This is a genomic window from Lactiplantibacillus modestisalitolerans (genome assembly GCF_005405425.1).
Classification (GTDB): domain Bacteria; phylum Bacillota; class Bacilli; order Lactobacillales; family Lactobacillaceae; genus Lactiplantibacillus; species Lactiplantibacillus modestisalitolerans.
Window position 1 is genome coordinate 1 of the sequence record NZ_BJEA01000003.1, and the last position, 57,671, is coordinate 57,671.

The 57,671-nt window shown below is 48.8% G+C and carries 51 protein-coding genes, 1 pseudogene and 1 other annotated feature (1 of these 53 running past the window's edge); of the genes and pseudogenes, 42 read left to right on the forward strand and 10 right to left on the reverse strand.

Annotated elements, in window-relative coordinates; genetic code table 11:
* Together FFM79_RS01665 and murC are read left to right on the forward strand one after the other, a co-directional pair.
* Window positions 1–2,216, forward strand: a 2,216-nt coding sequence (locus FFM79_RS01665; protein WP_137641735.1) for a DNA translocase FtsK, incomplete at its 5' end; no start/stop codon positions are given.
* A gap of 60 nt (window positions 2,217–2,276) precedes the next feature.
* Window positions 2,277–3,593, forward strand: a complete 1,317-nt coding sequence (gene murC / locus FFM79_RS01670) for a UDP-N-acetylmuramate--L-alanine ligase (RefSeq protein WP_137641736.1) — start codon at window positions 2,277–2,279, stop codon at window positions 3,591–3,593.
* Window positions 3,594–3,850: 257 nt separating this feature from the next.
* On the opposite strand, the gene FFM79_RS01675 is transcribed toward murC, so the two are convergent.
* From FFM79_RS01675 to FFM79_RS01685, 3 genes are read right to left on the reverse strand one after another with little or no spacing between them, the layout of a single operon-like run.
* Complete coding sequence (locus tag FFM79_RS01675; protein ID WP_137641737.1) at window positions 3,851–4,468, reverse strand: sugar O-acetyltransferase; 618 nt, start codon at window positions 4,466–4,468, stop codon at window positions 3,851–3,853.
* On the reverse strand, window positions 4,465–5,628 hold the full coding sequence (locus FFM79_RS01680) for an MFS transporter (protein WP_137641738.1): 1,164 nt from the start codon (window positions 5,626–5,628) through the stop codon (window positions 4,465–4,467). The genes FFM79_RS01675 and FFM79_RS01680 overlap by 4 nt, the downstream gene beginning before the upstream one ends.
* Before the next feature lies 1 nt (window position 5,629).
* The gene (locus tag FFM79_RS01685; protein WP_170177346.1) at window positions 5,630–6,424 is read right to left on the reverse strand and encodes a Cof-type HAD-IIB family hydrolase; all 795 of its coding nucleotides are present in this window, start codon (window positions 6,422–6,424) and stop codon (window positions 5,630–5,632) included.
* A gap of 392 nt (window positions 6,425–6,816) precedes the next feature.
* Between FFM79_RS01685 and FFM79_RS01690 the strand changes: the two genes are divergently transcribed.
* The 14 genes from FFM79_RS01690 to FFM79_RS01755 all read left to right on the forward strand — a co-directional run bounded on the left by FFM79_RS01690 (window position 6,817) and on the right by FFM79_RS01755 (window position 21,689).
* A complete protein-coding gene (locus FFM79_RS01690; RefSeq protein ID WP_137641739.1) occupies window positions 6,817–7,533 on the forward strand; it encodes a Bax inhibitor-1/YccA family protein in 717 nt (238 codons plus the stop codon).
* 245 nt (window positions 7,534–7,778) lie between these two features.
* The gene (gene polA, locus FFM79_RS01695) at window positions 7,779–10,427 is read left to right on the forward strand and encodes a DNA polymerase I (RefSeq protein ID WP_137641740.1); all 2,649 of its coding nucleotides are present in this window, start codon (window positions 7,779–7,781) and stop codon (window positions 10,425–10,427) included.
* 11 nt (window positions 10,428–10,438) lie between these two features.
* Window positions 10,439–11,263: a bifunctional DNA-formamidopyrimidine glycosylase/DNA-(apurinic or apyrimidinic site) lyase gene (gene mutM / locus FFM79_RS01700; protein ID WP_137641741.1), complete on the forward strand. Its 825-nt coding sequence runs from the start codon at window positions 10,439–10,441 to the stop codon at window positions 11,261–11,263.
* 9 nt (window positions 11,264–11,272) lie between these two features.
* Window positions 11,273–11,866, forward strand: coding sequence for a dephospho-CoA kinase (gene coaE / locus FFM79_RS01705; protein ID WP_137641742.1), 594 nt, complete (start codon window positions 11,273–11,275; stop codon window positions 11,864–11,866).
* A 27-nt stretch (window positions 11,867–11,893) separates the two neighbouring features.
* Window positions 11,894–12,424, forward strand: a complete 531-nt coding sequence (gene nrdR / locus FFM79_RS01710) for a transcriptional regulator NrdR (protein WP_137641743.1) — start codon at window positions 11,894–11,896, stop codon at window positions 12,422–12,424.
* 3 nt (window positions 12,425–12,427) lie between these two features.
* The gene (locus tag FFM79_RS01715; protein ID WP_137641744.1) at window positions 12,428–13,882 is read left to right on the forward strand and encodes a replication initiation and membrane attachment family protein; all 1,455 of its coding nucleotides are present in this window, start codon (window positions 12,428–12,430) and stop codon (window positions 13,880–13,882) included.
* A gap of 2 nt (window positions 13,883–13,884) precedes the next feature.
* Window positions 13,885–14,820: a primosomal protein DnaI gene (gene dnaI, locus FFM79_RS01720; RefSeq protein WP_137641745.1), complete on the forward strand. Its 936-nt coding sequence runs from the start codon at window positions 13,885–13,887 to the stop codon at window positions 14,818–14,820.
* Window positions 14,821–15,162: 342 nt separating this feature from the next.
* The gene (thrS, locus tag FFM79_RS01725) at window positions 15,163–17,127 is read left to right on the forward strand and encodes a threonine--tRNA ligase (RefSeq protein WP_137641746.1); all 1,965 of its coding nucleotides are present in this window, start codon (window positions 15,163–15,165) and stop codon (window positions 17,125–17,127) included.
* A 54-nt stretch (window positions 17,128–17,181) separates the two neighbouring features.
* Window positions 17,182–17,305, forward strand: a sequence feature (ribosomal protein L20 leader region).
* A gap of 45 nt (window positions 17,306–17,350) precedes the next feature.
* A complete protein-coding gene (gene infC / locus FFM79_RS01730) occupies window positions 17,351–17,851 on the forward strand; it encodes a translation initiation factor IF-3 (RefSeq protein WP_174795718.1) in 501 nt (166 codons plus the stop codon).
* 21 nt (window positions 17,852–17,872) lie between these two features.
* Window positions 17,873–18,067: a 50S ribosomal protein L35 gene (rpmI, locus tag FFM79_RS01735; RefSeq protein WP_003638526.1), complete on the forward strand. Its 195-nt coding sequence runs from the start codon at window positions 17,873–17,875 to the stop codon at window positions 18,065–18,067.
* Window positions 18,068–18,103: 36 nt separating this feature from the next.
* On the forward strand, window positions 18,104–18,460 hold the full coding sequence (gene rplT, locus FFM79_RS01740) for a 50S ribosomal protein L20 (protein WP_137641747.1): 357 nt from the start codon (window positions 18,104–18,106) through the stop codon (window positions 18,458–18,460).
* 561 nt (window positions 18,461–19,021) lie between these two features.
* Complete coding sequence (locus FFM79_RS01745) at window positions 19,022–19,867, forward strand: alpha/beta fold hydrolase (protein ID WP_137641748.1); 846 nt, start codon at window positions 19,022–19,024, stop codon at window positions 19,865–19,867.
* Between the two features lie 91 nt (window positions 19,868–19,958).
* Window positions 19,959–20,717, forward strand: a complete 759-nt coding sequence (locus tag FFM79_RS01750) for an alpha/beta hydrolase (protein ID WP_137641749.1) — start codon at window positions 19,959–19,961, stop codon at window positions 20,715–20,717.
* 66 nt (window positions 20,718–20,783) lie between these two features.
* Window positions 20,784–21,689 (forward strand): restriction endonuclease, encoded by a 906-nt coding sequence (locus FFM79_RS01755; RefSeq protein ID WP_137641750.1) that lies wholly within the window; start codon window positions 20,784–20,786, stop codon window positions 21,687–21,689.
* Window positions 21,690–21,818: 129 nt separating this feature from the next.
* Here FFM79_RS01755 and FFM79_RS01760 read toward each other — a convergent pair whose 3' ends face one another.
* Both FFM79_RS01760 and FFM79_RS01765 read right to left on the reverse strand, forming a co-directional pair.
* A complete protein-coding gene (locus tag FFM79_RS01760; RefSeq protein WP_137641751.1) occupies window positions 21,819–23,174 on the reverse strand; it encodes a glycosyltransferase family 2 protein in 1,356 nt (451 codons plus the stop codon).
* A 3-nt stretch (window positions 23,175–23,177) separates the two neighbouring features.
* Window positions 23,178–23,669 carry a hypothetical protein gene (locus tag FFM79_RS01765; RefSeq protein WP_137641752.1) on the reverse strand — a complete coding sequence of 164 codons (492 nt, stop codon included), beginning with the start codon at window positions 23,667–23,669 and terminating at the stop codon, window positions 23,178–23,180.
* Between the two features lie 305 nt (window positions 23,670–23,974).
* Here FFM79_RS01765 and FFM79_RS01770 point away from each other — a divergent pair, with 305 nt between their 5' ends.
* The 16 genes and pseudogenes from FFM79_RS01770 to FFM79_RS01845 all read left to right on the forward strand — a co-directional run bounded on the left by FFM79_RS01770 (window position 23,975) and on the right by FFM79_RS01845 (window position 38,462).
* Window positions 23,975–24,505: a YqeG family HAD IIIA-type phosphatase gene (locus FFM79_RS01770; RefSeq protein WP_137641753.1), complete on the forward strand. Its 531-nt coding sequence runs from the start codon at window positions 23,975–23,977 to the stop codon at window positions 24,503–24,505.
* Window positions 24,502–25,638 (forward strand): ribosome biogenesis GTPase YqeH, encoded by a 1,137-nt coding sequence (gene yqeH, locus FFM79_RS01775; RefSeq protein WP_137641754.1) that lies wholly within the window; start codon window positions 24,502–24,504, stop codon window positions 25,636–25,638. Before FFM79_RS01770 ends, yqeH begins: the two co-directional genes overlap by 4 nt.
* Before the next feature lie 22 nt (window positions 25,639–25,660).
* Entirely contained in the window at window positions 25,661–25,975 is a 315-nt protein-coding gene (gene yhbY / locus FFM79_RS01780) for a ribosome assembly RNA-binding protein YhbY (protein ID WP_137641755.1), read from the forward strand.
* A gap of 13 nt (window positions 25,976–25,988) precedes the next feature.
* Window positions 25,989–26,624 carry a nicotinate-nucleotide adenylyltransferase gene (locus FFM79_RS01785; RefSeq protein ID WP_137641756.1) on the forward strand — a complete coding sequence of 212 codons (636 nt, stop codon included), beginning with the start codon at window positions 25,989–25,991 and terminating at the stop codon, window positions 26,622–26,624.
* Entirely contained in the window at window positions 26,608–27,234 is a 627-nt protein-coding gene (yqeK, locus tag FFM79_RS01790; RefSeq protein WP_137641757.1) for a bis(5'-nucleosyl)-tetraphosphatase (symmetrical) YqeK, read from the forward strand. Before FFM79_RS01785 ends, yqeK begins: the two co-directional genes overlap by 17 nt.
* Before the next feature lie 11 nt (window positions 27,235–27,245).
* Entirely contained in the window at window positions 27,246–27,602 is a 357-nt protein-coding gene (rsfS, locus tag FFM79_RS01795; RefSeq protein ID WP_137641758.1) for a ribosome silencing factor, read from the forward strand.
* Window positions 27,599–28,333 carry a class I SAM-dependent DNA methyltransferase gene (locus FFM79_RS01800; protein ID WP_137641759.1) on the forward strand — a complete coding sequence of 245 codons (735 nt, stop codon included), beginning with the start codon at window positions 27,599–27,601 and terminating at the stop codon, window positions 28,331–28,333. Before rsfS ends, FFM79_RS01800 begins: the two co-directional genes overlap by 4 nt.
* A 12-nt stretch (window positions 28,334–28,345) precedes the next feature.
* Entirely contained in the window at window positions 28,346–29,494 is a 1,149-nt protein-coding gene (locus FFM79_RS01805) for a nucleotidyltransferase (RefSeq protein WP_137641760.1), read from the forward strand.
* A gap of 130 nt (window positions 29,495–29,624) precedes the next feature.
* A complete protein-coding gene (locus tag FFM79_RS01810) occupies window positions 29,625–30,179 on the forward strand; it encodes a YceD family protein (RefSeq protein WP_137641761.1) in 555 nt (184 codons plus the stop codon).
* Window positions 30,180–30,241: 62 nt separating this feature from the next.
* Window positions 30,242–30,421, forward strand: coding sequence for a 50S ribosomal protein L32 (gene rpmF, locus FFM79_RS01815; protein WP_137641762.1), 180 nt, complete (start codon window positions 30,242–30,244; stop codon window positions 30,419–30,421).
* 240 nt (window positions 30,422–30,661) lie between these two features.
* Window positions 30,662–31,603 (forward strand): aldo/keto reductase, encoded by a 942-nt coding sequence (locus FFM79_RS01820; RefSeq protein WP_137641763.1) that lies wholly within the window; start codon window positions 30,662–30,664, stop codon window positions 31,601–31,603.
* Between the two features lie 159 nt (window positions 31,604–31,762).
* Window positions 31,763–33,199, forward strand: a complete 1,437-nt coding sequence (gene gnd, locus FFM79_RS01825; protein ID WP_137641764.1) for an NADP-dependent phosphogluconate dehydrogenase — start codon at window positions 31,763–31,765, stop codon at window positions 33,197–33,199.
* A 189-nt stretch (window positions 33,200–33,388) separates the two neighbouring features.
* Window positions 33,389–34,720, forward strand: coding sequence for a replication-associated recombination protein A (locus tag FFM79_RS01830; protein WP_137641765.1), 1,332 nt, complete (start codon window positions 33,389–33,391; stop codon window positions 34,718–34,720).
* Between the two features lie 214 nt (window positions 34,721–34,934).
* Window positions 34,935–35,621 (forward strand): annotated as a pseudogene (locus FFM79_RS01835) (response regulator transcription factor).
* A complete protein-coding gene (locus FFM79_RS01840; RefSeq protein ID WP_137641766.1) occupies window positions 35,621–37,267 on the forward strand; it encodes a HAMP domain-containing sensor histidine kinase in 1,647 nt (548 codons plus the stop codon). Before FFM79_RS01835 ends, FFM79_RS01840 begins: the two are co-directional and overlap by 1 nt.
* 256 nt (window positions 37,268–37,523) lie before the next feature.
* The gene (locus FFM79_RS01845) at window positions 37,524–38,462 is read left to right on the forward strand and encodes a UbiA family prenyltransferase (RefSeq protein WP_137641932.1); all 939 of its coding nucleotides are present in this window, start codon (window positions 37,524–37,526) and stop codon (window positions 38,460–38,462) included.
* Window positions 38,463–38,567: 105 nt separating this feature from the next.
* Here FFM79_RS01845 and FFM79_RS01850 read toward each other — a convergent pair whose 3' ends face one another.
* From FFM79_RS01850 to FFM79_RS01865, 4 genes are all read right to left on the reverse strand, one after another.
* Complete coding sequence (locus tag FFM79_RS01850) at window positions 38,568–41,747, reverse strand: SbcC/MukB-like Walker B domain-containing protein (protein ID WP_137641767.1); 3,180 nt, start codon at window positions 41,745–41,747, stop codon at window positions 38,568–38,570.
* Window positions 41,747–42,925: an exonuclease SbcCD subunit D gene (locus FFM79_RS01855; RefSeq protein WP_137641768.1), complete on the reverse strand. Its 1,179-nt coding sequence runs from the start codon at window positions 42,923–42,925 to the stop codon at window positions 41,747–41,749. The genes FFM79_RS01850 and FFM79_RS01855 overlap by 1 nt, the downstream gene beginning before the upstream one ends.
* Window positions 42,926–43,139: 214 nt before the next feature.
* Window positions 43,140–44,078, reverse strand: a complete 939-nt coding sequence (gene yidC, locus FFM79_RS01860) for a membrane protein insertase YidC (RefSeq protein WP_137641769.1) — start codon at window positions 44,076–44,078, stop codon at window positions 43,140–43,142.
* A 62-nt stretch (window positions 44,079–44,140) separates the two neighbouring features.
* Window positions 44,141–44,413 carry an acylphosphatase gene (locus FFM79_RS01865; protein WP_137641770.1) on the reverse strand — a complete coding sequence of 91 codons (273 nt, stop codon included), beginning with the start codon at window positions 44,411–44,413 and terminating at the stop codon, window positions 44,141–44,143.
* 167 nt (window positions 44,414–44,580) lie between these two features.
* On the opposite strand from FFM79_RS01865, the gene FFM79_RS01870 reads away from it, so the two are divergent.
* From FFM79_RS01870 to FFM79_RS01910, 9 genes are all read left to right on the forward strand, one after another.
* On the forward strand, window positions 44,581–45,351 hold the full coding sequence (locus FFM79_RS01870; protein WP_137641771.1) for a TrmH family RNA methyltransferase: 771 nt from the start codon (window positions 44,581–44,583) through the stop codon (window positions 45,349–45,351).
* A 100-nt stretch (window positions 45,352–45,451) separates the two neighbouring features.
* Window positions 45,452–45,958 carry an HD domain-containing protein gene (locus FFM79_RS01875; RefSeq protein ID WP_137641772.1) on the forward strand — a complete coding sequence of 169 codons (507 nt, stop codon included), beginning with the start codon at window positions 45,452–45,454 and terminating at the stop codon, window positions 45,956–45,958.
* Between the two features lie 23 nt (window positions 45,959–45,981).
* Window positions 45,982–46,341, forward strand: coding sequence for a winged helix-turn-helix transcriptional regulator (locus tag FFM79_RS01880; RefSeq protein WP_137641773.1), 360 nt, complete (start codon window positions 45,982–45,984; stop codon window positions 46,339–46,341).
* A gap of 342 nt (window positions 46,342–46,683) precedes the next feature.
* The gene (pheS, locus tag FFM79_RS01885) at window positions 46,684–47,730 is read left to right on the forward strand and encodes a phenylalanine--tRNA ligase subunit alpha (RefSeq protein WP_137641774.1); all 1,047 of its coding nucleotides are present in this window, start codon (window positions 46,684–46,686) and stop codon (window positions 47,728–47,730) included.
* A gap of 10 nt (window positions 47,731–47,740) precedes the next feature.
* A complete protein-coding gene (gene pheT / locus FFM79_RS01890; protein ID WP_137641775.1) occupies window positions 47,741–50,158 on the forward strand; it encodes a phenylalanine--tRNA ligase subunit beta in 2,418 nt (805 codons plus the stop codon).
* Window positions 50,159–50,289: 131 nt separating this feature from the next.
* On the forward strand, window positions 50,290–51,498 hold the full coding sequence (gene mltG, locus FFM79_RS01895; RefSeq protein ID WP_137641776.1) for an endolytic transglycosylase MltG: 1,209 nt from the start codon (window positions 50,290–50,292) through the stop codon (window positions 51,496–51,498).
* On the forward strand, window positions 51,495–52,124 hold the full coding sequence (udk, locus tag FFM79_RS01900) for a uridine kinase (RefSeq protein WP_137641777.1): 630 nt from the start codon (window positions 51,495–51,497) through the stop codon (window positions 52,122–52,124). The genes mltG and udk overlap by 4 nt, the downstream gene beginning before the upstream one ends.
* Window positions 52,125–52,232: 108 nt before the next feature.
* Window positions 52,233–52,715, forward strand: coding sequence for a transcription elongation factor GreA (greA, locus tag FFM79_RS01905; RefSeq protein WP_137641778.1), 483 nt, complete (start codon window positions 52,233–52,235; stop codon window positions 52,713–52,715).
* Window positions 52,716–53,079: 364 nt separating this feature from the next.
* Complete coding sequence (locus FFM79_RS01910) at window positions 53,080–53,382, forward strand: HesB/YadR/YfhF family protein (protein ID WP_137641779.1); 303 nt, start codon at window positions 53,080–53,082, stop codon at window positions 53,380–53,382.
* 118 nt (window positions 53,383–53,500) lie between these two features.
* Here the strand turns inward: FFM79_RS01910 and FFM79_RS01915 are convergent, their stop codons facing one another.
* A complete protein-coding gene (locus FFM79_RS01915) occupies window positions 53,501–56,155 on the reverse strand; it encodes a YfhO family protein (protein ID WP_137641780.1) in 2,655 nt (884 codons plus the stop codon).
* A gap of 498 nt (window positions 56,156–56,653) precedes the next feature.
* Here FFM79_RS01915 and FFM79_RS01920 point away from each other — a divergent pair, with 498 nt between their 5' ends.
* Window positions 56,654–57,671, forward strand: partial view of a peptidoglycan D,D-transpeptidase FtsI family protein gene (locus FFM79_RS01920; protein ID WP_137641781.1) — the 5' portion only. Its footprint extends 1,013 nt past the window's final position; 1,018 of the gene's 2,031 nt are visible here — the first part of the coding sequence; it begins with the start codon at window positions 56,654–56,656; the stop codon falls past the right edge of the window.

The window sequence follows — 57,671 nt, forward strand, 5'->3', positions numbered from 1 at the left end:
CAGCAACCGCCGAGTCAGCAACCGCCGAGTCAGCAACCGCCGAGTCAGCAACCGCCGAGTCAGCAACCGCCGAGTCAGCAACCGCCGAGTCAACAACCGCCGAGTCAGCAACTGACAAGCCTGCCCGCGGTCTGGGACTCTCACTCGGTGCGATTATGACGGCTGAGCACGATGCTCAGGCCGACTTAGCACTGTTTAAAGACCAACCGGAGACAGACGAGGATGCCGAAGAACCCGATTCAGAATCAACTTCAGCCGTTGCTTCAAAAGACTCACAAGCGGCACCAGTGCGGCCGTTTACGGATGAACCGTACCAGCCAGTTGGGATGCACCCGCGTTCAGTCGCGGCTACTAGTGCGACGACCGATTCGCAGGACTTAGCGTCAGTTAGTCAAGCGAGTGACGTGAGCTCAAGTAGCCCGGCTGATTCCAGCGTCGTTAGTGCCGCCAGTTCAGCTAATTCGCTGAACCAACCGGCAGCTAGCGTCACTGCGGCTGAAACCCAACCGCAAGTAAGTGCGGCACCAAACGTGAGTGGGGTGCGCTCTTCAGCAGTTCCTTCTGAAACGACTTCGCAGGCCACGCGCGCCACTGAGTCGGTGGGTGGGGCAGACAATGCGGAAGCAACCGCTGAAACTGACGATGCCAACCAACCAACGTCGAACACCGCGGCTGCGGTTAACGCGCACCAGCCGGTAGCTCCCGTTAGTGCCCCACCGGCGCCGGCGACCAGTGCGACGGCGACAATGCATAACGGTCAGTCAGCAGCACCAAGCTTGGATGCGCGGCAACTTGCAGCCTACAAATTTCCACCGTTAGATTTGTTGACACCCCCAATCGTTCCAAATGAATCCGAAATGGACGATTGGATCGAAGAGAAGGCGGAAACGCTGGAAGAATCGTTACACGACTTTGGCGTTGACGCGCACGTCTCGAATTGGACGGTTGGTCCGACGGTAACGCAGTTCCAAGTCAAACTAGAACGGGGCGTCAAGGTCAACAAAATTACCAATTTAAACGACGACCTGAAGCTCGCGCTTGCGGCGCGCGATATCCGTATCGAAGCCCCAATTCCAGGCCACAACACGGTCGGGATTGAAATTCCAAATATGAAGTCGCGGCCAGTTATGTTAGCCGAAGTACTGGACTCGCCGGTCTTTAAGGACAGTCAATCACCACTGACGGTTGCGCTTGGGGTCGATTTATTCGGCAAGCCACAAGTCACTGACTTACGGAAAATGCCGCACGGCTTGATTGCCGGGGCAACCGGCTCCGGGAAGTCCGTCTTTATTAACAGTATTTTAGTTTCCATTTTATACAAGGCCAACCCGCAACAGGTTAAGCTGCTACTAATTGATCCAAAGGCGGTCGAGTTAGCACCGTATAACGAAATTCCGCACTTGCTCGCACCGGTCGTTTCCGAACCCAAAGCGGCTTCAGCCGCCCTGAAATGGGTCGTTGACGAAATGGACCACCGTTATAGTCGTTTGGCGGCCGGCGGGGCCCGTAACATTGAACAATTTAACAAGTTGGCGGACAAGCACGGTGAACCCGGCTTGAAGATGCCGTACATTGTCATCGTGATCGACGAATTGGCCGACCTGATGATGGTCGCTTCGAGTGAGGTTCAGGATTACATTGCCCGCATCACGGCGAAGGCCCGGGCGGCCGGCATTCACTTGCTGGTTGCCACCCAACGGCCAAGTGTTGACGTGGTCACCGGGGTCATCAAGAACAACATTCCGACCCGGGTCGCATTCATGACGTCAAGTCAAGTGGACTCACGAACTATCCTAGATACGAGCGGAGCCGAGCGTTTACTCGGCAAGGGTGATATGCTGTTCTTAGGAAATGGTAAGAGTACGCCAATTCGCTTGCAAGGGACGTTCGTTGATAATGAAATTGACGACATCGCCCAGTTTGTACGTGATCAGGCGGCGCCACACTATGAGTTTCAGCCAGATCGGTTATTAAAGCATGAAGAAGCGGCTAAGAATCAGGATGAGCTGCTACCAGAAGTGCTGACCTATTTGACCGAGGAAGACACGGTGTCAGTTTCCCAGTTGCAACGCCACTACTCGATTGGTTATAACCGGGCGGCCAACATCATTGATGATTTGGAAAGCCGCGGTTATGTATCGGGCGCCAAGGGTTCTAAGCCGCGTGACGTGTACTTTACGGCCGACGACTTGACCAAGTTACAAGCTAATTCGTAATGAAAAATAAACGATTCACCACTCCGTTGATGAATTGCGAACATGGGAGATTATTAACTAATGGATAAAGCAACGGTTTATTATTTTGTGGGTATCAAGGGTTCCGGGATGAGTTCCTTAGCGTTGATTTTACACGATAAGGGCTACCAAGTAACCGGATCAGACATTGAACAGTACACGTTTACGCAGAAGGGCTTGGCCGCAGCCGGAATTAAGATGCTGCCATTTTCTGCGGATAATATTCACGCGGGCTTGACGGTGATCGCGGGGAACTCCTTTACGGATGACCATCCTGAAATCAAGCGGGCGCATGAATTGGGATTGCCCGTTTACCGGTATCACGAATTCCTCGGCAAGTTAATGGAAGGTTATACGAGTATCGGGGTGGCTGGGACTCACGGGAAGACCTCGACGACCGGATTATTGAGTCACGTGTTAAGTCACATTGCACCAACTAGTTACTTAATCGGTGACGGGACCGGAAAAGGGACGCCAGACGCCCGCTTCTTTGTTTTCGAAGCTGACGAATATCGGCGGCACTTTGTGGCTTACCACCCGGACTATGCCATTATGACGAACGTCGATTTTGATCATCCGGACTATTACAAGGATTTAGATGACGTTCGCAGCGCCTTCGAGCAGTTTGGGAGTCAAGTTAAGAAGGGCATTTTTGCTTGGGGTGACGACGAAAGCTTACGGCAACTGAAGGTTGACACGCCAATTTATTATTACGGGACTAGCGACCGGGATGATTTCCAAGCCGTTAATATTCAGCGGACGACGAAGGGGTCGTCATTTGAAGTGAAGTATCACGGCGAATCACTTGGTGAGTTTGAAATTCCGTTGTTTGGTGAACACAACGTGTTAAATAGCACGGCCGTGATTGCGGTTTCCTACTTTGAAAAGGTTAACCTCGATGAAATTCGGCGGGAATTATTGAACTTTAGCGGTGTTAAGCGCCGCTTCTCCGAACACCAAGCGGGCGACATGGTTTTGATCGATGATTACGCGCACCATCCATCTGAAATCAAAGCAACCTTGGACGCTGCCCGGCAAAAGTACCCGGACAAGCAAATCTTGGCCGTTTTCCAACCGCATACCTATTCGCGGACGAAGGCTTTGATGGACGGGTTTGCGAAGAGCTTAAGCATGGCGGACCACGTCTTCTTGACGAACATCTTTAGTTCGGCCCGTGAAAAGTCCGGCGACGTTTCGTCGAAGGACTTGGCTGCTAAGTTACCAAATGGTGGTGAAATCGTGACCTTGGATGATATGTCCGCTTTGGAAGCTTACCATAACGCGGTCGTGGTCTTCATGGGTGCCGGTGACATTCAAAAGTATGAAAAGGTTTATGAAGCCCAAATGCAGGCTAAGTAGAACTGTTTAGCACGTTTAAAAGAATAAATGATTTAAAAAAGTCTCAACCCAGTCGGATTGAGACTTTTTTGTTGCACTTCATAACCCTTTAATTAACACCACTGTTATTGACAAGAAGTAGAAAAGGGTACCAGTTGACTTTCGAACAAATTTACTGTGACTACTCAAAGTAAGCCCCAACACTTAGTATTAATTCCAGCTCAGCCAGTAACGACGTTAATTGGTAAAAGCTCTTTTGCATGCGTTTAATGCACCACTTAAGGTAACAATTTAGAATCAATCCGGCGGTCCTTGAAGTAATAGTCACGGTCGTGTTGGTTGACGGTGCGCAACACTTTAGCCGGATCACCAGCTGCCAAGACGTTGGCTGGTAAGTCCTTTGTCACAATGCTACCCGCACCAATTACAACGTTGTCACCAATCGTGATGCCCGGTAAGACGATAACACCGGCACCAAGCCAACAGTTTTTGCCAATGTGAACGGGGGCGTTGTACTGATACCCCTGCGCCCGGAGCGCTGGGAGAATTGGGTGACCGGCCGTGGCAAGCGTTACGTTGGGGCCAAACATCGTATTGTCGCCGACGTAAATGTGGGTGTCATCCACCAGCGTTAAGTTAAAGTTCGCGTAAATATTTTTACCAAAATGGACGTGATGACCACCCCAGTTACTGTGAAATGGCGGTTCTACGTAGCAGTCTGGCCCAATTTCGGCCAGCATCGCCTTGAGTAGCGTTTGGCGCTGAGCGGCTTCGCTGGGACGGGTGTGGTTGAAGTCGTACAACCGTTCCAAGTAACTTGATTGGGCCTGCGCGAGGTCGGCGTCACTGGGTAAGTACAGGTCGCCATTGTGGAGCCGTTGCTGATTAGTTGTCATTTAGATTTAGCCTGCTTTCGGTTCAGAATTAGGGACAAAATGGCGAGTAAGCTTAGACTCGTCATTATCCAGAATAACACGTTGGTCGTTAACGAAGCGCCCCCAAAGTGACCGAGCCAGTTCCACAGTAGCGGGGCGCAAAAGGCGCTTAGAATGGTTGCAATCGTCAACGTACTACTCAGCGTGTTGATTTGAGCCGGTGCTAGGCCAACGTGACTAGTGAAGACGAGGTACGGCCCGGTATAGGAATAGATCCAGTTGAAGCCAATGGCGGCGCTAACGGCCAGCGGTGTGCTGGTGGTCCACCAAAGAACCGCCACCGCGACAGCAGCACCGGCATAGCCCAGGGTTAGCGTTTGCCGGGCCATTTTACGGTGCAGCGCACCGAAACTCAGGCCGGCTAAAAACCCCCCGATGTTCATTGCTGCCAGGGTGAAATTAAGGAGCTGAGCGGGGCCCAGGTGGCGTTCCGCAAAGTAGCTCGGTAGTTTGAGCTGCACGCCCCAGATCAAAACGTAGGTTCCGAACGTTAAAAGGACCAATAACCGCTGACGGCGGGGTAGGCTGGCGCGGCGGCGCGTTCCCGGCTGGGCGGCAGTTGGACTGACGGGTGGTTCTGCAACGTAGCGGGCAACCAGACCGGCCACCCCTGCCAAGAGTGCGTAGAGCCAGAAGACTGCGTGCCAACTAAGCGTAACGAGTAAGCCAGCTAAGCCGAGTAATACCGCGTTTCCCAGTGCGGCCAGGCCAGTTTGATAGCCGAGTAGCCGCGCCCGGTAGTCACCGTGAAAGAAATGGGTGATCAGGCTGATCGCGTGTGGCGAAAAACCGCCAATGCCTAAGCCCAGTAAGACGCGACTGACCATGATTAATCCAAAATTGGTGCTGATTGCCGGGACGAGCCCAGTGGCGGCGCTTAAAAGTAGGCTTGCGATAACGGTTCGCCGAACGCCCCAGTGAGCGGTGAGCCACGGGTTGATGAGAAGGGTCACCAACGCACTCAAGTTAGCGATGGTCACGAGGCTTTCAATGACCGTGGTTGGTACTTTAGGATAAGCCCGTTGCAGTTGGGGGATGATTCCGGTGATGAGGGTGCTGGCGTTACTAACGGCTGAAAGGCTCAGAATGCTAGCCGTTGTTTTGAATGCGTACGGCTGCATATCAATTTGCCAGTAGTTTGGCGATGGCGGTTAGAACCCCTTGTTGCTGATTATTGGTGGTGATTTGGTCAGCAACGGCCTTAACGTCGGGTTGCGCGTTGACCATGGCAATCCCTAAGCCAACTTCTCGTAGCATTTCCAGGTCGTTACCACCATCACCAAACGCGGCCATTTCGCTTAGTTTGACGCCGAGCACGGCCCCGAGTTCTTGGAGACCCGCGGCCTTATTTCGGCCGGGTTGAATAATATCGATGTCGCCGTGCCCACTACTCGTAGGTTCCGCAATCCCAGCTAGCGCGGTTCTTAGTTGGGCAACGATCGCGTCGGTTTCAGCGGGTGGGCAACTGATGGCGAATTTGAGGATGGCATCATCAATGGCGTCAAAACGGTCAACAACCGCTAAGTGGTGGTAATAGTGGCGCATCGTCGCGACGTGCTGCGGATCGGTAGTGGTCAACGCGTAGGCACTGTTTACGCCGCAGACTAATACTTTGAGGTGGGCGATGGTTTTAAGCTGCGCTAAGATCGCGGCAACGCTAGCAGCCGAAAAGCTGTGTTGAGCGTACACGGTTTGGTGGTCGCGAATATAAGCGCCATTTTCGGCAACGTAGATCAGTTCGGGGTAGGCTTTGAAAAATGATTTCAATTGGTAATACTGGTTACCGCTAGCAACGACGAAGCGCATGCCTCGTAATTGCAATTGCTGATATAGCAGGGCAAACCGCGCTTGGTCGTAAGTTTGATCGTCCGTTAAAAACGTCCCATCCATGTCGGTGGCAATTAATTTAATGGTCATATTGAAAAACTCCTTCGTGAATTGATAATCGTAGTTTAGCATGACTGGGGAGCGGTTAAGGGCCATTTTTGAAAGCAAAGTGGGTCATTTTTGACAAAAGTTGGCTTAAAAATGAGAACGGCTCCAAAGTGGTGGTTAACCGGTTTCAGATTCTAAGAAATTCTTAAATATTTCACAGATAAAACTGTTTTACCTTCCCTGACTAATCTGATACACTAGATTACAAGAAAGCGGAGGTGACCGATGAGAATGGCTGATTTTCAGCGCTATATTGATAAACTAGCGTGAGGGGCCTCGCTAGTCGTAACGGCTAGTGAGCCCGCCACTCAGCGGATAACCCAGCTTTAGGTGACGTAGATAGATAATATTTTTAGGTGAAAGAGGGAGACGCGATGAACAACTTTCAAAATGAGCCGCAACCCCGGACGATCAATACCCAGGTCGGTTTGCGGAGCTTCTTAACAAAAATGTACGGGTACATGAGCTTAGCCGTACTCGTTTCAGCCATTACGGTGTACTTGTCCTTAACGGTCTTTAGAACCCAGGTCTTTTCAATGTTCGGCCAGCATCCGGTGCTGTTTTTGATCATTTTCATGGTCAGCATGTTTGCGATGATTGGTGGGATTCAAGTCAACGCCACGCGTAATCCGGCCCGGAGCTTCGGGCTGCTAATGCTGTTTGCCGTGGTGTTCGGGGTCGAAATTTCGATTACTTTGGCTCTATATACCGGGGCCACGATTACCGGGGCCTTCATTGCGGCAACGGCGGTCTTTGGAACGATGGCGATCATCGGGACGACAACTAAGCGCGATATTTCTCGGTTAGGGACGCACTTGTTTGCCGCGTTGATTGGGTTACTAGTCGCATCCGTCGTGAACTTGTTCTTACAAAGTGCCATGATCAGTTACGTCTTTTCTTACATTGGGGTGCTCATTTTTGCGGGACTCTCGATGTGGGACGCTAACCGGATGCGCGACATGTACTTACAATACGGTGACCAAGTTTCTTCGACTGGTTTAGCCGTTAGCGGCGCTTTACAGCTCTATTTGGATTTTGTTAACTTGTTCCTATACTTTATCCAAATTTTTGCTGGCGGCGACCGGGATTAATTTGAATCACGATTTAACAATCAGCATTTAGAAAAAACGGGGCTGTGACTTTGTTACGGCTCCGTTTTGTGCTAAATGCAAGAACCTGCGTAGCCAAACTGCCGTTTTCACGCATTGTTTGGTACAATTAAGAAGGTAAAAGTGGCGGTTACGGTCACCAGGGCCGCACCGCCAGACGCGTCCTTGAACGCAAGGATCATTAAGATGAATCAGCGAATGCTAAAAGAAATGGGGAGCAAAAACTAATGGCTAAAAAATTACTACTGATCGACGGCAATAGTGTTGCGTTTCGGGCTTTTTTTGCCCTGCATAACCAACTAGACCGGTTCGTTAACGCGGACGGGTTGCACACCAACGCCATTTACGGCTTCAACACGATGTTGGATCACATGATCAAGGCCGTGAAGCCCACCGATATGTTGGTGGCGTTTGACGCCGGTAAGACCACTTTCCGGACCGCCATGTACGATAATTACAAGGGTGGCCGGGCCAAGACTCCCGGTGAATTTTCTGAGCAAATGCCCTATTTAAAAGAACTATTAACCGCGCGCGGCATTCAACACTATCAACTTAAAGACTACGAGGCCGATGACATTATCGGGACGCTGGCCGGTCAGGCGGATGCGGCTGGTTATACGACGACCATTGTGACCGGTGACCGGGATTTGACCCAGTTAACAACCGCTAACACGACGGTAGCGGTCACCGTCAAAGGGGTCTCCGAAGTTGAGCGGTACACGCCCGAGCACGTGCAAGAAAAGCTAGGAATTACGCCCACGCAAATTATTGATATGAAGGGGCTAACCGGCGACACTTCTGATAATTATCCGGGGGTGACTAAGGTCGGCGAAAAGACCGCCTTGAAGTTACTGAAACAGTACGGTTCGATTGAAGGCGTCTACGAAAACGTGGACGCGATGAAGAAGAGCAAGATGAAGGAGCACTTGATTGAGGACCACGACCTCGCTGTGCGGGCGAAAGTTTTAGCGACAATTAAACGCGACGCCCCCATTACGGTCAAGCTGGCCGATTTAGCTTATGACGGGCCCGATACCGAAAAACTGATCGCCTGCTACGAGCAGTTGGGGTTTGAATCCTTCTTAAAGAAGTTAAAGACCCAAACGGCGACCCCCGCTAAGCCGATTGCGTTTACGGAATTGACGAAGGCAAACATTGCGGAACTCGCTCAGTTTACGAAACACGTGACGTTCTATTTAGAAATGCCAACGCCGAATTACCATACGTCAGCCTTCGCGGGCTTTGCCATTGGTGACGAAGACAAGTGGTACGTCAGTCGCAACGTTGAGTTATTGTTGGAGCCGGTGGCCAAGGACCTCTTAACTAGTATGACGGTCACCAAGGACGTTTTTGATATGAAGCGGACGATGGTGGGCTTAAACCGGCTTGGGATTCAGCTGGGTAAGGTCGACTTTGACCTGTTACTCGTTTCGTACCTGTTAGATACGAACGACAATAGCAATGATCTCGGCCGGTTGGCGGAACAACACGGTTATCCAGACTTACAATCCGACGAAGTGGTTTACGGCAAGGGCGTCAAGCGTGCGATTCCGGATGATGACCAGCGCTTCTTTGGCCATTTGGCTCACAAGTTGGCGGCCATCAGCGCCTTGAAACCACAATTATTGAAGGACTTAGAGGCTAATGAGCAGGCGCCGCTCTATGACGACATTGAAAAACCGTTAGCGAATGTATTGGCCCAGATGGAAATGGCCGGCATTACGGTCGATAGTAGTCGTTTGAAGGCGATGGGAAGCCAGTTTAAGGAACGGCTCAGCGAAATTGAGCAAACGATTTATCAGGAGGCCGGCGAAGAATTTAACATCAATTCGCCAAAGCAATTGGGCCACATTTTATTTGAAGAAATGAAGTTACCAGTGATCAAGAAGACGAAGACTGGTTACTCCACGGCGGTCGACGTGTTAGAAAAACTCGCACCGCAAGCGCCAATCGTGGCAAACATTTTACGTTACCGGCAAATTTCAAAGATTCAATCAACTTACGTTGAAGGGCTTTTAGACGCAATCCACTCAACGGATCAAAAGGTGCATACGCGTTACTTGCAAACGCTGACGCAAACCGGGCGGTTGTCTTCGGTTGACCCCAATTTACAAAACATTCCGGTGCGAGTCGAAGAGGGGCGGCGGATTCGGCAGGCCTTTGTACCGAGTCACCCTGACTGGCAAATCTTTTCGTCAGATTACTCCCAAATTGAGTTACGCGTTTTAGCGCACATTACTCACGATGAGAATATGCAAGCGGCCTTTAAGGCGGGCGATGACATTCACGCGGCCACGGCCATGCGAATCTTTAAGCTCGATTCACCAGCAGACGTCACCCCGAACATTCGCCGGCAAGCTAAGGCGGTCAACTTTGGGATCGTCTACGGGATTAGTGATTACGGCTTATCGCAAAATATTGGGATCACCCGTAAAGCCGCGCATAACTTCATTGAAGCTTACTTTACCGAGTATCCGGGAGTTAAGGCGTACATGGATGCGATTGTTAAGCAGGCCCATGAACAGGGTTACGTTGAAACGATTGCCCACCGGCGTCGCTACTTACCAGATATTCACGCTAAGAGCTTTAATTTGCGCTCGTTTGCGGAACGGACCGCGATGAACACGCCAATTCAGGGGAGTGCGGCCGACATTATTAAAATTGCGATGATTCGGATGCAAAACAAGTTGAAAGAAAGTGGCTTGCAAGCGCGGATGCTGCTACAAGTTCATGATGAATTGATTTTTGAAGCACCTAAGGAAGAAATCCCAACCTTAGAGAAATTGGTACCGAGCGTTATGGACTCCGCCGTTCAGTTGGAAGTTCCACTGAAAGTTGAAAGTCACTTTGGCGATACTTGGTACGATGCAAAATAGGGAGGCCCACGATGCCAGAATTACCAGAAGTTGAAACGGTCCGCCGGGGATTAAACCGGCTAGTCAAGGGAGCGACGATTGCGAGTATCGATGTTCACTGGCCGAAAATTATTAATAATGATATTGAGAGCTTCAAGTCCCGCTTAGCGCACCAAACGATTGAAACTATTGATCGACGGGGTAAATACTTACTTTTTCGGTTTAGCAATGGGCTGACAATGGTGTCGCATTTGCGGATGGAAGGTAAGTATAACGTGGTCCCGCAAAACGAAGGGCAAACGAAGCATACCCACGTCGTGTTCCACTTAACGGATCAGCGGGATCTGCTGTATAACGATACCCGTAAGTTCGGCCGAATGACCCTGGTTCCGACCGGTGAAGAAATGACGGTCGGCGGGCTAAAAACCATGGGGCCGGAACCGGTCGCTGACCAGTTAACAGTGGCTTATTTAACCGCGATTTTAAGTAAATCGAAGAAGATGATCAAACCATTGCTACTCGATCAAAGTAAAATTGCGGGAATCGGGAACATTTATGCGGATGAGACGCTTTGGATGAGCAAGATTCATCCAATGCGGCCAGCTAACTCCTTAACGGAAGAAGAAATTAGCGACTTACGGCAAAATATCATTGATGAAATGGCAATGGCGATTAAGGGTCACGGGACGACCGTCCACTCATTTTCGACGGCGTTCGGTGAAGCCGGCCAATTCCAAAATCATTTGCACGTTTATGGTCGTGAAGGGGAACCGTGTGAACGCTGCGGCACCATTATTGAAAAAATCAAGGTTGCTCAACGTGGAACCCATTTCTGTCCACACGAGCAACAATTGTAGGCGTTAAAAATGACAAAAATTATTGGATTAACGGGCGGAATTGCAACGGGTAAGTCGACGGTCTCCAAGCAACTAGCAGCGGCCGGTTTACCAATTGTCGATGCGGATAAAATTGCTTGGGAAGTTGAGGGCCCCGGACAGCCAACGACGCAAAAAATTGCGGCGCACTTTGGCCCGCAGGCCGTGCTGGCGGATGGTCAGTTGAACCGCCCCTGGCTAGGACAGTTAGTCTTTAATGACGCCCAGGCGTTGCGGGAGCTAACGGCGATTACGAGCTTACCGATACAGTACGCCATGCTGCGAGCAATCGTTGCGGCGGGGCAAACTAACCCGGCGGCGGTGATCGTGGACGTCCCGTTACTGTATGAAAATGGGTGGCAAAACGTTTGTGATCAGGTGATCGTCGTGGCTGCGCCGGAAGACGTGGTGTTGCGGCGATTGATGGCCCGTAACCACTTGGATCAGGCCGCGGCGCAAGCCCGAATTGATAGCCAACTCCCGCTTAGTCAAAAAGTGGCGCGCGCGGACGTCGTGATCGATAACGGGGCGAGCGTTGATAAAACAAGAATGGCCGTGGTAAAATGGCTGAAAACGATTATTTAATGATGTGTAAAATGAGGTGAGAAGTCTATGCAATGTCCACACTGCCATCACAATGGGTCCCGGGTCGTTGATAGCCGGCCAACTGATGATGGTCGCGTTATCCGCCGGCGTCGGGAATGTGAAAACTGTGGCTTCCGGTTTACAACGTTTGAACGCGTGGAAGCGACGCCCCTGTTGGTGATTAAGAAAAATGGCGCCCGGGAAGAGTTTAACCGCGAAAAGATTTTGCGGGGAATCATCCGGTCCGCCGAAAAGCGACCCGTTAGCATGGAGACCATGACTGGCGTGGTCGATGACGTTGAAAATAAGGTTCGCTCACTCGGTGAAAATGAAATTTCCAGTCAAGTGATTGGGGAATACGTGATGGAAAAGCTGGCGGATATCGATGAAATCTCGTACATTCGGTTTGCGAGCGTCTACCGGCAGTTTAAAGATATGCACGTGTTCTTGAATGAGTTACAAGATATGATGGAGCGCGACAAACTCAAGCTGGCGGAACAAACCAAGCGGGGGAAAAAGGCGCCTAAAACGCCATCATCTAAATCAGACCAAAAATAAAGAATGGTGAATGCGATGCAGAATCATGACGAGCCGCAACTAACGCCTAAAACTGGCTTAGTCGTATTAACGGCGCCAGCGTTAAGTGCGGCGCAACAGGCCGTTTTAGCAGAGCTGTATTTACCACTAATTGGGCCGTTGGCGTACAGCCTCTACGCGGCTTTGCGGAGTTTGCAGAGTTCCGAAAACGAACTGAGTAATCGGCGCAGTCACGCGGAACTGTTGGGCGTCTTAAACGTCGATTTGCCAACGGTGTTGGCTGCACGGCAAAAGCTGGAAGCAACCGGCTTACTGCGGAGTTACTTTCAACAAGATGAACTGGGAGCCGTGTATATTTATCAGTTACAGGCACCGTTATTGGCCCAGCAGTTTTTTGCGGACGACCTTCTGAGCGTGTTGTTACTGGATACGGTGGGTGAGCACCGCTTTCAACAGTTAACCAGTGACTTTACGGCCCAACCAGTTGACCTCAAACGGGCGCGTGACGTTTCGGCCAGCATTCTGGATGTCTTCCACATTGCGAGTGCGAAGGTAACGCAAACGCCATTAACCGTGCAGAAAGCCCGTGCCCAACTGGCGGCTAATGAGCCGGCCGAACGGGCTAACGGCGTGTTGACGGATGATCAGTTTGACTGGCAGTTGCTGGGACAAATCTTGAATCAGAACTACGTGGACACGAAACAGGTCGCGCGTTCGCGGCAGTTAATCATTACGGAAAGCCGGGTTTACGGCATTAACGAAGTTGAAATGGCCAAGTTGATTAGTGAAGTAGCTAGTCTGACGACCGGGCAGTTTGATGAAAACCAATTGAAGCTAATGATTGCTCGGCGGTATGAGCGGCCAACGTATACAACACCGGTTCAAGCAACGACGCAGGCGGCTGCGGTACCCACGAGTGCTCAGCCCCAGGCGACGAAAGCGGCTCAGACCGCTGCTAGTCAGTTTGAACCTGAGGAGCAGCAACTGATTGCGTATACCAAGCAACGGACGCCCTATGATTTTATTGCTGATATTAAACAGGAAAATCACGGCTTCGTAACGACGGGTGAAAACCGCCTAATTCACGAGTTAGTGGGGCGTCATCAGCTGACTGATCCGGTGATTAACATGTTGATTTACTACGTGTTACAGGACCGTGAGCGTGCGGCCTTGAACCGGAACTTGTTGGAGACGGTTGCGAATGATTGGCAACGTCACGGGGTCGACACGCCGGAAGCGGCCTTGCAGTACGTTCGTAAGCGGCAACAAGCACAAAGTCAGCCCCGGACAAGCCAGCGCCGGAATCGCACCAACCGGCCGACACGTAAAGAAGTGATGCCTAAGTGGGCTCAAGAACAAGCGCAGGGTAAAACTGGGCAGGCGACCGGTTCAAAAAATAATCAGTTGACCGCGGCCCAGCGCAAACAGTTAGCTGAACGAGTGGCGAAGTACGATACCGATTCACAGAAGGGGGACTAAACGTGGAGAATGTGTCTGAGACATTGAAAATATTAATGAATAAGCGCAACCTCAATCAGCGCTACCAAAAGTTGATGGCGGATGTGTATCACGATCCAGACGTTCGTCAGTTTTTAGCGGCCCATCAGGATGAATTATCGGCGGACGCACTGGAACGCTCGGCGGCCAAACTGTACGAGTTTTGCGATGAAAAGCGCAAGGTTGCGCGCCACGAGCCAACCCAAGCACCGGGCTATCAACCCGAATTAGTGATGAGCAACCATTTGATTGACATTGCCTATCAACCAACCCCCCAGTTACGGGAGGAACAGGCGAACCGCGAGCTTCAACAACGGGTTCGATCGATTAGCATGCCTAAAAATATTCAAAACGCAACCCTGGCAGGGTATGAGCGTGATGATAACCGGGCCGCCGCGTTGATGTCGGCGTTAGATTTTATTGATGCTTACACGCAGGCGCCTAAACGGTTTCACCGGGGTCTTTACTTGTACGGCTCGTTTGGGGTTGGGAAAACCTACCTTTTAGGTGCGATGGCCAACGCCCTGGCGGCGAAGGGATTTCAAACGACCTTAATTCACTTTCCGAGTTTTGCCGTTGAGATGAAGCGGGCCATTAGTAATAATACGTCCGCGGATAAGGTTGATGCGATTAAGCGGGCGCCAATTTTAATGATTGATGACATTGGGGCCGATTCATCATCAACTTGGATCCGAGACGACGTTCTTGGGGTGATTTTGGAGTACCGGATGCAGGAAGAATTACCGACCTGCTTTTCGTCAAACTTCTCCATGCAGGAGTTACAAGACGGCTACCTGACGATTTCAAAGCAGGGTGACGAAGAACCGGTGAAGGCCCAACGCATCATGCAGCGCGTTCGGTTTTTAGCGACTGAAATTGAGATGGTGGGTCGGAATCGGCGCCTAAATCCCGGCGACTAATTTTCATGAATTTTGGTTGACTTTTCAATTAAAAGTGGTTTAATGAAATCAGATACGAAAGACATGCTCATTTTACTTGTGTTCTCAGAGACTGCAACCTTGTTCTGGAAGTTGCGGACGGAGTAATTTGAGATACCACTTTCGCGAACATGCTCAATTGAGCCGGAACGCGTCCGTTATTAGCGCTAATGAGTCGGTATGGTCAAACTGTACCGAAAAATCGGGTGGAACCACGTCAATGACGTCCCTAATGCTAGTTTTTTGCTGGCGTTAGGGACTTTTTTGTCGTCCCGGCGCGGTGTTTTGGTGAGTGGGTAAATTTTAAAGGAGAGTGTCAAGTTTATGGCAAGTATTAATGTTAAGTTCCCAGATGGCGCTGAAAAGCAATTTGATGCTGGCGTAACGACTGAAGACATTGCAAAGTCAATCAGTCCTTCGTTAGCAAAACGGTCGGTTGCCGGTAAATTCAATGATCAAATCGTGGATTACCAACAACCTTTAACGACCGATGGTGCAATCGAAATTATTGCCGCCGATAGTGATGAAGGGATGAACGTGCTTCGGCAAACTACGGCCCAAGTCTTGGCTAACGCGATCAAGCAATTATTCCCAAATATTCATTTCGGGAGTGGCGAAGGGAACGCCGACGGTTTCTTCTTTGATACCGACAATCCGGATGAAGACGGTAAGCAAATCAGTAAGGATGATTTGGAAGCAATTAGCTTAAAGATGAGCGAAATCATCAAGCAAAATTTACCAATTACGCGTGAAGTGTTATCCAAAGCGGACGCCTTAGTCTTAGTTGGTGACGATCCTTACCAACAAGACTTAGTTAACGAACGTGCTGAAGCAAATGACGGCCAAGTCGTTGTATACAAGCAAGGCGACTTCGTTGATTTATCCGACGGGGCCCAATTAGCCTCAACGGGTAAAATCAAAGTCTTTAAGCTCTTGTCCGTTGCCGGTGCTTACTGGCAAGGTAAGTCCAGTAACCCAATGTTGCAACGGATTTACGGGACAGCCTTCTTAAAGCAAAAGGATTTAGACGCCGACTTAAAGCGGCGTCAAGATGCGCGTGAACGCGACCACCGGGTTATCGGGAACGAATTAGACTTATTCTTCGTTGATCCTAAGGTTGGGAACGGGTTACCATACTGGATGCCAAATGGTGCAACGATTCGGCGCCAAATCGAACGTTACATCATTGACAAGGAAGTTGCGAACGGTTACCAACACGTTTACACACCAGTCCTTGCGAACTTAGACGTTTACAAGCAATCTGGTCACTGGGACCACTACCGTGAAGACATGTTCCCACCAATGGACATGGGTGATGGCGAACAGTTGGAATTACGGCCAATGAACTGCCCATCCCATATTCAAATTTATAACCACCATATCCGCTCATACCGTGAATTACCATTACGAATCGCGGAACTTGGGATGATGCACCGTTATGAAAAGTCCGGGGCCTTGACCGGGTTATCACGGGTTCGTGAAATGACCTTAAACGATGGGCACACCTTCGTTGCGTTGGATCAAATTGAAGATGAATTCAAGAAGATCTTGAAGTTAATGGTTGAAGTTTACGAAGACTTTGATATTTCTGATTACCGGTTCCGTTTGAGTTACCGTGATCCAGAAAACAAGGAAAAGTACTTTGACGACGACGCAATGTGGGAACGGAGCCAAAAGATGTTGAAGTCTGCCATGGATGACATGGGCTTGGATTACTTTGAAGCTGAAGGGGAAGCAGCCTTCTACGGTCCTAAGTTGGACGTCCAAACGAAGACGGCCCTTGGCGGTGAAGAAACTTTATCGACCATTCAATTGGACTTCTTGTTACCAGAACGCTTCGACTTGAAGTACGTCGGTGCTGATGGTGAGGAACACCGTCCAGTTATGATTCACCGGGGCTTAGTTTCAACGATGGAACGCTTCGTGGCTTACTTAACTGAAATGTACAAAGGGGCTTTCCCAACTTGGTTAGCGCCTAAGCAAGTAACGATTATTCCAGTTAACGAAGGTGCCCATGGTGAATACGCAGAAAACTGCCGTCGGCGCTTAACGGCAGCTGGTGTGCGGGTCAGCGTAGATAACCGGAACGAAAAGATGGGGTACAAGATTCGTGAATCACAAACGAAGAAGGTACCATACGTCTTAGTTGTTGGTGACCAAGAAGTTGCCAGCGGGAACGTTTCAGTTCGGAAGTACGGTGAAGAACGGACGGAATCAGAACCAATCGACATGTTCATTGGTGCGATTACCCAAGAAATTCGTCGTTACAGCCGGGGAACAAGCAAATAAAGTTTCCAATCGGTTTGACAATCGAATTTAACTCTGGTACTATATTGGAGTTGAGAAAAAAAGCAGAAGCACCCGCTTCTCGCCTTGGTGACCCAAGTCATCGGGCAGATGAACGATGAATTAATTCCCATTAACGGGGTTGAGCGGGCGTTTTATGCGCCCGCTCTTTTTGTGGATTTCTCGGATAAATTTACGGAGGTGGATTACCATAGCTAAAGATTCAATGGTGAATGACGGCATCCGTGCTCGCGAAGTACGTTTGATCGCCAGTGATGGTGAACAATTAGGTGTTAAGTCACGACAAGAAGCAATGAAGATTGCTGAAGACGCCAGCTTAGACCTGGTGTTGGTTGCTCCGAAAGCGAAGCCACCCGTTGCCAGAATTATGGATTATGGGAAGTATCGCTTCGAACAGCAAAAGAAACAACGCGAAGCGCGTAAGAAGCAAAAAGTGGTCAGCATTAAAGAAGTCCGCTTGAGCCCAGCGATTGATACTAACGACTTTAACACGAAGCTGAAACATGCTGAAAAGTTCTTGTCGAAGGGTGACAAGGTTCGCGTTTCTATTCGTTTCAAGGGCCGGGCCATTACCCATAAGGATATTGGTCGTCAAGTCTTGAACCGGATGATTGAAGCGACTAAGGAATACGCTTCGGTTGAAGCCTATCCTAAGATGGATGGTCGGAGTATGTTCTTAGTGCTTGTACCAAAAACTGATAAGTAATTTCTAGGAGGATTATTGATTATGCCAAAACAAAAGACAAACCGCGCTGCAGCAAAGCGTTTCAAGGTAACTGCTAAGGGTAAAATTAAGAGCGCCAACGCTTTCACTAGTCACCGTTTCCATGGTAAGACTAAGAAACAACGTCGCCAATTACGTGGTACGGCTATCATTGAAAAGCCAATGGTTAAAACTTACCACAAGTTATTACAAAAATAATTCACAACGTTTTAGTTAAATCTAGGAGGAAATAAGATGGCTCGAGTAAAAGGTGGAACTGTAACACGTAAGCGTCGTAAGCGCGTTTTAAAATTAGCTAAAGGTTACCGTGGTGCTAAGCACATCCAATTTAAGGTTGCTAAGGACCAAGTAATGAAGTCATACCAATACGCATTCCGCGATCGGAAGAAGCGTAAGAGTGACTTCCGTCGTCTCTGGATTGCCCGGATCAACGCCGCAGCCCGGATCAACGATATGAGCTACAGCCAATTAATGCACGGTTTAAAGGTTGCTAACGTTGACGTTAACCGTAAAATGTTAGCTGACTTAGCTGTTAACGATGCGGATGCTTTCAAGGCATTGGTTGACACGGCTAAGAAGGCCCTTGCTTAATTAGCATTTTAAAATAATCCAATCCTAGGTCGTTCGGTCAAATTCTAGTTTGATGAATGTTCGGATCGGTTCAAAGAAGTCGTCATCTGCGGATGGCGGCTTTTTTGTATTGACACGGCGCTGGGAGCATAAGAGGTTGTACCAATTGATATTGATAGGCCACGTGGCACTAATTTGTAATATAGTGAAAAAGGTCGGAATAATAAACTAAAACTGCCATTTCAGGTTATAACTGAAAGCCAGCGCTATCACGACTGAGATTATGTTCAATGTATTGTCTGGTTAGGACGACAAAACAGCGCTTAGTCGTTCGCCGGATGGCCCTTAGGCGGGGCCCAACAAGGATTAAAACTTCCTTCTGGATTAGTCACCTAAAGTCTAACTTGGCTGAGTTTGGGTGCTCAATGCTAGTTTGTTTCGAATTAATACCACAGATGTTGATAGTAATGCCAGCAGTGAGGGCCACCGGATTAGCTTGAAAATGGTGTTTAAAATGTACGGGTAATTAAGTAAGCGCTATACTAACAGTGTGTTTAAGTAAATTGAAGCGAGGTTAAAGTGATGAAATACGCAACTGTTAAAGTTAAGGGGTTAGACGTTTTTTATCGAGAAAGCGGGGCTGTTAGTCGGCCAACTTTTTTGCTACTCCACGGTTTTCCAACGGCGAGTCACCTATTTCGAAACCTGATACCCATGTTAGAAAGTCATTTTCACGTGATTGCCCCCGATTTGATCGGGTTTGGACAATCGGCTGCACCGAATCATCAAGATTTTGATTATACGTTCGCTAACTTAACGGACTACGTTGACGGGTTCTTGGCCGCGTTACAAATCAAGCAATTTTATTTGTATGTTTTTGATTACGGGGCACCCATTGGCTTTAATTTGGCTGTGAAGGCGCCCAACCGGATTTTAGGTATCGTTAGTCAAAACGGGAACGTGTATCGGTCAGGACTGGGGCCTAAGTGGGCTGAACGCCAAGCTTATTGGGCTCATCCGACGGCCGCGCTGCGTAACCAGTATCAAGCAGCCTTTGCTCCTGCTACAATTAAGGGTCAGTATTTAGGTGGCGAACAGCCGGGGAGCGTGGCTCCTGATGGTTATAGTTTAGATATTTTTTACACGCAAGCACCAGATTATGCGGAACGTCAATCGGACTTGATTTTTGATTATCAGAATAACGTTAGCAACTATCCTAAGTATCAGCAGTATTTACGGACTTATCAGCCCGAGCTAATTGCGGCCTGGGGTAAAAATGACCCGAGCTTCATTTATCCCGGCGCTCAGGCGTTTAAGCGGGATGATTCGAATGCGGAAGTGCATTTATTAGATGGCGGGCACTTTGTATTGGAATCGCATTGGCAAACGATTGGTAAACTGATCCTGGATAAGTGGGGCCAGCGCTAAGCGGTTTAATTGTGAGTGGTCGTTAGCAACTCCTTTGTCAGCAGGCTTATTTTAGTTTAAGCTAATCCTAAGAATTGGGAGGTTTTATCGCATGAAGATAACGATTCAGCGGGACGGATTAACGCTACGTGGGATTTTAACGACGCCGCAAGCACCAACGTTTAATTTAGCGATTTTGATGCACGGGTTTACGTCAGATTGTGGCCGCCAACCAGATCAATTGCTCTATCAATTGGCACAACGGTTAGCGGAGGCCGGGTTAGCAACGTTGCGAGTTGATTTTAATGGTCACGGTGAGAGCGACGGCGCGTTTAAAGATATGACGGTGCTCAATGAAATTAGTGACGGCCACGCGATTTTAGCTTATGCGCAACGGTTACCCGGGGTGCGTCATATTTACTTAGTTGGCCATTCACAGGGTGGCGTGGTCGCAAGTATGTTGGTTGGCTATTACCCCGACGTTGTCAGCCAGGTTACGCTACTGGCCCCGGCGGCGACGCTGAAAGATGATGCACTAAAGGGGGATACACAGGGCTACTCGTATGATCCGCACCATATTCCTGAGCAGTTACCAATCAAAAAGGGCCTAACTTTGGGGGGCTTTTACCTCCGGACGGCGCAGACGTTGCCGATTTATGAAATTGCGCAACGTTATCAGGGACCGGTTTTGCTCGTTCATGGCTTAGCGGATCAAGTGGTCGATCCGATTGCTTCTAAACGGTATGAGCAGGTTTATCGGTCCGCGCAGTTGCAACTATTACCGCATGCCGACCACGGTTTTACGTCGGCAACTGTGCGGGAGACGGTGTTGCGACTAGTCACTGGGGCGCTGGCTGATCCACTGATATAATTGCTAGAAAATATGTGCTTTAGTAGCGGGGCACCTAGCCCAGGTTGAAAAAATAGGGAGGTAATTATGGCAGAATACAAGCGAAGACGGGTTGAAAAAGCAATTTTAATGGCGCTTCGAGATTTAGGTGGAAGTGCCAGTCGGAAGGTAATTCGTAAAATGATTGCGGATAATCAGTATGATAATCTAACATATAATGATGTCTTTTTGACTAAGCAGGGTAAAAATGGAAGCTATTCACCATTTATGTTTGATTTTAATTTTGGAATTAGAAATTTGGCGAGTATCGCGATGGTGGAACAACTTCAGCGCGGTAAAGACGTTGTGCTGACTTCGGCAGGCATGCATGTAGACTTAACGAGCTTCCCTACTAAACGGCAACAAAAAAAGATGGATGATTATTGGCAGGAAAGAAGTGGATTACGAAAGAAACGGTTGGCAAAACAGCAAATAAGTGCGACGTCATCAGTTACCGCGGATGAGAGCGATAAGGAAGATACGGATAATTCTAACTGGAAAGCTGAATTAATTAACCAGCTGATGAAATTTGATCCTGGAAAATTTGAGAGCTTTTCACGACTACTCATTTCAAAGATGGGCGTTTTGATTGACAAGAATCGTGGTATTGTGCGATCCGGTGACCACGGCATTGATGGATTCGGCTACTTTACTTCGGATGAATTTCGAACAAGTCGAGTCGCAATTCAATGCAAGCGTTACAGTGACAATGCAGTGTCTGAACCTGAAATTGATAAATTTAAAGGTGTGATGGATGGTTTTAATGCTGAATATGGTATCTTTATTACGACTAGTCACTTTACTAGTAATGCCAAGCAGAAAGCAACACAAGGATCTAATACTGTAACACTCATTGATGGTCAAGCATTAGCTGATTTAGTTGAAAAATATGAATTACATATTACGCCAATTACGACTTATACGTTAGACGATTATTATTATCAAGATAATTGAAAAAAACGGCTATTTTAAATTGTCATTAGTTTACTGGTATTTACTTACTAGGCGTGACCGTAAAAATGTCCACCCAAGCGCGCCCTAAGCGGCTAACCTGGATGGACATTTTATCCATTTAGTTGGTATTTACTCAGATTCAGAAGAATTTGATTCCGTTTCTTCGGTTTCATTTGCTGCGTCGTGCTTACGAACTGGACTGACCCAAGTTCCGCTCCCATAACCCATGATGGTTTTAATGGCCGGAATGAGTGTTGTAACCAGTGCTAATGCGTTAACTTGCCAGTAGACGAGCATGTAAAGCGGCATAAAAATTAGGTACTTAAATTTACGGCCGCGGTCGTCCACGACGAGGGCTGATAGCAACTGCAAGAGTCCGGCCAGCATTTCAAACGTAACGAAAATGAATGCCATGCAGAACATGTGGTAAACCCGTTCGTAGTTGCCCGTAAAGAAGAAGGTCACTAGTGAAATTAGAAAAATGACCGTTGAAATAAAGAAGAACAGGGCCCAAATGATACTGAGCGTTTGGTCGGTAATGAAGGCCCACTGTTTAAAGTATTTCCGCGGGTGACTCATCACCCGTTTGAAATTGGTCAGTAGAACTTCAGTTCCACCCTTGGCCCACCGTTTGCGTTGATGGTAGAGCGCTTTGAGCGTTTCGGGCACGTTCATGTAGAACAAAATGTCCGGCGAAAAAGCGGTCGTCCAGCCGTTTAACTGGTGATCCCAGGCAATACTAATATCTTCGGTGGCCCGGTCTTGCCGGAACAAGCCCACGTCAACTAGGGCGGCGCGGCGGTACATGGTGTTAGCCCCACTGTAAGCGTACATGTTTCCAAGCGCACTCACCTGACTACGCTTAATTACCCCCACGATACTCGAAAACTCAACGGTCTGAGATTTGGCTAAAATCGTACTGCGGTTTTGGACGTCCATGTTAGCCGTTACGGCCGCCGTATTAACGTGTTCGTCGCCTAAGAAGTAGCTCATGTACTTCCAGAGGGCGTCTGGTTCCGGAATGGAATCGGCGTCGTTACTCAAAATGAATTCACCACGGGCAAAGCCGACCCCGACGTTAAAGGCGTGCGCTTTACCTTGATTTTTGGTAATGGTCACGACCCGTAAGTTGGCGTACTTCTTTTGCAAGTTGGCCAAGATAGCGGGCGTGTTATCGGTTGAACCGTCGTCGGTAACGAGCACTTCGTAGTTGGCGTAGTTCATTTCGTTCATTAAATAGTCGATGGTGTGGGCAATCATGACTTCCTCGTTATGGGCGGGAATCATAATGGTGATCAACGGCTGGTCTGCGGGCATCAGTGGTTTAAATTCAACGTCGTCGGTGTGACGGTGCCGATAAATCGTTTGATAGCACAGAACACCAACGAACCACGCGAAGGCTCCCAAAATTGGGTAGGAAACGAGTAGTAGTAAGACAAAATTCCAAATACTTTCAAATGGTTTTAAGGTTTGTAAAATATCCATTGGTTACTCCTTATACAAATCATGCACGGCGTTGGTCGGAATGTTTTGTTCGGGATCAACCGTGTAGTGCTTGACGTGTTTACGGAACGATGCTTGGCCAAACCGGTGGGTGTAGTAGTCATCTAGTCGCCGGGTTCGGATTTCAAGTTGGTCCTCGTCGTACTGCACTTCTTTGCTAACGTGTTGTTTAACGCGGTGGTTATTATGAATCGTGGAAGCCACGACAATAATTGCAATAATAATAAATGCAATAATGAAGAACCGGTCGAAGAAGTAGAACAGTGTCTTACCTTCTTCATATTTCCAAGCGTGTAACACGCGTTGGTTGGTGGCTAACAGCGTTGATGAAATCGTCCAGTAAACGGGGACGGCAACACAGATCCAACCAATGATGGCGACGAGTGATTGCCAAATTTTGGTCCACAGGTGGCCCTTGGCGAAGTATTTATCGGTGACGTATTGTTTAACGCCACTTTCTTGGTCTTTATCAGCCATGTGAAAAACCTCCTATAATTAAGTATTGAACTCATACCGTAATATACGCCTTTTGTCCAAATTTGTGAACGCCTGATTAAACTTTTACCGTGAACCGCCAGCCCATGTAATTCGGTGTGAATGATAACAGTTGCTTATTTTCATAAAACAAATTATTATATAATGATGATTAAAATTTGGAAGGACCCGCTGGAATTCAGACATGGCGGACGGATTGACGCGGTATTTATAATTCCAATATGCTAAAATGGAAAGAGGGTTCCGACCCAGCACCATTATTTCAGTGAGAAGCGAAGGGGATAACGATGATTAATCAATTTAAACCAACTTGGATGATACCAGCAATTTACAACGTCACACCAGCGCAACTACGGGCACAAGGCATTAAGGCCGTGTTTGCTGATTTGGATAATACGTTGATTGCTTGGAATAATCCGGATGGAACCCCCGAGCTGAAAAAGTGGCTCCACGCGTTACAAGACGCTGGGATTCCACTAGTTGTCGTTTCGAATAATTCAGAAACGCGGATTGCAAAGGCGTTAGAAACGCTGGAATTACCGTTTGTTTCCCGGGCGCTCAAACCGCTCCCGTGGGGCATCGGTAAGGCTCGGCGGCGACTTGGTTTGCACAAGAACGAGGTCGTGATGGTTGGGGATCAATACATTACGGACATGTGGGCGGCCCACTTAGCGGGAGTCGCGAGTATCTTAGTCCGGCCAATTGTGACGACCGATGCCTGGAACACGCGCATTAACCGCTTCTTTGAACGGTTTATTAAGGCGCGGTTAGCCCGCGTTTATCCAGAACAGCATTTTCAGGAGGACTTTAAAAAGTGAGTGAAGCAACTCAAGAAACTTTATATTGCATTGGCTGTGGGGCGGCCATTCAAACGACCGACCCAGCTGCCGCGGGTTACACCCCGGCGAGTGCGCTTCGAAAGGCACTAGCTAATGACACTCAGGATCTCTATTGTCAGCGGTGCTTCCGGTTACGGCATTATAACGAAATTGTCCCGGTTGCGTTAAGTGACGATGATTTTCGCCACTTGTTGGCGACGATTCGCGAAGCCAACGCGTTGGTCGTCTACGTGGTCGATATCTTTGACTTAAATGGGAGTATTATTCCCGGCCTGCAACGTTTCGTGGGTGATAACCCCGTGTTGCTCGTTGGGAATAAGGAAGACGTTTTGCCGCGCCAATTACGGCGGACGAAGTTACGCGAATGGATGAACCAACAAGTGCGGGCGCAGGGAATCAAACCGGTGGGCGTTGCCCTAACCAGCGCGAAACGCGGGCACGCAATTGATGAGTTACTCGCCCTAATTGAAAAGTATCGGCGCGGCCGCGACGTTTACGTCGTGGGGGTAACGAACGTTGGGAAGTCAACGTTAATTAACCGCATTATCGCCAATAATACCGGCTTACAAGATCTGATTACCACGTCGCGCTTCCCAGGCACGACGCTGGATAAAATTGAAATTCCGCTGGATGACGGCCACAAGATGGTTGACACGCCCGGAATCATTCATCCGGAACAAATGGCGCACGTTCTGAGTGGTGATGACTTGAAGCTCGTTTCACCCCAGAAAGAAATTCGGCCAAAGGGCTATCAACTGCGCAACGGTCAAACGTTGTTCTTGGGTGGGGTGGCCCGCCTAGACATCGTTGATACGATTAAACCAGCTGGGACCGTTTACGTGGATAACAACTTACCACTACACCGGACCCGGACCGAAAACGCCGACAACTTTTATGAAAAGCACGTTGGCGAGTTAATTACGCCACCAACTGGTGATGCGGTTAAGGACTTCCCGCCGCTGGTTCGGCACGAGTTTAAAACGACCGGCGTGACGGATGTTGTCTTTGAAGGCCTTGGATGGGTCACGGTTCCCGGCGATACCCGGGTAGCCGGATGGGCCCCCCGCGGAGTCGACGTGGTGACGCGCCCAGCAATGATTAACAAGCAATAAGCATAGGAGTCGATTCATTTAAATGGAAAATTTACGTGGAAAACAGAAACATTATTTACGGGGGGCCGCACACAACATGCGTCCACTCTTTGCCGTTGGTAAAAACGGCTTAACTGATGAATGGCTGGCCCAACTGACCGGTGCGCTTGACAAGCGCGAATTGATCAAGGTCAACATTTTACAAAATGCGGACGTTTCGACGGCCGAAGTTAAGGCGGCCATCGAAGCCCAAACCCCAATTACGGTCGTGCAAACGATTGGCCGGGTGCTTGTTTTATACATGCCCGCCAGTGATGCTGATGACCGGCACTATTCATTAGAAGTCGAGAAGCTGTAGGGAGGAATTTGAGGTGCAGACGGTTAATCAAACGGCGACGAAAGTCCTAACGGAAACGGTGACGGCAATTCCGCACCGGCGCGTTGGTATTTTAGGAGGCACGTTTAACCCACCGCATTTGGGACACTTGATCATGGCCCAACAAGTTGGCGACCAACTTGGTTTAGATGAGGTTCGGTTTATGCCGGACGCCCAGCCCCCGCACGTTGATGAAAAAAAGACGATTGCGGCGCGTGACCGGGTCAACATGGTGCAGGCGGCGATTGCCGATAACCCGTTGTTTCGCCTGGAAACAACTGAAATTAAGCGTGGGGGTAAAAGTTATACCTACGATACGATGAAACAGTTGAAGGCCGAACATCCGGATACCCAGTACTATTTCATTATTGGTGGTGACATGGTCGACTATTTGCACACCTGGTACCACATTGATGACTTAGTCAAGCTGGTCACGTTTGTCGGTATTAAGCGGACCGGTTACCCCACGACGAGTGCGTATCCCGTCATTTGGGTCGACGCGCCGCTGATTGACATTAGTTCTACTCAAATTCGTACTAAAATTAGTCACGGTCATACGGTTCGCTACCTAATTCCGGACGCGGTGGCCGCTTACATTGAGGAGCATCAATTATATGAGCAAACCGATTGAGTATCAGGAAGGCCTCGTGCCGTTTAGCCATACCGAATTAATGGCTAAGGTAGCGGCGCAGTTAACGGACAGTCGTTACCAGCACTGCTTGCGCGTTGAACAAACCGCCCGGCAGTTGGCGGCGGCTAACGGGGTCGACGTCGAGCTCGCTAGCATTGCGGGCTTACTACACGACTACGCTAAACAGCGCTCAGACGCAACCTTTATTAAGTTGATTAAAACGCGGGGCTTGGATCCGGAGCTGCTGTTGTACGGTAACGGGGTTTGGCACGGCGTGGTCGGTGCGGAACTGATCAAGAATGAATTAGGAATTAAGAATGAAGACATTTTAAACGCAATCCGACGCCACACGGTTGGGGCTGCGTACATGACGAAACTAGATCAAATCGTCTTCATGGCGGACTTTATCGAACCGGCGCGGGATTTTCCCGGCGTTGAGCAAGCCCGGCAGTTGACGGCCCAATCACTGGCAGCCGGGGTGCGGTTTCAAATTCAGCACACGTTGGCTTACCTGATTGGTAAGGGTGCGCCAGTTTACCCGCAAACACTGGCAACGTATAACGCCTGGGTGGGACACGTTCCGGCCTTGGGTTCAAAATCAAACAATTAAGGGAGTATTCCATGGATAGTAAAGAATTATTACAGGTAACGGTTAAAGCGGCGGACGATAAGCGCGCAGAAGACATTGTAGCCTTAGACGTCGCCCAAGTAAGTTTGATGGCGGACTATTTCGTCATTTTATCGGCCGATTCAAAGCGGCAAGTTCAAGCCATTGCGGACAACGTGGTTGAGTTTATTCGCCAAGCCGGTTCCGACGTGAAAAGCGTTGAAGGCCGGACGGCGGGTGAATGGGTCTTGATCGATGCCGGGGACGTCATCGTGCACGTCTTCCAAAAAGATGCACGGGCCCACTACAACCTTGAAAAGTTATGGTCAGACGCACCGCTAGTTGACGTTCAACAGTGGGTCAACGCATGATCTACCAAACGTTTGCCGAACTTTACGACGAACTCTTTGATCCAGCCATGTACCAGCAATGGCTGGATTTTGTGCGTCGCCGGGTTCCCGACCAAACTGGGCAGTTACTAGAATTAGCGTGTGGAACGGGCCGGTTAGGCGTTTTACTAGCCCAAGCCGGTTACCAAGTCACGGGCTTAGATTTATCCGACAACATGTTGGCGTTGGCGCAACAACACGCTCAGGAAGCCGGCGTGCCGTTACCGCTATTACAAGGCGATATGCTGGACCTCAGTGAAATTGGTACCTTCAATACGGTCACCTGTTTTGCGGACTCGTTCTGCTACTTACCTGATCTGGGTGCGGTTGAGGCTGCTTTTACCCAGGTGGGTCAGCACTTAACGGCGGACGGGCGCTTCTTATTTGACGTCATCACGCCTCATCAGACGGACGACGTTTATCCAGGCTATATGTATAATTATCAAGATGATGAGCGGGCGTTTATGTGGACGAGTTACGCTGGCGAAGTGCCGCACAGTGCCGAACACGAATTAACGTTCTTCATTTATAACGAACAGAAGCAGGCGTTTGATCAGGTGGGGGAATTGCACCATGAGCGGACCTATACGCTTGCGGATTATCAGGCGGCACTAAGTCGCGCAGGTTTTAAGCACGTTGCGGTAACGGCTGACTTTGGCACGGCCGAACCGAACGAAACAACGACCCGCTGGTTTTTTGACTGTCAAAAGTAGGGAGGAATGGCGATGCACGCAGTGGGCTTAATAACGGAATATAACCCGTTACACAACGGGCACCGCTACCACCTCCAAACGGCAAAGCAGGTTAGCGGGGCGGATTGTACCGTCGTGGTGATGAGTGGTAACTGGTTGCAACGTGGTGAACCGGCTTTACTCGACAAGTGGACCCGTACGGAACTGGCACTAGCCGCCGGGGCCGACCTGGTCGTTGAGCTACCGGTTTACTTTGCGACCCAACCCGCGCACCTCTTTGCGCGCGGAGGGGTCGCAATACTGAGTGCGCTCGGCTGTGACAGCCTGGTTTTTGGTGCTGAACATCCTGATTTGGACTTTGCGAAGCTGACGACGGCGATGGCGACGATGGCCAACGGTGATTTTCAGCACTATAACGCGACCTTTGCGACCCAGTTCAACGCGGCGTTGCAAGCGACGACCGGGGTGACCTTGACGTCTGCCAACGACATGTTGAGCTTTTGCTACTACGCGGCTAATCAGCGTTTAGCCCGGCCGTTAAAACTTTATCCAATTCAACGCCGGGTAGCGGGACACGCTGAGACCACGATCACGCCCGGTGAAACGTTCGCGAGCGGCACGGCGATTCGGCAGGCGGCACTCCAGGCGGATTGGCCGGCGGTGGAGCCGGTCGTTCCGCCCGCCACCTTAGCCGCCTTAAAAACAAACCGGCTTCAAAGCTGGGCTGATTTTTGGCCGTATTTGCAGTACCAATTGTTGACGGTGGACGTGGCCCATAGTGGGCAGTACGATCAAATGGCCGAAGGATTAGAATACCGGATGCGGGCGATGGTGCAGACGAGTCATGATTTTCAGGACTTTTTAGGTCAAGTGAAATCCAAACGCTACACTTATACGCGGCTTCAGCGAGTAGCAACGGCGGCACTGCTACAATTGACGAAGGCGGAAGTGCAAGCGGCCCAGGCGCACCCGTACATTCGCTTGCTTGGCTTCAATTCAACCGGGCAGGCGTATTTGCACCAGGTTAAAAAGCAATTACCGCTGCCCCTGTACACGAAGATTAATCAGCAGTTGCGCGAACACGCCTTACAGCTTGACTACCGGGCGGGCCGGGTTTACGAATTAATTAATCACCAGTCCCAAGATTTATACCGCCGACCGCTTCGAATTACCGGGGGTTAGAGTTGACCCACGGGAGAATTATTGTTAGAGTAGTGAACAGCGACGGGCATTTAGACCTGTCAAGGAAAAAACATTGACAAAGGTTTTTCACACAGGTATAATTTATCACGTTGCATTAGGAGGTTTTTAAATGAAATGGTCACTTACGCAGCTTAAGAGCTACCGTGACACGCCACTTCAGTTTGATGAAGCGTTAGACCTAAAGCAGGCCCTGATGACGCGTTATCCAGAAATCCTTGATGTTCAGCCCGTCCACGTGAAGGGCTACGTCAGTTATGATAAGGATAATGTCCTAATCACAGCGACCGTAGCGGCAACCTTAACGTTGCCCTCAAGTCGGTCGTTGACGCCGGTGGAAGTTCCACTGGCCTTTCAAATGACGGAATATTACGTCCCACAGGGGGTTGACCTGAGCCGTTTCGATGAAGAGACGGATACGGTCATCATCTTACCAGAAGACGATGTTCTCGACTTTGATGTCGCTGTGGAGGATAACATTTTAATTCATATCCCCATGCAGATTCTTTCTGAAGCTGAGCAGAATGGTGAAGCCATGCCTACGGGTAAGGGCTGGGAAGTCATTAGTGAAGACGACCTTGCCAAGCAAGCTGAAGAACATAAAACTGTTGATCCGCGTTTAGCTAAACTGAAAGACCTGTTCCCTGATCAGGAAAGCAAGGATTAAGTTTGAGCTAGGCGTATCAAAACTCACTTAAATGTGAATCCCTTTGAAGGAGGTGTAGGTTGATGGCTGTACCAGCAAGAAGAACGTCTAAGACGCGTAAACGCAACCGTCGTGGTCATATTAAATTGGCGACACCAAATTTGGCACCATGCCCAAATTGTGGCGAATTACGTGTATCACACCGTGTTTGCCCAAGTTGTGGTTTTTACAACGGCAAGCAAGTTGTTAAAGTAAACAACTAATTTGATTAGTTGATGAAAAACGACATTGCGGCCATGGCGCATGGCGTCTTTCTTTACGAATAATAACGATCTTAAAAAACTCGCTTCGGCGAGTTTTTTTGTTGTCTAAGCTAACCGCCACTAACCGAAAAAGTCGGTGATTACCGGGAAAGTAGCGGCATATTTCAATTAATTGGGCGCACTTGGCCGTATGCTGGAAGGGTAGGTAAACCTGCAAATTAATTGGAAGGAAGTTTTGCAATGTTAACCAAGCCAAACGTTGTGTTAGGAACCTGGGCGTGGGGCGATCGTGATAACTATTTCGGTAATCATGAGGATCCCCAGCATTTTCAAGCCGTGTATGACCAGGCGTTGAAGGACGGGTTGGATTTCTTTGATACGGCCTATGCGTATAGTCAGGGCAGTGCTGAAACCATCTTGGGCCAACTTAGTCACCAGACGCCCCGCGACCAAATTATGTTGTCAACGAAGTTTACGCCGCGGATGGCGGATGACGGGACGCAGCCCGTTCAGGATATGTTTCGGGGGAGTTGCGCGCGGTTACAGACTGACTACGTGGATTATTATTGGATCCACCATGATGATGACGTTGAAAAGTGGACGCCGGCCCTGATTCCGTTACTGCAAAGTGGTCAGGTCAAGCACGTCGGCGTTTCAAACCATACGTTGCCCGAAATAAAGCGGGTCCAAGCCATTCTAGGAGCGGCTGGGTTTCAGTTATCTGGCGTCCAAAACCACTTTAGTTTATTGGATCGAACGTCGGAAAAGAACGGCATTATTGATTATTGTCACCAACAACACCTCACGTTCTTTGCTTACATGGTCTTGGAACAGGGGGCTTTAACGGGCAAGTATAACGCCAAGCACCCCATGCCAGCTGGAAGCTCGCGGGCGGCCGTTTATAACGGGCAGTTGGGTCATCTAACGACGTTAGTGCAAACCTTACAACGGATTGGCGCTCCCCACGGCTTAAGCGCGGCTGAAACTGCGATGGCCTGGACGATTGCCAAGGGAACGTTGCCAATCATCGGCGTCACTAAGGTTCCCCAAGTAGACGCGGCGGCAAAGGCGGCCAAAACGCGGTTGTCAGCCAGTGACGTGACCGCACTGGACGCGGTCGCCGCTACGACACAGGCTGACACGGTTGGGTTCTGGGAGCCGGACTACCGGCAAGCTCAGTGATTTTTGACGGGCTGGCGGTAACGCGACCTTTTTGAAAATTTATTTCTTATCTAAAAGCTTTAAATGTAATTAATTTTATAAAACGCCTCAAAATACTTTAAACGGCCGCTGGTTTCTGGTACGATAGTTGCGTAATAAAAATTGGGAGGCAGTTAACTAATGAGTAACGAAAAACCACAAATCGGTGTCATTGGGATGGCCGTTATGGGTAAAAACCTGGCTTTGAACATTGAAAGCCGCGGTTACCAAGTCGCAATCTTTAACCGGACCGGTTCGAAGACGGAAAAGGTCGTTAAGGATCACGCGGACAAAAAATTAGTACCAAGCTATAAAATCGAAGACTTTGTTGCTTCGCTTGAAACGCCTCGCCGGATTATCATGATGGTCAAGGCTGGTAAGCCAACCGATATGGTAATCGACGAACTCTTACCATTATTAGATAAGGGTGACGTTTTAATTGATGGTGGGAACACCAACTTTAACGATACGATTGCCCGGAGTGCGCGGCTTGATAAGTCCGGCATCAACTTTATCGGGATGGGTGTGTCCGGTGGTGAACTGGGCGCCTTACAAGGGCCTTCCTTGATGCCTGGTGGTCAGAAGGAAGCTTATGACTTAGTTGCACCAATTCTTGAAAAAATCGCTGCTAAGGCCCCCCAAGACGGTGCACCTTGCGTGACCTACATTGGTCCGAACGGTGCGGGTCACTACGTTAAGATGGTCCACAACGGGATTGAATACGGTGACGAAGAGTTAATCGACGAAAGTTACAACGTGATGCGCAACGTTGCCGGATTATCCGTTGACGAAATGTCGAAGATTTTCACCGACTGGAACCAGGGTGAATTAAGCAGTTACTTAATCGAAATTACGGCTGATATTTTATCCCGTAAGGACGATTTAGGCGCTGACAAGACTAAGCCAATCGTGGACATGATCTTAGACCGTGGGAATAACAAGGGGACTGGTAAGTGGAGTTCCGAAGATGCGTTGAACATTCAAGTGCCACAATCCGTCATTACGGAGGCCGTTTACGCACGTTACATTTCCATGATGAAGAACGAACGGGTTGCGGCTTCTAAGAAATTAGCCGGTCCAACGAACAAGGTTGATTTACCAGCTAAGGAAGACTTAGTTGAAAAGATTCGCCAAGCCCTTTACTTCAGCAAAATCATGAGTTATGCGCAAGGCTTCGAACAATTACGGTTCGCTTCCAAACATTATGACTGGGATTTGAAGTTTGGTGAATTAGCTCAGATTTGGCGTGCTGGCTGCATTATTCGGGCCCAATTCTTACAAAACATCACCGATGCGTTTGATAAGCAACCAGACCTGGATAATTTATTGATGGACGACTACTTTGCAGACATCGCTGCTAAGTACCAACAATCAACGCGTGACGTTCTCAGCTTAGCCGTTCAAGCTGGGGTTCCAATGCCTGCGTTTAGTGCGGCCCTTTCATACTACGATTCGTACCGCGCAGAAGTGTTACCCGCTAACTTGTTGCAAGCGCAACGGGACTACTTCGGGGCCCACACTTATGAACGGACTGACCGGGAAGGTAGCTTCCACTACAGCTGGTATGAAGAACAATAATTTAAATTAGCTGAAATTTTGAAAGAGTGAGTGTGCCAAAAGTCGGCGTACGTTTCGGCTATTAACATGAGGCAATACACAAGAGGCTGTGACTATGTCATAGCCTTTTTTCGTTGTTGAAAATTGGTTTGGAACGTACGTTCGTGATACACTAACAGTATTCAAATGACAAGTACGGAGGTGGTTTGGATGCGACAAGAGTCGTTGTTCAATCCAGAAAACACGCAAAACAGTCCGTTGGCTTACCGGGTTCGGCCAACGACGCTGGCAGGCTTTAAAGGCCAGGACCATCTTCTAGGCCCGGGAAAATTGTTGCGACAGTTAATTGCGGAAGATCAACTACCATCGTTAATTTTTTGGGGACCACCGGGAGTGGGGAAAACGACGCTGGCAGAAATTATTGCCCAACAAACCAAATCGCACTTCATCACCTTTAGTGCCGTTCGAAGTGGGATCAAAGAAATTCGCACCATCATGGATGAGGCGACCGCGAACCGCGACTTTGGTGAAAAGACCATCGTATTTATTGATGAAATTCACCGGTTCAATAAGGCCCAGCAGGACGCCTTTCTCCCGTACGTGGAGCGTGGTAGCATTACGCTCATTGGGGCGACAACCGAAAACCCGTCCTTTGAAATTAACGCGGCGTTGCTTTCACGTTGTAAGGTGCTGGTGTTAAAAGAATTGACGGTTGCGGCCTTGGTCGAAATTTTACAGGCGGCCCTTGATAATCCAAATGGTTTTCCAGGATGGACGGTCAATTTACAGCCAGATACGCTGCAATTAATTGCGGAATTTGCGAACGGGGATGCCCGCATGGCGCTAAACACGCTCGAAATGGCGGTCCTGAACGGGGACCGAGCGGATCACCACGTAACGATTACGGCGGCGGGACTGTCGCAACTAATCAATACGAAGTCGCTGCGTTACGATAAAAATGGTGAGGAGCACTACAACATCATTTCGGCGTTGCACAAGTCGATGCGCAATAGTGATGTTGACGCGGCCATTTACTGGTTGATGCGGATGCTGGATGGTGGCGAGGATCCGTTGTACATTGCTCGCCGGCTCGTTCGCTTCGCGAGTGAAGACGTCGGCTTAGCCGACCGCCAGGCGCTCCCACTGACGGTGGCGGCTTACCAGGCCTGCCAATTTTTGGGCATGCCGGAGTGTAACGTGAACTTAACGGAAGCGGTGACTTACTTGGCGCTTGCACCGAAGTCCAACGCTCTTTATACGGCGCAGTCGGCCGCCCAAGCAGATATTAAGGCAACCGGCAATTTGCCGGTGCCGTTACAGATTAGAAACGCACCCACAAAACTAATGAAAAATTTAGGTTATGGTGCCGACTATCAGTATGCGCACGATACCGCGGACAAATTAACGACAATGAAAACGTTACCGGCCGCATTAGCGGGCCACCAGTATTATCAGCCGACAACGCAAGGCCAGGAAAAGGCGTGGTCGAAACGGTTAGCTGAAATTCGGGCCTGGCACGCGCACCATCCCGATTCGAAATAATTAGGCTCGTTGGTCAAGCTTATTAATTGTATTCTGATGGAAAGGTTGTAAAATTAAAATTGAATGAGGAATGCCGTTGGTTTCTAGTATAGGAAATTTAGCGTATTCATGTTAAAATAACATGTTGTATAATGAAAATGGCCGGTGCGGCGCTTCTGACCGCGAGCCGGTACGCTTTTTAGATAAGTTGAATATTAGGAGTGACAACAAGTAAATGAGTCGAATATTAATTATTGAGGATGAAAAAAATCTGGCGCGCTTTGTTGAATTGGAATTAAAGCACGAGGGCTACGATATTCAAGTTGAATATAATGGTCGTAAAGGGCTGGATGCCGCGCTATCACAAGATTTTGATGCCATCCTATTAGACCTAATGTTACCAGAATTGAACGGATTGGAAGTTTGTCGGCGCGTTCGGGAAGTTAAAAATACGCCAATCATTATGATGACGGCCCGTGATTCCGTGATTGACCGCGTTTCTGGTCTTGATCACGGGGCGGATGATTACATTGTTAAACCGTTTGCCATCGAGTAGTTATTAGCTCGGTTACGAGCGTTGTTACGGCGAATTGACCTTGAAAGTGAACAACAAAATACGAAACAAACGACGGTCACCTACAAGGACTTAACGATTGAAAAGGAAAACCTAGTTGTTAAGCGTGGCGACGAAGTCATTAATTTGACGAAGCGTGAGTATGAACTATTACTAACGTTGATGGAAAATATTAACGTTGTTTTGGCCCGGGACGTCTTGTTAAACAAAGTTTGGGGCTACGAATCCGAAGTTGAAACGAACGTTGTTGACGTTTATATTCGGTATTTACGGAACAAGATTGACCGGCCAGGTGAAAAGAGTTACATCCAAACTGTTCGTGGGACTGGATACGTGATTCGTTCCTAATGGCTAAGCAGACCGGGGCAGAGGTATCGCCGAAGCTGCGCAGACGTTGGTCATTAAAATGGAAATGGGCGCTCGGGACCGCGATTGGGTCAGCGCTCATTTTTATTTGTTTCTCACTACTGGTGTATAAGAGTTTCACGAACCTCTTGATTCGCCAGGAACAACGTAACGTGGAGAGCGCGATTACCACGGTTCAGCAACAGTTGCGAACCGAAAATCAGGGGCTAACGATTAAATCAGTGGCCGAAAAGTTACAGCCGGAGGCCAACGTTGAGCCCGCGATGGGGATGAGTGGCCGCAAACGGGGCGCGCTTCAAAGTACCATTTTTTCCGATTCAGAATTAGCGGCGCTGTCGCGAACGAGCTTAGCCGTGACGGTTTATGATCCGCGCGGGACAACTTTGTATCTATCGCGTAAGGATGGTCATGAGTTTAAAAAGGGCGCCGACCGCAACGTCAAATTAGTGGGCCGTGGTCAGGGGGCTGAGTTAGTTGGCCGGGCCCCAATCAACGCGGCGAAAAACCATCGCCTGATTGGGTACGTGCAAGTGACGAACAACTTATCCGATTATCATAGTACGACGCGCAATCTCCTGTGGATCTTTGTAGTGATGACGATGATCACGATTTTTGGGGCGACCTTGTTAGGTTACTTCTTAGCGGCCTTCTTACTACGGCCCATGCGTCAAATCACCCGGACCATTAACGCGGTTAAGGATGATCCCCAGACGGACAGTCGGGTTCCGGACTTACGCCGTAACGATGAGTTATCCGATTTAGCGGTTCTGTTTAACGATATGCTTGATCAGATGCAGCGCTATATTAACCAGCAGCAGCAGTTCGTCGAGGACGTCTCCCACGAGTTGCGAACGCCAGTGGCGATTATTCAAGGTCACATGGAATTGCTGAATCGTTGGGGTAAAGATGATCCGCAGGTGTTAGCGGAGTCCTTAGCGGCGAGTTTATCCGAAACGAAGCGGATGCAAAGCCTCGTTCAAGAGATGCTCGACTTATCGCGGGCGGAACAACTGGAAATTAACTTTAGTCGGGAAACGACTGACGTTCAAAAATTAGTAACGCAAGCGTTTAATGATTTTAGAATGATTCATCCAGATTTTCGCTTTACGTTTGACGACGACGTGAAGAAGCCGGTGTACGCCCAAATTTATCGTAATCATTTGGAACAAATTCTAATTATCTTATTAGATAATGCGGTCAAGTATTCGACGAAGCGTAAAGAAATTCACCTGTCGTTATCGACGGACTTTCGCTACATTGAAGTGGCAGTTCAAGATTTCGGTGAGGGGATTTCAAAGGATAATTTGGACCGGGTCTTTAACCGCTTTTACCGCGTGGACAAAGCGCGCAGCCGGGATAAGGGCGGTAACGGGCTGGGCCTATCAATTGCTCAACGGCTTGTGGAAGGTTATCACGGGAAGATTAGCGTTGAGTCGGTCGTGGGTCAAGGTTCGATTTTCCGCTTCCACTTACCAATTTTAAAGGACCCTAAGTTACTGAAAAAGGCCGAGCAGGAAACGGATAACGTTGAAAAGATTGCGAAGGCGGAACTACCAGCTGGTATCAAACCCGCAACTCGGGATCAAGATGAACCGCCGTTGAATGACCATGAACATGATTCACAATAGTGTAACGTCGTTTAAAGGGCTTGTGGTTAATACCGCAGCCCTTTTTTGATTACGGGGAGTTGCGATGAGGGCGCTTTTTGGTTGCGTCAGTTGTTCCTCGTAAAATGAGGGTTCAACTTAATAATTAAGCGGATTATGAGAACTTGCTAATTTTAATTGAAACCATTTTCACAAGCGATTTTTTTTGTTATAGTGGATTAGTAACAAACTAATACGGGGGGCGGAAACATTGACAAACGAAACTGCTTACCGGCCGATGACGTTCAAAATCTTTTTGCAATTCATTCGGATGAATGCGAAAGCGGCTAGTGTTGTACCTTACTTCATTGGGGTATTGTTTTCAGTTTATTATTTTCATGCGTTTAACTGGGTGAATTCATTAATTTATTTGATTGCCCAGGTTGCGATTGCGTTATTCGTGACGGGTTTTAATAACGTGCAGGATTATTATTTAGCCAAGGATTTGCATTACCGGGATACTTATAACATCGTGGGGCGGGAGCACCTTTCACCGCGCCGGTCAATGAACTTAATGTTGGCAATGTTAGCAACAGCAATTATTTTAGGAATCGTCCTGGTTTTCAAAACGAACCTGCTCTTACTGTTCATGGGTGCGGCTGCCATTGGGGTTGCCATCTTTTATACGTACGGACCAGTGCCGTTTTCACGGTTCCCATTAGGTGAAATTTTATCTGGGTGCGTCGAAGGGTTTGGGGTGTTCTTCCTAGCCGTTTACATGAACGTGGCAACGCCGGTTTTGGCAGGTTTTACCTTAGACTGGCCGCAATTTGCGTTGGTGGGGAACCTTCAAAATATCTTAGTAATGTTACTCGTTGGTTTACCCGGTATTTTCTTAGTCTCGAACATTATGTTAGCGGATAACTTATCAGACTTGGAACAAGATATTCGTAACGAACGTTACACGGTTCCGTACTACATTGGCAAAAAGCGGGCGTTAAAAGTTTACGATACGCTAGCGCTAATTGGCTACGTTCCAGTAATTCTTAGTGTTGTTTTACAAGTGTTACCGATTTATCAATTATTAGTTTTATTAGTCTTACCGAAGATTTGGAAAAATATCCAAGCCTTTAACGCCGAACAAGTTAAGGAAACGACCTTTAACACGGCGCCACAGAACTTAATGATGTTCCAAGGAATGCAACTATTGGGACTAATTCTGGGGATTATCTTTTAACTAAGAATGACTGGATGTTATTAAAAGCAGCCGGTAAATCACTCACCCGTTGGTGTTGGTTGATTTACCGGCTGCTTTTTGGTGCCCGAATAATCGTGACGGCGCTTATTTACTAATCAGTTCGACGCGACTGCGCCCGTCGCCTAATTTCTTAATTAAAATCTGTTGGCCAATCGTTTGTTTCATTGAATCAATGTGGCTAATGACCCCAACCATCCGATTTTCACCGATCGTCTCGAGGGCCTGCATGGCCTTGGTCAAGGTTTCATTGTCGAGTGAGCCAAACCCTTCGTCAACAAACAGCGCGTCAATTTGAACGCCGTTGGCCGATGATTGCACCACTTCACTTAGGGAGAGGGCAATTGAGAGAGCCGCGATGAAAGTTTCACCACCGGAGAGGGTGCTAGAAGAACGGGCTTCACCGGTTTCGTTATCAAAAACGTTAATGTCTAGGCCGTGGTCACCACGATTATCACTGGCCTGGTCAGCTAATTCAAACGTGTAGCGGTTATTTGATAAGAGGTTGATGAAGTGTTCGTTAGCGTAATTCAAGATTCGCTGCAAGTAGTTTTGGACAACGAACGTTTCTAGTTTCAGTTTTTGATCGTTTCCCGCCTTACCATTGACGATTTGATATAGTCCGGTTAGGGCCTGAAAATGAGTGGCGAATGCGCCTTGCTCGTTTAAGATTCGCTGAATAGCGTTAGCACTGGTGGTTGCGGTTGCCAGCTGGTTTTTGGCTAAAGTCAATTGTTCCAACAACTGATCCTTGGTTGCTTGGCGTGCTTGCAAGGTTGCTTCTAATGCGGCTAAATCCGGTTGCGTCGTTGTCGTTAACCGCTGCTGGAGTTGTTGAATGGTTGCGGTCAAATTAGCTTTAGATTGATCGTAACGGGTAATTTGGTTTTGGAGCGTTTCAAGCTGACCATTCTCAATTTCAGCCAACCAGGCTCTTAAAACGCTGGAGTCATTGGTTGGGGCGGTCGGTGCACTTAGCCCCGCAGATAGCTCAGCTTGGAGCGCGTCCATTTTTTGCTGGGTCGTGGTTAATTGCGCCTTGATATCCCTTAGCTGCGTTTGGTGTTCCGAGCGTTGCAGTTGGGCTTGATGTTCAGCTTGTTGAGCTTGGTCAAGCTGTTGCTGATAAGTTTGTGTCGCAACCTTGAGTTGGTCGCGCTCCGTCACTAGGTCAGTACTAATGAGGCTGACATCCGGTAGTTTTTGTTCAGCAGCTTGAAGGTCTGCTTGACGGTTTTGTTGTTCGGTTTGCTTTTTCGCCAATGCTAATTGAGCTTGGTTAGTTTGCGTTGCTTGCGCCGTCACTTGCCGTTGTAGCTGTTGAAATGCTTCAACCTGGTGCTGTGCATTTTGTAAAGTTGCCTTAGCCGTTTGAATAGCCGTCGCAAACACCTGCTTAACGGTGTCAAAATCGAAATTGGCGGGGAGGGCCAGCGTCAAGGGCGCTTTTAACTGGTCATACTGGTTAGTTAAGGCGGTTTGGGCCGTATCCGCCGCGGTTTGCGCCGCTTGTAATTGTGTTTGTAACTGCTCTAGCCGTTGTTGTTGCGTCTTAACGGCATTTTGGGCAGCGGCGTAGGCATCTTGAGCGGCATCCACGGCGGTCATGGACCGTTTTAACTCGGCTTCATCCGCAGTGATGGTGGTGGGCATGTGGGAATGGTCCGTTGACCCACAAACGACGCACGGCTCACCATCAACTAATTCTTGTTGCAATTGGGCAATCATTAATGCTTGCCGGCGGCCCCGTTGTTGCTGATAGTTTTGGGCGGCTTGGTGGCGTTGCGCCTGTAACGTCGTTAGGGTAGCTTCCGCCTGCTCATACTCACTATTAACGGTGGCCATCGTTGCCTTAGCTTGGGTCGCTTGGTGGAGGAGTCCCGTTAAGGTTTCGACCACCGTGTTGCGTTGCTCGATGAGCGTATCGTAATGTTGCTGACAATCAGCAATCACTGGTAACGTTGCTTCTTTTTGCGCGACCTGGTCGGCCAGTTCTTGGGCCGTGTTCTTTTGGGTGGCCAGCTCGGCAGTGAGCTTGGCGACGACGGGGGCTAATTGCTGGACCTGTGTCCGGAGCTTTTCGGCCGCCTGCACGTTCGGAATTAAGGTAGCTAAGGTCGTCAGGCGTTCAAGTTGTTGCTGGTGGGCTTCCGCCTGAGACGTTAATTTTTCCCGCTTGGCGGTGGCTTCCGCTAGTTGCTGATCCGTTTTAGCGGCCGTTTGCTGGAGCTGTGCATCAGTTTGACTTAACCGCTGGTGCTCCTGCCGGCCGTTTAAGTAATCCCGGAACGCTTCTTTGAACTGATTTGCCCACTGTAAAGCGGTCAAATGGGTTTGCTTAGTTGAATTTTCGGCTTGCTTGGCCGTGATTTCGCGCTCAAATTGCTTTTGAGCATCCGCCAACTGGTTGAATTGCTGGTGAACGTCACGACCTTGCCGGTAGGCGTTTTCGGCGGCCTGAAGGCTCGTTTCTAACGTTGCGTTGCGGTGTTCAAGTTGATTCAAGGTTGCTTGGCGCTGATCGACAAACTGTTGGGTAACGGTCGTTAGTTGTGGGTTCGGTACCTGGTTGAGTTGGGCTTGTTCGTCGGCGGTCCACGTTGGGGCCTTTAGCTGAACATCTAACTGAGCTTGAAAATCGTCGTTGGTCTGCTTTGCTGCATCGTAGCGGTCCTTTAAGTTTTGCGTGAAGTCGGAGTAGAGTTGGGTACCAAAAATCTTTTTCAGAATTTTTTCTTTGTCACCCGTTTTTGACTTGAGAAATTCAGAAAAGTCATTTTGAGGTAATAAAATGATCTTTTTGAACTGGTCGGCAGATAAATTTAACGTTTGCGCGACTTCGGCCGCCACTTCACTTGGCTTGGAAGCAATACTGGTGACTTCGAGGCCGCCAACCTTATCGACAATGGCAAATTTAGCGGTGGAGCCCTTATGCGTCAATCCGGTCCCTTTTTGCTTCGCTAGCCATTGATCGGGTTGGCGGATGATTTTAAAGAGCTGATGACCTTGTTCGAAATAAAACGTAATGGTTGTGGCTTGATCGGCGGGTGCAAACTGGCTACGCATTTCGTTAGCGGCCCGGCCCTCCGTACCAGAATTAGTGGTCGTTCCAAACAGGGCGTAGGTCATTGCGTCAAAAATAGTTGATTTACCGGCCCCGGTGTCGCCACCAATTAAGAAAATTGGGGCCGTTTCGAGTTGCCGGAAGTCAATGACCGAATGTTCATGGGGACCAAAGTAATTCATTTCTAAGTAAACGGGTTTCATTAGGCATGCTCCTTACTAAGCTTGGTGAAAATTTGGTCAACTAACTGGGCTTGCTCCGCAGATAAGTCTTTGCCGGTGACCGTTTCAAAAAAGGCGTTAACGATTTCATCAGGACTGAGCGTCGCAATCTGCCGGCGAGCCCGTGAGGTTGCCGTTGGCCGGTGGTGGTCCTCGTAGTCCAGTTCAACGACCGTCCCGTAAATCTTTTGGAGTTGCGCCCGGACGTTTAAGTGCTGACTCCGATCAAAGTCCTGAATTGTAATTGCAAACCAGGCTTGCTTGCGGGGCTGTTGATCATAGAAGTCGGGGTCAGTGAGTTGCTCCCAAGGGGCTTTGAGGGCTACGAGGTCGGTTTGCGGTTGGAGCGGCTTAAACGTGTGCGTCACTTGATCGGCCGTGATGGTAACGATGTCGACGCCCTTTTGCTCGTTAGCCTCTTTAACGTTGAACTTGACCGGACTGCCAGCATAACGCATACGTTCCCGGTCGGGGGAGGCGTTGCGAGTGTGAATGTGGCCGAGCATCACGTAGTCAAAACAGTTGAACTGTTGCGTGGATAAAGTCGCTAAACCGCCAACCTTAGAAGTGGTTTCGCTGGTCAGTTCTTCCGGATTGGCTCCACTAGGAGTTACGGCAAAGTGGGTGACTAGGAGGTGCCGCTTGTCAGGATCGAAATGGGCCTGCATGTCAGCGACAACCCGGACCATCGCGTCGCTGATCGAGTGGATGGCCTTAACGGTTTCCTCATCAACGCCCTGTTTAGCATAGTAGGCGCGGGCATCCATTGGGTCGAAAAAGGGTAATAGGAAGATTTGCGTCGTTGGCGTTTCAATCGGTTGAAAGGCATCGGCCAAGCGGGTATTTAAGTGAAAGCCCTGCGTGGCGAGCCAGTCGCGACCGTAGTTTAACCGCTCGGCACTATCATGGTTGCCAGAGACGGCGTAAATTGGAAAGTGGTGTTCCAAGTTGAGACTGGTCAACATTTGGTTTAAAGCCGTGACGGCGGACGTACTTGGAACGCCGCGGTCGTATATATCGCCCGCAATAACGATACCGTCCACTTGTTCCGTTTCGGCAATCTGTAAAATTTGTTGAAAGATGGCTTGCTGTTCATCTAGTAACGAAAATCCATTGAGGGTCCGGCCAATGTGCCAATCGGCTGTATGTAGCAGTTTCATTTCAAGTCCTCCCGAGTTGAATTGATACGCTTATTATGACACAAACTAGGGGCCGCGAACAAGCGTTCTAAACCGGGGGAACGTACGATTAGCGGCCATTATTAAAGGATTTATCGTGTTAGTACCAAGAAAAAATCGGCGTTGCAATGGCTACAAAAAAAGTTTGATTATGCGCATTGCTGCCGCATAATCAAACTTATCAATTAACACGTCATTACTTGTGATGGTGCCGTTGTTGCTTGCCCGCGTTACGACCGCGACCAGCCGCTTGGTTACGCGGTTGCTTCGTTGCGTTCGCCTTTGTAGCCGAGTTAGCGGATTTTGCCGCTTGCGGTTGTACGGGTTTGGGCGTCTTGATTGGGTGCTTTTTCAGCTCTGCTGCCACTTCACGCCGAATCCGGGGCCGGAAGAAGTTGATGATCAACGTTTGCAAACAAGCAAAGAGTCCACCGACGAAGAAGTACAGGCCCAAGCCAGCTGGGGCCGACATTGAAACGAATAGGATCATGACCGGGCTAACGACCAGCATTAACCGCATCGTTTTCTTCTGTTCTTCGGGCAAACCAATCATTGAGAGGTAGCCCTGCGCTAAATAAGATAAGAAGGCGAGGACCGCTAACAAGAAGCTCGATTGCCCTAAGGAAATCCCCATAAAGGTAGCGCTAGACAGCTCAGGTGAGAACCGAATCGCGTAATAGAGGGCCGAGAAGATCGGTAATTGAATTAGCAGTGGTAAACAGCCAATCCCACCGGTCATACTAATCCCGTTGTCACGGTATAGTTGCATCATTTCGTTACTGATGGCCGCCTTTTCATCTTGAGTCGTTGCGGCCTTTTGCCGTTTTTGAATGGCTTCCATTTGGGGCCGAACGGCGGACATTTTTTCTTGTTGGTAGGTCGACTTCCGTTGCTGATTGATCATCATCGGGAGTAGGACTAACCGAACGATCACGGTCAAACCGATAATTGCCCAGCCGTAATTATTCCCAAAAATTTGGGATAACCATTGCATTACGGCTTGTCCCGGACGTGCTAAGTAGTCGTAAACGAAGCCGTACGGTTTACCCGCCTTAGTCGTCTGAACACAGCCACTTAAAAATAGGGCTAAGGTGCCAAGCGTCACCGTTAGCGTCAGGCCTTTTTTAGATTTCAATTATTATAATCCCCTTTGTCAAAGTCATATAAGCTAGATAATACTAAATCCACCGGGGGATTTCAATTAGTTATTCGAAAATTATGGTAATTTTGCGGTTCAACGTCGTGCACAATTAAGTTGTCGACCCGACCAAAATCAGTTGGTGATTGGCGAATAACGTCAATAAAGACTTGGACCCGCTGATCCTCACCCTCCGCTTCGATGAAGACGGAGCCGTCCATTAGGTTTCGAACGATTCCGTTAACGCCGCACTTATCCGCGGCGGCCTTGGTTGCCCAGCGGAAACCGACGCCCTGAACGCGACCACTGGCTTGCAGGGTTACTGCTCGCATACTGTCACTTCCTTTAATCTAATTAAACATTATGGTTGCAAACCACAACCCTCTTAATATAATAGCATGGAAGTGTTTGTCAGGCGATATGCTATACTTATGAAATAAACGGTTCGTTCACCTTGGTCTGAGCGAACGGGGTCGAAGGTAAAGGAAGTTAAAATTAAATGGATAAAATTAATTCATTACAAAACGCCCACGTTAAGGCGTGGAAAAAATTACAAACTAAGAAGGGCCGTAAGCAGCAAGGCCAGTATTTGCTAGAAGGTTGGCACCTGGTCAACGAAGCGGTTAAGGCCCATGTTTCGGTTCAAACCTTACTCATTACGGAAAAACAACTCGCAACCGCTCCCGATTTAACGAAGTTTCCGGCGGTGATTGAAATCTCTGAGGAGGTTGCCAAACATATTAGTGCCACCGTGACGCCACAGGGGGTCTTTGCGTTGGCCAAGTTGCCAGCCGTGAAAGCCGATCCGCTCAGTGACCTCGACTTGAGTCGGCCCTGGTTATTGTTAGACAACGTGCAGGATCCCGGAAACATTGGGACGATGGTCCGGACTGCGGATGCCGCTGGCTTTGCCGGGGTTGCGTTTGGGACCGGGACGGTTGATTTGCATCAGCCGAAAGTTGAGCGCTCAATGCAGGGGAGCCAGTTCCATTTACAACTCGTTAGCACGGATTTAAACGCGCTGGTCGCTAAAATGCAGGCGGCCGGGATTCCAGTCTACGGTTCGGAACTGAATCCGCGGGCGTCCCAATACTTAGAAATTAACGCCCCGGCATGTTTTGGCCTCATTATGGGGAACGAAGGCAACGGGATGGACGCCGAATTATTGACACGAACCGATCGAAATTTATACATTCCAATTAAGGGGCGGGCCGAGTCGTTAAACGTCGCGGTAGCCGCCGGAATCCTGATGTTTGGGCTTTACCGTTAACTTACCTTTAGTAAGAATTTGCTTTGAATTGAACAAAATACTTTCAAATCCACTTACTTTTTAGTAGAATAGCGGTAGTTATTAACAAAGGGAGCTTTTAATGAAAACAAATGCGTGGAAGCACGATTCTGAATATGTCGCGATTGTTGCGGATTTATTAGCGCAACCGGCCGTTCAACGGCTCGCTGAGTTTACTCAGCATCACCATTCAAATCGCCTGGATCATTCAATTGCAGTGTCGTATGATAGTTATGTTTTAGCCAAGAAATGGCATCTGAATACAACCGCGGTTGCTCGCGGTGGATTATTGCATGATTTATTTTATTATGACTGGCGCGAAACCAAGTTTGATTTGGGTTCACACGCGTTCATCCACCCACGGGTTGCGTTACGTAACGCGGAAAAGTTGACGAAATTAACGCCAATGGAAAAGGATATCATTTTGAAGCACATGTTCGGGGCAACCTTAGCGTTGCCGCGTTATCGTGAAAGTTTGTTAGTCTCATTAGTTGATGATTATGAAGCAGAACATGAATTCTTTGGCCCGCTACGTGTGAAAGTGGCCAAACAATTAGATCGGTTCCGAGGCAAGGTCTCCGCCGGTTAGTAGGATTACTGGAGGTCATGCAAATGTCAGAAATGTTAGCAACAACCACGGCTGAAACGGCCGGCTTTGAGCTCTGTCCAAAGTTTGAAAAAACATTTTCAATTTTGGGCAAAAAGTGGAATGGCCTGATTATTGACGTCTTATTGGAAGATGGGCCCCAACGGTTTAAGAATCTCGCTCGGCGCGTGCCGAAGTGCAGTGATCGGGTCTTAGTCGTGCGGTTAAAGGAATTGGAGGCTAACGGAATTGTTAGCCGCGAAACCCACGCCGATTCCGCGTTGATTGAATACCGGTTAACAACGAAGGGCCAAGATTTACGCCAAGTCATGGAAACGGTCCACAGTTGGTCAGATAAGTGGTATAGTCCCGTTCAATCCCATTAGGGGCTTGACGGAATCGATGGCTTGCCATACACTAACAACGTAGATAGAAAAGCCTTGACGAGAACTAGTAATTAGGTGCGGCGTCTCCAGGGAGGAGTGTCATCGATTGTGAGCACTCTGGCGACCAACCCTAATGAATTCACTCTCCGAGCTGAAATTGGGCGTTTATGATAACAAATAATTTTCCGGTTCACCCCACCGTTACCACGGGTAAAAGTGCGATTAACCGCAACCAGTCATGGTTGGGGGAGTCGAACAAGGGTGGTACCGCGATGACCTCGTCCCTTTTAGGACGGGGTCTTTTTTTGTCCCTAAATGTACCGAAGAAAATGGAGGAAGCATATGAGTTTACAAGATCGGTTAACTGAATTGCGCGATCAAGGCTTAGCTGACATTAAGTCCGCTGACGTTTTGAAAAAAGTCAATCAGGTAAAAGTAGAGCTACTTGGTAAGAAGGGCCCGATTACGGAAGTTCTCCGGGGTATGCGCGACGTGGCGCCTGAAGAACGGCCTAAGATTGGGGCGTACGCTAATGAAGTCCGTGACAAGTTACAGGCAGCAATTGACCACCGGCGGTCAGAATTAGAACAAGCCGCGCTGAACAAGCAACTTGCAGCCGAACAACTGGACGTTACGTTACCGGGACGGCCAGCCGTTCAGGGCCAACCCCACGTGATTACCCAAATCATTACGGAATTGGAGGACCTGTTCATGGGAATGGGTTACCAAATCGTTGATGGGGATGAGGTTGAAGAAGATTACTACAACTTTGAACGTTTGAATTTACCTAAGGATCATCCGGCCCGCGACATGCAGGATACGTTCTACATTACGAAGGACGTTTTACTACGGACGCAAACGTCAGCCGACCAACCACGGTCATTGGAAAATCACGACTTTTCAAAGGGGCCGTTAAAGGTCCTTTCTCCTGGGCGCGTTTATCGCCGCGATACCGATGATGCGACCCATTCCCACCAATTCCACCAAATTGAAGGGTTAGTTGTGGATAAGCACATCACGATGGCGGATCTAAAAGGGACGTTGATCTTAGTGGCCAAGACGCTGTTTGGCGACCAGTTTGACGTTCGGTTGCGTCCGAGCTACTTCCCGTTTACGGAACCATCCGTTGAAGCTGACGTTACGTGCTTCAACTGTAACGGTAAGGGTTGTGCCATCTGTAAGCAAACCGGCTGGATCGAAGTACTGGGTGCCGGAATGGTGCACCCGCACGTCTTAGAAATGTCCGGCATCGATCCCGAAGTTTACGGCGGCTTTGCCTTTGGCTTAGGCCCCGACCGCTTTGCAATGTTGAAGTACGGCGTTGATGATATTCGTAACTTCTACTTAAACGATGTCCGGTTCTTATCACAGTTCTACAAGAAAGGCTAGGAGGCGTCCCATGAGAATTTCAACACAATGGTTACAAGATTATTTAAAGCTGGACATTCCGGCCGATGAATTAGCAGAAAAAATTGAACGGACCGCGGTCGAAGTTGACGGTGTTATTCGACCAAACGCGGGCCAGAAAAAAGTGGTCGTGGGGCACGTTGAAACTTGCGAACCCCATCCCGACTCGGACCACCTCCACGTTTGCCAAGTGGACGTCGGTGAAGCCGAACCCCTTCAAATCGTTTGTGGGGCGCCCAACGTTGCGGCGGGTGAAAACGTCATCGTGGCGTTGCCTAACTCGTGGATTGGCAACCACACCAAGATTAAGAAGAGTAAGATGCGCGGCGTTAAGTCGAACGGGATGCTGTGTGCGTTAGACGAATTGGGTTTTGATGAAAAATTGGTGCCTAAAGAAGTTGCTGACGGTATCTTTATCCTCCCAGAAGACGCTAAGCCCGGCGAACCGGTTTTCAGCTACTTGGGAATGGACGATGAAATTATCGACATGTCGATTACCCCGAACCGGGGCGACATGTTGAGTATGAACGGGACCGCCCACGAATTAGCAGCAATTTATGATCAAACGCCAACCATGCCAACGGTTGACTTGCACGAAGACGCAAACGACGACATTGACGATCAACTGGAAGTTCGGATCGACGCTGACCAACGGGACGTGCCCCAGTATAAAATGCGGTTAATTAAAGGGGTCCACATCCAAGCAAGTCCGTTATGGCTTCAAATTCGGCTTTGGAACGCGGGCATGCGGCCCATTAATAACGTGGTTGATGCAACGAACTACGTATTGATGCAGTACGGTCAACCATTGCACGCCTTTGACTACGACCGTTTAACCGATGGACAGGTTAACGTCCGCTTAGCCCGGGAAGGTGAACACCTGACGACTTTGGATGGTGAAGACCGCGAACTGCTACCAACGGACTTGGTTATTTGCAATCAGGATACGCCAATCTGCTTAGCTGGGACGATGGGCGGCTTAGAGACCGAAGTAACTGACCAAACGACTAATATTGCATTGGAAGGTGCGGTGTTTGACGCGGTCAAGATTCGGAAAACGGCCCACAACCATGACTTGCATAGTGAAGCGTCGATGCGTTATGAACGGGGCATCGACCACGGCATGACGGAAACGGCGTTAGACGCGGCGGCCGCGATGATTGCAAAACTAGGTAACGGAACGGTTGCACGTGGGGTTGCGGTTGGTCGCGACGAAGACGTTCAACCGGTGACCGTCACAATTAGTTTAGCTAAAATTAACCACGTTTTGGGGACCGACCTAGACCTGACAACGGTCACTGATATCTTTAACCGGCTGGGTTTTTCAACGACGGTTGCGGATCAAACGTACACGGTCGTGGTGCCATCACGGCGTTGGGACATTCATTTACCAGCTGACTTAATCGAAGAAGTTGCGCGGATCTATGGTTACGATAACCTGCCAGCAACCTTGCCAACTGGGCAGCCAACGATTGGTAAATTAAATGAGACCCAGCAAATGATTCGGGACTCCCGGAAAATGATGGAAAGTGCCGGCTTAACGCAGGCGATTAGTTATTCACTAACGACGGAAGCCAAAGCAAAGGCCTTTGCTTTACACGCTAGTGACGTTACGAAGTTAGACTTCCCAATGAGTTCTGAACGCACGACGCTGCGGTTGAGCTTAATTGCGGGCTTATTAGACGACTTGGCTTACAACAACGCCCGGAAGGAACATAACGTGGCGCTGTACGAGGAAGGTCGGGTCTTCTATAGCCAACCGGAACAAGTTCGACCGAAGGAAATTGAACACATTGCGGGGGCAATTACCGGTTCAATGGTGCCTAAGAGCTGGGGAGTCGCCGAACAACCCGTTGATTTTTACGCCATTAAGGGAATCGTTGCGGGGTACTTGAAGTCGTTAGCGTTAGCTGGCAACGTGCGCTACGTTGCGAGTGCGGACCATCCCGAAATGCATCCGGGGAGAACGGCGGATATCTACGTTGACGACCAGTTAGTTGGGTTCGTTGGTGAAGTTCATCCGGCAACGGCGAAGGCCTATAAAGTACGTGAAACCTACGTCTTCGAATTGGATCTAACGGCACTGATTGCCTTACCAAAGGCGCGGCAACAGTATCAACCAATTTCGAAGTTCCCAAGTATCACGCGTGACGTTGCGATGTTGATCGATGATCAGACAACGAATGCGGCGGTGGTCGCTTTAATGCGCGCTAAGGGTGGTGCGCACCTCCAACGGATTGAACTGTTCGACGTTTATAACGGGGAACACGTGCCGGCCGGCAAGAAATCATTGGCCTACACGCTGACTTATCAGGATCAAAATGCGACCCTGGTCGACGATGAGGTGACCCAAGCGTTTGAGAAGGTTTTAAACGCACTGCAAACTGAATTGGGTGCCGAAATTCGGTAGTTATCAGAAGGAGTTGGGGCTTGCGCTTCCAGCTCCTTTTTGCTGGATTGGGTTAAAATTGCGCTAAAAGTCGTTGTTTACTAGTGCAAACCGTCCAACAGTTTTGTATAATTGATAGGATTAATCAATAAATGGAGGGGCGAATCTTGAATAACGACCAGGATAACCAAGATCAACAGCAAGATCACGGGCCAGTTGAACCGAATCGGTTGGAACAAAAGCAACGTAAATCTTTTTCGAAACATGTGATTGGCGGTGTGATTGGTATTTTGATTGCACTATTACTGATTGTCGGTGTGCTTGGTTACCGCTACTTTAATAATGCAACGCAGCCGTATAACCGTTCTGATCAGCGGGTTGTGCAGGTTGAAATCCCGTACGGTGCCAACGGTAAGAAGATTGCCAACATTTTACAATCTAATAAAGTGATCAAGAGTGGCTTTGTGTTCGAATATTGGACTAAGGCGCATAACTTATCGAACTTTCACGCGGGCTATTACCAATTGAAGCCGTCGATGTCCTTAGCGCAAATTGCCAAGGCCTTGAATAAGGGCGGTTCTTCAGAACCCATTCAAAGCTCAACTGGCAAGGTGCTCGTCGTTGAAGGTGGTCAAATTGCAACCATTGCGAAGACGATTGAAAAGCAGACCGACTTTACGGCGAGTGAGTTTAAAGCTTTAATGAAGGATCAAACGTTTGTTAAATCGCTCGCGAAAAAGTATCCGCAACTGCTAGGCTCAGCCATGAGTGCTAAAAACGTGCGCTACCGCTTGGAAGGTTACCTGTACCCGGCAACTTACATGGTTGGTAAGAAGATGACGTTAAAACAGTTAGTTACGCAAATGGTGGCGAAGACGGATGCGGAACTTAAACCGTACTACGCAGATATCAAGAAGTCGAAAATGTCGGTGCAAGAGGTGATGACGCTGGCATCGCTTGTTGAGCGTGAAGGGAATACCGCGAAGGACCGGCGGATTATTGCCGGAGTCTTCCTAAACCGTCTGGATGCAAAATGGCGCCTTGATTCCGATATTTCGGTGTTTTACGCGATTGACAAAACGAAGTCATCGTTAACGGCTAAGGACCTGCAAACGAAATCTCCGTATAATCTTCGCTTACACCTTGGCTACGGTCCCGGACCGTTCAATAGCCCAAGTTTAGCGTCAATTAAAGCGGTTCTGAATCCGGCACAGCGGTCGAAGGGGTACATGTACTTCGTTGCGGATTTGAAGACCGGTAAGATCTACTATGCAAAAGATGAGAATGGACACGCAGCGAATATTCAAAAAGTAACGAAACATAATGAAGCTGTTGAAAATAAGAGTGAGGCAAAGAAATGACTGAAAAACAACATCGGCGCCCGGTCGTCATTGGCGTTACGGGTGGTTCCGGTAGTGGTAAAACAACGGTTAGTAATGCAATTTACAACCAACTATCTGGGCAATCACTATTAATTTTGCAACAAGATTCATATTACAATGATCAACGGGATATGACGATGGCCGAACGCCACGCCGTTAACTATGACCACCCGTTAGCGTTTGATACGGACCTGATGATTAAGCAAATCAAGCAATTGTTGGCTTACCAACCAATTGAAAAACCCGTTTATGATTATACGCAATATACCCGGAGTGATGAGACGATTCATCAAGACCCGCGGGACGTGATCATTGTTGAAGGCGTCTTGATTTTAGATGATCAGCGCTTGCGCGATTTAATGGATATCAAGGTGTTCGTTGATACGGATGACGATATCCGGATTATTCGGCGGATTGAACGCGATATTAAGGAACGCGGTCGGACGTTAGATTCCGTCATTAGTCAGTACCTTGCGACCGTTAAGCCGATGTATCACCAATTTGTCGAACCAACAAAACGCTATGCGGACATTATTGTGCCTGAGGGTGGCGAAAACGAAGTCGCGATTGACTTGCTGACGACCAAGGTTCGGTCAATTTTATAATTTACGCGTCACTAGCAGTGCAACTTTATATTTTAGAGTTTACAATTAAAAGTCGAAATGGTAGGCTGGTCTTTGTTAACTATACCTAGAATTAGAGGAGTGGAACCATTGGCTGAAGATAAAACATATCCAATGACTGAAGAGGGGCAGGTCAAGCTCGAAAAAGAACTTGAAGATCTTAAGGTCAACCAACGCCCTGAAATCATTAACCGGATTAAGATTGCTCGGAGTTACGGGGACTTATCCGAAAACTCAGAGTACGAATCAGCAAAAAACGAACAAAGCTTGTTGGAAAACCGGATTAAGACGGTTGAACACATGTTACAATACGCTGAAATTATTGATAGCGATCAAATCGACGATACGGAAGTTTCAGTTGGTAAAATCGTTACGTTTAAAGAGTTGCCAGACGAAGAACCAGAAAGCTACACGATTGTTGGGGCGGCGGAAGCCGATCCAATGGAAGGTAAAATTTCAAACGACTCCCCAATTGCGAAGGGCTTAATCGGCCACCACGTGGATGAAGAGGTTTCAATTGAAATTCCAGCTGGTTCAATGAAGGTTAAGATTTTAAAGGTTGAAAACGCCTAAAACCGCTAGCACCTTAAACGCAAAACGGGACTCATCCATGGGGTGAGTCCCGTTTTGCGTCTCAACGGACGCTACGCTGTCGGGTTAGTGTTGTTGTGAAATCACTAACGGTCAACCATTCAGTGAATTTTTTTCGGCAGCGGGCTGGGCAGCATACTTAAGGCGGGTAACCGCAGGCCCAATTCAAAACCGGTGGCAAACCTTGCCACCGGCCGGACACGGGCATGGTGGTTGAACGTTGTTGAGCGGGCGCCGCGTCGGCAATCGAATGGTGCCGGACTTGCTCACCATCCTGCAATCTTGCGTTTTTGCAGTAAGTGGCGGACAATGACTGTAAACGATTTCAATAATTGAGGTGGCAACGATGAAAATTACAATTACGGATGCAGCCAGCAAGTGGTTCCACGATGATATGGGGGTCACCACTGGTAACGGCGTACGTTTCTTTGGTAAGACTTATGGTAAGACCGCGGTTCACAGTGGTTTTTCGATTGGCCTGATGCGTGATGATGAACCGCACAACCCAATCGTTGAAACGGTCAAGGATGGCGTGAATTACTACGTTAATGATCGTGACGAATGGTTCTTTAAGGGCTACAACTTAACGGTTGATTATGATAAAAATAATGATGGCCCGTCATACGATTACGAACCAAATGGTGAATAGCATTAAAAATCTCGGCAACAAGCGCAGTGCTTGTTACCGAGATTTTAGTTAGGACTTCTGATTTTAGGCCGGAAGCACGCCACGGCCTTCAAAGCAGGCTTCCGAAGCTTTACACAACTTAAAGCCGAATGCGGCGCTTTCGGCGGTGCTTAACGCCAAACCAGCCGATCGTACCCAGGGCCGCCACTCCAGAAATGGCACTACCAAGAGCTAGGAACGGTGGGCGGTAGGTCAGCGTGACCGTATGGTGCCCCTTGCTCAGGGGGACCGCGATAAAGGTGTTGATGGCGCGCTTCGTTTTGACCGCGTGACCATCGACCGTTGCGTGCCAGCCCTTGGAGTACGGGATGGTCGTCATCAGAACTTGGTGGGACTGCTGAATGTTAATCGTCCCGGTCAACTTCCGACTGGAATGGTGGCTGAGTTGCCAAGGCGCGCGTTGCAGCTTCTTGGCCGATTGCTTAAATTGCGCGTTATTCAAACGGTACAACGTGAAGTTTTGCAGCCAGAGCGACGTTTTCTTCATTTGAATCCCAAAGGTGATCGTCTTACCCTTACTATTAGCAGCGACGTTAACGGCAATTGTGTGCCGGTAGGTCGGGTACTGCTTCAGCTCCTTACCGTTGATATAGTAGCTCGCGTTAGAAGTCGTCAGATTTTCACCGAGCGTCAAGTAGTAGGAATCGTTGGTTTGCGGTGTAAATTTAAAGTAAATTGAACCGGTTTTACCGAGATCCTGCTTGTTTAAGACTGAGCCGGTGAGCGTCGTGACCTTCTTAACGTTTTGGAAAATAACTTGATCAAAGTTTTCCGCGGTGATTAACGCCGACGGATTACGATCCGCCAGGGTTTGATAGATTAATTCTTGCCGGGCAATCGGGTCGCCCGTGGTTTTAGAAACCTTGAGCTTAGTAATCTGATTCGAAGCACCAAAACCGAGGCCGAGGGCGTACGGGTTCTTGTAAGTGGTGACCTGACTGTTACTCATTTGCTTGGCGGCTTGGTAATTTTGGACGTCCGGCTTCGTACTCGTCACCGGGATATACTTGCGGTAATCCGCATTAGCGGCTTGCGCTTGGGGAACTTTTTTATCCATAAAGTATTGCATATCCAAGAACGAATCACTAATTAACGTACCGTTGGTGTAAGCAACCACGCCATCGCCGTCCGGTTGACCAATCGACCCAAAAAAGTTGGGAATGATAGATTCAAAGGTCGAGCTAAAGTGGTCGGCCCCGTTGTAGGCGGCCTGCATCGGGTCATCCTTAGTTCGGGTAAAGGTCTTTCCAATTCGGTAGAAGCCCGAGCCACCGTGGGCTTTAATTTGGTTGACGGTTTGGTCTAGCACGCTCGTGTACTTGCCAAATTCAGCCTGGGAGACGTAGGACAAGTTGTTTAAGCTGGCAACGGCGTTAATCGACATGTCGACCGAAACGAGTAGTAACGCGACGATCCGGTAAATTACCTGATTCTGCTTTGGTAAGATTAGAAAAATTAACGTAACCGCTGCCAGCCCAATGGTGATCATCAGGTTGGGTTCGAGCACGTACTTGACGTGTTTCAGGTTTAAATAAATGGTGGTAAAGCAACCAACCGCAAGCACCAGCATGGTGAGCGCTTGCCATAGTTTAATCGTTAGGTGTTCGCTAAGCGCCTGGGCGCCCAACCAAACGAGCCAGAAACTAAAGACGAACGAAAATCGGTACGGGTACCAGACCGGAAATTGGCCGGCGTGCCACAAGAGATCGAGCGGTTCGTAGCAAAAGGACAAGACTAATACTGCGGTTACAACCAGAGCACTTAACTTAACGGTCCAATGGAAGCGTCGGCGTAAGAAAAAGAGAATAAAAGCAAATACGGCGAACCAGGCCACGTAAAAGTTGGGCTGGCCGGACGGCATTTGGTCAAAATTGAAGGTGCCGGTCACAAACTTGGCGAGCATCTTCCACGGTGCGTATTCAAATTTCCAGTGCACCTTGGTTACGTTGTACTGGGCCTTACTTTGTAGGAGCGCCCAAACGGTCGGTAAAAGGAGCCAAGCGGATAGCACGGCGGCGAGCAGTCCGCCCCAAGCAAACTTGAGGGCGTGCTGACACAACGTTTTGAAATCTTGCCAGTGCTTCGTCACACCGTAGAGCCAATACAAGCAACTAAAGAGGACGACCATGTAACCCATATAGTAGTTATCAATGAGCATGACGGCGAGCCAGCCGGCAAAGTAGCGCACCTTGCCAGTTGTTAAGAGCCGCTCCAGACCGAGAATGACCATTGGTAAAATAGCCACGGTGTCCAACCAGATCATGTTTAACTGGTTGGCAACCATCCATCCCATCAGTGCGTAAGCGGTACTAAACGTTGGGACGAGCCACCCACGCTGCATGTGGGTCTTAGTGAGTAGCCAGGCAAATGCTAAGCCGGCAAACCCGTATTTTAAAATGGTGACGATAAAAATACCGGTAGTCAGGGATTGACCCGGGAAAAACAGGTAAATCAGGTTAAATGGACTCATTAAGTAGTAAGCCCAGACCCCGACCATTTCGCCCCCAATCGTCTTCGAAAATGAATAAAAGAAGGCGCTGGGATCGTGTAACAGGGTGTGCCGGAAGTAGGCAAAGAGGTCCACGTACTGTTGGCCCAAATCAACCGTTAACAAACTACTGGAGCCAAAGGGAGCCATCTGCCGGTAAATAAAGTAGCCGGTCATAATGAGTAGCGGGAGCCAGAAGCTGAGCCACAACGGCCACGTTTTGGCAAAAAAACGACGAATTTTCAAAAGTGCCACCTCAATCTCTGATTAACGCCGAGCCACGTTCGGTTCCCGTGGTTCGGCGCTTAGTCTACCTTATAGGATAGCATAATATTGGGCAGGCTGGCAGGCGAAAACCATTCGGCCTTGGTGGCTGAGCAAAGTAAAAAGGGGTGGATTTTGGTAATGGTGGCGGTTACATCGCCAAGGGGTTAAGAGTTGGTAAAAAATCTTTAACTGCAAGCCCCGGCATTGGCGCTTGTGACTAATAGGTGCGCGGTACTCAGCGGGGCTTGCGGTTAGCGTCCTTTTTAGCGGCAGTTGGTTTACCAAATTAGCGTGATTAGTCAAGATTTCTAAAGATGACTTTAAATTTAACGCCCGGGGGACTGCGCTTATTCTTAATTTATAGTAAACTATAGATTGATAAATATGTTAGCCACACGTCAATGTGTGGGGCGCAACGTACGGTGAAGTCATCAGCAGCGCGCGTCGTCTACCTAATTAAGAACGGGAGTCAGAGAATTGAAACTGTTTAAAAAAATTACTGCGAAGCGTGATCCAAGTAAATCGCACATTCCATTTCGTTTGAACTTTTTGTTCTTTATCGTCTTCCTGCTATTTGCAGCGTTGATTGCACAATTAGCTTACCTTCAAGTAAGCTACGGACAAAAGTTCCGGACGGAGGTCAACTCCGCAAATAATACGACGGCCACCGGGAAGGTCCAACGCGGATCGGTTTACGACTCGGCCGGCCGGGTGCTCGTTGGTAACAAGTCACACCAAGCGATTCAATACACGAAGGGGTTAAACGTCGCTTCAACTAAAATGTACGCCGTGGCGACTAAGTTAAGTGAATTCTTAACGATTCCGACCGATACGATGACTGATCGCAATTTGGCTGACTACTACCTTGCAAGTGCGAGTCACTTAAAGGAAGTTTCCAAGCAAGTGACCAAGTCGACGGACGAAGACGTGATGTACGCGCGGGAAGTGGCGTACGCCGAAAAGCATTTAATTGATGATTTTACGGACCAACAAAAAAATGCGGCGGCCATCTATTATAAGATGAACTCAGCCTACTCCTTATCAACGGTTAACATTAAGTCGACCGGCGTAACGAATACTGAACTAGCTGAAATTGGTGAGCACCAGTCACAAATGCCCGGGGTGAAAGTCGGGACGAGTTGGACGCGGAGTTACCCGAACGGGACCGACCTTAATAGTGTGCTGGGGACCGTTACAACTGAAAAGCAGGGGCTACCAAGTGATGACGTCAAGACGTTGCTAGCAAAGGGCTATTCGCGGGATGATTCCGTGGGTCAAAGCCAACTTGAAAAGCAGTACGAAGACGTGCTGCGCGGAACGAAGTCGCAGACGGAAGTTAAAACCCAGGACGGGGTCATCCAAAAAGAAGTGGAGAAGTACGGTGGCTCCAAGGGGGATAACCTTCAGTTAACGATCAACGCCAAGTTCCAAAAGAAGGTTCAAAGTATTATTAAGTCAACGGTTAGCTCGAATGCGGGATCCAACCCGTACATGT

Bases quoted from the DNA above. Each gene is read 5' to 3' on its own strand.
- murC (WP_137641736.1), top strand. From the start codon at position 2,277: ATGGATAAAGCAACGGTTTATTATTTTGTGGGTATCAAGGGTTCCGGG.
- FFM79_RS01675 (WP_137641737.1), bottom strand. From the start codon at position 4,468: ATGACAACTAATCAGCAACGGCTCCACAATGGCGACCTGTACTTACCC.
- FFM79_RS01680 (WP_137641738.1), bottom strand. From the start codon at position 5,628: ATGCAGCCGTACGCATTCAAAACAACGGCTAGCATTCTGAGCCTTTCA.
- FFM79_RS01685 (WP_170177346.1), bottom strand. From the start codon at position 6,424: ATGACCATTAAATTAATTGCCACCGACATGGATGGGACGTTTTTAACG.
- FFM79_RS01690 (WP_137641739.1), top strand. From the start codon at position 6,817: ATGAACAACTTTCAAAATGAGCCGCAACCCCGGACGATCAATACCCAG.
- polA (WP_137641740.1), top strand. From the start codon at position 7,779: ATGGCTAAAAAATTACTACTGATCGACGGCAATAGTGTTGCGTTTCGG.
- mutM (WP_137641741.1), top strand. From the start codon at position 10,439: ATGCCAGAATTACCAGAAGTTGAAACGGTCCGCCGGGGATTAAACCGG.
- coaE (WP_137641742.1), top strand. From the start codon at position 11,273: ATGACAAAAATTATTGGATTAACGGGCGGAATTGCAACGGGTAAGTCG.
- nrdR (WP_137641743.1), top strand. From the start codon at position 11,894: ATGCAATGTCCACACTGCCATCACAATGGGTCCCGGGTCGTTGATAGC.
- FFM79_RS01715 (WP_137641744.1), top strand. From the start codon at position 12,428: ATGGTGAATGCGATGCAGAATCATGACGAGCCGCAACTAACGCCTAAA.
- thrS (WP_137641746.1), top strand. From the start codon at position 15,163: ATGGCAAGTATTAATGTTAAGTTCCCAGATGGCGCTGAAAAGCAATTT.
- infC (WP_174795718.1), top strand. From the start codon at position 17,351: ATGGTGAATGACGGCATCCGTGCTCGCGAAGTACGTTTGATCGCCAGT.
- rpmI (WP_003638526.1), top strand. From the start codon at position 17,873: ATGCCAAAACAAAAGACAAACCGCGCTGCAGCAAAGCGTTTCAAGGTA.
- rplT (WP_137641747.1), top strand. From the start codon at position 18,104: ATGGCTCGAGTAAAAGGTGGAACTGTAACACGTAAGCGTCGTAAGCGC.
- FFM79_RS01745 (WP_137641748.1), top strand. From the start codon at position 19,022: ATGAAATACGCAACTGTTAAAGTTAAGGGGTTAGACGTTTTTTATCGA.
- FFM79_RS01750 (WP_137641749.1), top strand. From the start codon at position 19,959: ATGAAGATAACGATTCAGCGGGACGGATTAACGCTACGTGGGATTTTA.
- FFM79_RS01755 (WP_137641750.1), top strand. From the start codon at position 20,784: ATGGCAGAATACAAGCGAAGACGGGTTGAAAAAGCAATTTTAATGGCG.
- FFM79_RS01760 (WP_137641751.1), bottom strand. From the start codon at position 23,174: ATGGATATTTTACAAACCTTAAAACCATTTGAAAGTATTTGGAATTTT.
- FFM79_RS01765 (WP_137641752.1), bottom strand. From the start codon at position 23,669: ATGGCTGATAAAGACCAAGAAAGTGGCGTTAAACAATACGTCACCGAT.
- FFM79_RS01770 (WP_137641753.1), top strand. From the start codon at position 23,975: ATGATTAATCAATTTAAACCAACTTGGATGATACCAGCAATTTACAAC.
- yhbY (WP_137641755.1), top strand. From the start codon at position 25,661: ATGGAAAATTTACGTGGAAAACAGAAACATTATTTACGGGGGGCCGCA.
- yqeK (WP_137641757.1), top strand. From the start codon at position 26,608: ATGAGCAAACCGATTGAGTATCAGGAAGGCCTCGTGCCGTTTAGCCAT.
- rsfS (WP_137641758.1), top strand. From the start codon at position 27,246: ATGGATAGTAAAGAATTATTACAGGTAACGGTTAAAGCGGCGGACGAT.
- FFM79_RS01800 (WP_137641759.1), top strand. From the start codon at position 27,599: ATGATCTACCAAACGTTTGCCGAACTTTACGACGAACTCTTTGATCCA.
- FFM79_RS01805 (WP_137641760.1), top strand. From the start codon at position 28,346: ATGCACGCAGTGGGCTTAATAACGGAATATAACCCGTTACACAACGGG.
- FFM79_RS01810 (WP_137641761.1), top strand. From the start codon at position 29,625: ATGAAATGGTCACTTACGCAGCTTAAGAGCTACCGTGACACGCCACTT.
- rpmF (WP_137641762.1), top strand. From the start codon at position 30,242: ATGGCTGTACCAGCAAGAAGAACGTCTAAGACGCGTAAACGCAACCGT.
- FFM79_RS01820 (WP_137641763.1), top strand. From the start codon at position 30,662: ATGTTAACCAAGCCAAACGTTGTGTTAGGAACCTGGGCGTGGGGCGAT.
- gnd (WP_137641764.1), top strand. From the start codon at position 31,763: ATGAGTAACGAAAAACCACAAATCGGTGTCATTGGGATGGCCGTTATG.
- FFM79_RS01830 (WP_137641765.1), top strand. From the start codon at position 33,389: ATGCGACAAGAGTCGTTGTTCAATCCAGAAAACACGCAAAACAGTCCG.
- FFM79_RS01840 (WP_137641766.1), top strand. From the start codon at position 35,621: ATGGCTAAGCAGACCGGGGCAGAGGTATCGCCGAAGCTGCGCAGACGT.
- FFM79_RS01845 (WP_137641932.1), top strand. From the start codon at position 37,524: ATGACGTTCAAAATCTTTTTGCAATTCATTCGGATGAATGCGAAAGCG.
- FFM79_RS01850 (WP_137641767.1), bottom strand. From the start codon at position 41,747: ATGAAACCCGTTTACTTAGAAATGAATTACTTTGGTCCCCATGAACAT.
- FFM79_RS01855 (WP_137641768.1), bottom strand. From the start codon at position 42,925: ATGAAACTGCTACATACAGCCGATTGGCACATTGGCCGGACCCTCAAT.
- FFM79_RS01865 (WP_137641770.1), bottom strand. From the start codon at position 44,413: ATGCGAGCAGTAACCCTGCAAGCCAGTGGTCGCGTTCAGGGCGTCGGT.
- FFM79_RS01870 (WP_137641771.1), top strand. From the start codon at position 44,581: ATGGATAAAATTAATTCATTACAAAACGCCCACGTTAAGGCGTGGAAA.
- FFM79_RS01875 (WP_137641772.1), top strand. From the start codon at position 45,452: ATGAAAACAAATGCGTGGAAGCACGATTCTGAATATGTCGCGATTGTT.
- FFM79_RS01880 (WP_137641773.1), top strand. From the start codon at position 45,982: ATGTCAGAAATGTTAGCAACAACCACGGCTGAAACGGCCGGCTTTGAG.
- pheS (WP_137641774.1), top strand. From the start codon at position 46,684: ATGAGTTTACAAGATCGGTTAACTGAATTGCGCGATCAAGGCTTAGCT.
- pheT (WP_137641775.1), top strand. From the start codon at position 47,741: ATGAGAATTTCAACACAATGGTTACAAGATTATTTAAAGCTGGACATT.
- mltG (WP_137641776.1), top strand. From the start codon at position 50,290: ATGGAGGGGCGAATCTTGAATAACGACCAGGATAACCAAGATCAACAG.
- udk (WP_137641777.1), top strand. From the start codon at position 51,495: ATGACTGAAAAACAACATCGGCGCCCGGTCGTCATTGGCGTTACGGGT.
- FFM79_RS01910 (WP_137641779.1), top strand. From the start codon at position 53,080: ATGAAAATTACAATTACGGATGCAGCCAGCAAGTGGTTCCACGATGAT.